The 52,955-nt window shown below is 66.9% G+C and carries 60 protein-coding genes, 1 tRNA gene and 3 riboswitches (2 of these 64 cut by a window edge); of the genes, 18 read left to right on the top strand and 43 right to left on the bottom strand.

Features of this window, described 5'->3' with window-relative positions; all coding sequences use genetic code 11:
• The 6 genes in view from ACSQ9A_RS03440 to ACSQ9A_RS03415 are tightly spaced (at most 4 nt apart) and all read left to right on the top strand, a layout consistent with a single transcriptional unit that may run on beyond the window.
• Nucleotides 1-770: the end of a bifunctional salicylyl-CoA 5-hydroxylase/oxidoreductase gene (locus tag ACSQ9A_RS03440; protein WP_436302678.1), read on the top strand. The gene continues 1,594 nt to the left of window position 1, outside the view; 770 of the gene's 2,364 nt are visible here — the last part of the coding sequence; the start codon falls outside the window, past its left edge; its stop codon occupies nt 768-770.
• A 1-nt stretch (nt 771) separates the two neighbouring features.
• Nucleotides 772-1,248, top strand: coding sequence for a MarR family winged helix-turn-helix transcriptional regulator (locus tag ACSQ9A_RS03435; RefSeq protein ID WP_093105319.1), 477 nt, complete (start codon nt 772-774; stop codon nt 1,246-1,248).
• Nucleotides 1,245-2,099, top strand: a complete 855-nt coding sequence (locus tag ACSQ9A_RS03430) for an enoyl-CoA hydratase family protein (protein ID WP_093105316.1) — start codon at nt 1,245-1,247, stop codon at nt 2,097-2,099. Before ACSQ9A_RS03435 ends, ACSQ9A_RS03430 begins: the two co-directional genes overlap by 4 nt.
• 4 nt (nt 2,100-2,103) lie before the next feature.
• Nucleotides 2,104-3,300 (top strand): acyl-CoA dehydrogenase family protein, encoded by a 1,197-nt coding sequence (locus ACSQ9A_RS03425; protein WP_093105313.1) that lies wholly within the window; start codon nt 2,104-2,106, stop codon nt 3,298-3,300.
• Nucleotides 3,297-4,913 carry an AMP-binding protein gene (locus ACSQ9A_RS03420; RefSeq protein ID WP_436302677.1) on the top strand — a complete coding sequence of 539 codons (1,617 nt, stop codon included), beginning with the start codon at nt 3,297-3,299 and terminating at the stop codon, nt 4,911-4,913. Before ACSQ9A_RS03425 ends, ACSQ9A_RS03420 begins: the two co-directional genes overlap by 4 nt.
• A complete protein-coding gene (locus tag ACSQ9A_RS03415; protein ID WP_093105307.1) occupies nt 4,910-5,305 on the top strand; it encodes a RidA family protein in 396 nt (131 codons plus the stop codon). The genes ACSQ9A_RS03420 and ACSQ9A_RS03415 overlap by 4 nt, the downstream gene beginning before the upstream one ends.
• A gap of 26 nt (nt 5,306-5,331) precedes the next feature.
• On the opposite strand, the gene ACSQ9A_RS03410 is transcribed toward ACSQ9A_RS03415, so the two are convergent.
• The 20 genes from ACSQ9A_RS03410 to rplN form a co-directional block, all read right to left on the bottom strand.
• Nucleotides 5,332-5,742: a hypothetical protein gene (locus ACSQ9A_RS03410; RefSeq protein WP_139191665.1), complete on the bottom strand. Its 411-nt coding sequence runs from the start codon at nt 5,740-5,742 to the stop codon at nt 5,332-5,334.
• A gap of 303 nt (nt 5,743-6,045) precedes the next feature.
• Nucleotides 6,046-6,122: transfer RNA gene (locus tag ACSQ9A_RS03405), tRNA-Met, on the bottom strand.
• An 18-nt stretch (nt 6,123-6,140) separates the two neighbouring features.
• On the bottom strand, nt 6,141-6,542 hold the full coding sequence (gene rplQ, locus ACSQ9A_RS03400; RefSeq protein WP_093105301.1) for a 50S ribosomal protein L17: 402 nt from the start codon (nt 6,540-6,542) through the stop codon (nt 6,141-6,143).
• Nucleotides 6,543-6,619: 77 nt separating this feature from the next.
• Entirely contained in the window at nt 6,620-7,609 is a 990-nt protein-coding gene (locus tag ACSQ9A_RS03395; RefSeq protein ID WP_028250818.1) for a DNA-directed RNA polymerase subunit alpha, read from the bottom strand.
• A gap of 129 nt (nt 7,610-7,738) precedes the next feature.
• A complete protein-coding gene (gene rpsD, locus ACSQ9A_RS03390) occupies nt 7,739-8,362 on the bottom strand; it encodes a 30S ribosomal protein S4 (protein WP_093105298.1) in 624 nt (207 codons plus the stop codon).
• A 134-nt stretch (nt 8,363-8,496) separates the two neighbouring features.
• Nucleotides 8,497-8,901 (bottom strand): 30S ribosomal protein S11, encoded by a 405-nt coding sequence (rpsK, locus tag ACSQ9A_RS03385; protein WP_068674563.1) that lies wholly within the window; start codon nt 8,899-8,901, stop codon nt 8,497-8,499.
• Nucleotides 8,902-8,913: 12 nt separating this feature from the next.
• On the bottom strand, nt 8,914-9,279 hold the full coding sequence (gene rpsM, locus ACSQ9A_RS03380) for a 30S ribosomal protein S13 (protein ID WP_019653977.1): 366 nt from the start codon (nt 9,277-9,279) through the stop codon (nt 8,914-8,916).
• Between the two features lie 24 nt (nt 9,280-9,303).
• On the bottom strand, nt 9,304-9,417 hold the full coding sequence (gene rpmJ, locus ACSQ9A_RS03375) for a 50S ribosomal protein L36 (protein WP_038201958.1): 114 nt from the start codon (nt 9,415-9,417) through the stop codon (nt 9,304-9,306).
• A gap of 34 nt (nt 9,418-9,451) precedes the next feature.
• Nucleotides 9,452-9,670, bottom strand: a complete 219-nt coding sequence (gene infA, locus ACSQ9A_RS03370) for a translation initiation factor IF-1 (protein ID WP_093105295.1) — start codon at nt 9,668-9,670, stop codon at nt 9,452-9,454.
• A 9-nt stretch (nt 9,671-9,679) separates the two neighbouring features.
• A complete protein-coding gene (secY, locus tag ACSQ9A_RS03365; RefSeq protein ID WP_436302676.1) occupies nt 9,680-10,990 on the bottom strand; it encodes a preprotein translocase subunit SecY in 1,311 nt (436 codons plus the stop codon).
• Nucleotides 10,991-11,010: 20 nt separating this feature from the next.
• Nucleotides 11,011-11,442, bottom strand: coding sequence for a 50S ribosomal protein L15 (gene rplO / locus ACSQ9A_RS03360; RefSeq protein WP_093105289.1), 432 nt, complete (start codon nt 11,440-11,442; stop codon nt 11,011-11,013).
• Nucleotides 11,443-11,466: 24 nt separating this feature from the next.
• Nucleotides 11,467-11,652, bottom strand: coding sequence for a 50S ribosomal protein L30 (gene rpmD, locus ACSQ9A_RS03355; RefSeq protein WP_009124818.1), 186 nt, complete (start codon nt 11,650-11,652; stop codon nt 11,467-11,469).
• Nucleotides 11,653-11,666: 14 nt separating this feature from the next.
• A complete protein-coding gene (gene rpsE / locus ACSQ9A_RS03350; RefSeq protein WP_093105288.1) occupies nt 11,667-12,185 on the bottom strand; it encodes a 30S ribosomal protein S5 in 519 nt (172 codons plus the stop codon).
• Between the two features lie 18 nt (nt 12,186-12,203).
• Nucleotides 12,204-12,569 (bottom strand): 50S ribosomal protein L18, encoded by a 366-nt coding sequence (gene rplR, locus ACSQ9A_RS03345; RefSeq protein ID WP_093105479.1) that lies wholly within the window; start codon nt 12,567-12,569, stop codon nt 12,204-12,206.
• A gap of 14 nt (nt 12,570-12,583) precedes the next feature.
• The gene (rplF, locus tag ACSQ9A_RS03340; protein WP_093105285.1) at nt 12,584-13,117 is read right to left on the bottom strand and encodes a 50S ribosomal protein L6; all 534 of its coding nucleotides are present in this window, start codon (nt 13,115-13,117) and stop codon (nt 12,584-12,586) included.
• 24 nt (nt 13,118-13,141) lie between these two features.
• Nucleotides 13,142-13,537, bottom strand: coding sequence for a 30S ribosomal protein S8 (gene rpsH / locus ACSQ9A_RS03335; RefSeq protein ID WP_093105283.1), 396 nt, complete (start codon nt 13,535-13,537; stop codon nt 13,142-13,144).
• A gap of 20 nt (nt 13,538-13,557) precedes the next feature.
• Complete coding sequence (rpsN, locus tag ACSQ9A_RS03330; protein ID WP_093105280.1) at nt 13,558-13,863, bottom strand: 30S ribosomal protein S14; 306 nt, start codon at nt 13,861-13,863, stop codon at nt 13,558-13,560.
• Between the two features lie 8 nt (nt 13,864-13,871).
• Nucleotides 13,872-14,411 (bottom strand): 50S ribosomal protein L5, encoded by a 540-nt coding sequence (gene rplE / locus ACSQ9A_RS03325; protein WP_093105278.1) that lies wholly within the window; start codon nt 14,409-14,411, stop codon nt 13,872-13,874.
• 11 nt (nt 14,412-14,422) lie between these two features.
• Nucleotides 14,423-14,740, bottom strand: coding sequence for a 50S ribosomal protein L24 (rplX, locus tag ACSQ9A_RS03320; RefSeq protein WP_093105275.1), 318 nt, complete (start codon nt 14,738-14,740; stop codon nt 14,423-14,425).
• 13 nt (nt 14,741-14,753) lie between these two features.
• Nucleotides 14,754-15,122, bottom strand: coding sequence for a 50S ribosomal protein L14 (gene rplN / locus ACSQ9A_RS03315; RefSeq protein ID WP_093105273.1), 369 nt, complete (start codon nt 15,120-15,122; stop codon nt 14,754-14,756).
• A gap of 351 nt (nt 15,123-15,473) precedes the next feature.
• Here rplN and proC point away from each other — a divergent pair, with 351 nt between their 5' ends.
• A complete protein-coding gene (gene proC, locus ACSQ9A_RS03310; protein ID WP_093105270.1) occupies nt 15,474-16,331 on the top strand; it encodes a pyrroline-5-carboxylate reductase in 858 nt (285 codons plus the stop codon).
• 12 nt (nt 16,332-16,343) lie between these two features.
• Here the strand turns inward: proC and ubiA are convergent, their stop codons facing one another.
• Nucleotides 16,344-17,225, bottom strand: a complete 882-nt coding sequence (ubiA, locus tag ACSQ9A_RS03305; RefSeq protein ID WP_436302675.1) for a 4-hydroxybenzoate octaprenyltransferase — start codon at nt 17,223-17,225, stop codon at nt 16,344-16,346.
• A gap of 228 nt (nt 17,226-17,453) precedes the next feature.
• Here ubiA and ACSQ9A_RS03300 point away from each other — a divergent pair, with 228 nt between their 5' ends.
• A complete protein-coding gene (locus tag ACSQ9A_RS03300; RefSeq protein WP_436302674.1) occupies nt 17,454-19,607 on the top strand; it encodes a TonB-dependent receptor in 2,154 nt (717 codons plus the stop codon).
• A 10-nt stretch (nt 19,608-19,617) separates the two neighbouring features.
• Here the strand turns inward: ACSQ9A_RS03300 and ACSQ9A_RS03295 are convergent, their stop codons facing one another.
• The 3 genes from ACSQ9A_RS03295 to recG all read right to left on the bottom strand — a co-directional run bounded on the left by ACSQ9A_RS03295 (nt 19,618) and on the right by recG (nt 23,470).
• A complete protein-coding gene (locus ACSQ9A_RS03295; protein WP_436294459.1) occupies nt 19,618-20,211 on the bottom strand; it encodes a Dps family protein in 594 nt (197 codons plus the stop codon).
• A 135-nt stretch (nt 20,212-20,346) separates the two neighbouring features.
• Nucleotides 20,347-21,312: a LysR substrate-binding domain-containing protein gene (locus tag ACSQ9A_RS03290; RefSeq protein ID WP_093105260.1), complete on the bottom strand. Its 966-nt coding sequence runs from the start codon at nt 21,310-21,312 to the stop codon at nt 20,347-20,349.
• A 43-nt stretch (nt 21,313-21,355) separates the two neighbouring features.
• Complete coding sequence (gene recG, locus ACSQ9A_RS03285; protein ID WP_436302673.1) at nt 21,356-23,470, bottom strand: ATP-dependent DNA helicase RecG; 2,115 nt, start codon at nt 23,468-23,470, stop codon at nt 21,356-21,358.
• A 75-nt stretch (nt 23,471-23,545) separates the two neighbouring features.
• Between recG and queA the strand changes: the two genes are divergently transcribed.
• Both queA and tgt read left to right on the top strand, forming a co-directional pair.
• A complete protein-coding gene (gene queA, locus ACSQ9A_RS03280; protein WP_436302672.1) occupies nt 23,546-24,589 on the top strand; it encodes a tRNA preQ1(34) S-adenosylmethionine ribosyltransferase-isomerase QueA in 1,044 nt (347 codons plus the stop codon).
• The gene (gene tgt / locus ACSQ9A_RS03275; protein WP_436302671.1) at nt 24,583-25,755 is read left to right on the top strand and encodes a tRNA guanosine(34) transglycosylase Tgt; all 1,173 of its coding nucleotides are present in this window, start codon (nt 24,583-24,585) and stop codon (nt 25,753-25,755) included. The genes queA and tgt overlap by 7 nt, the downstream gene beginning before the upstream one ends.
• 7 nt (nt 25,756-25,762) lie before the next feature.
• Here the strand turns inward: tgt and ACSQ9A_RS03270 are convergent, their stop codons facing one another.
• Both ACSQ9A_RS03270 and ACSQ9A_RS03265 read right to left on the bottom strand, forming a co-directional pair.
• Nucleotides 25,763-26,152: a hypothetical protein gene (locus ACSQ9A_RS03270; RefSeq protein ID WP_436302670.1), complete on the bottom strand. Its 390-nt coding sequence runs from the start codon at nt 26,150-26,152 to the stop codon at nt 25,763-25,765.
• 94 nt (nt 26,153-26,246) lie between these two features.
• Nucleotides 26,247-27,164: an aldose 1-epimerase gene (locus ACSQ9A_RS03265; protein WP_436302669.1), complete on the bottom strand. Its 918-nt coding sequence runs from the start codon at nt 27,162-27,164 to the stop codon at nt 26,247-26,249.
• Nucleotides 27,165-27,283: 119 nt separating this feature from the next.
• Between ACSQ9A_RS03265 and ACSQ9A_RS03260 the strand changes: the two genes are divergently transcribed.
• Complete coding sequence (locus tag ACSQ9A_RS03260; protein WP_436302668.1) at nt 27,284-28,054, top strand: SDR family NAD(P)-dependent oxidoreductase; 771 nt, start codon at nt 27,284-27,286, stop codon at nt 28,052-28,054.
• Here ACSQ9A_RS03260 and ACSQ9A_RS03255 read toward each other — a convergent pair.
• The 8 genes from ACSQ9A_RS03255 to ACSQ9A_RS03220 form a co-directional block, all read right to left on the bottom strand.
• The gene (locus tag ACSQ9A_RS03255; protein WP_093105245.1) at nt 28,027-29,112 is read right to left on the bottom strand and encodes a serine endopeptidase; all 1,086 of its coding nucleotides are present in this window, start codon (nt 29,110-29,112) and stop codon (nt 28,027-28,029) included. The genes ACSQ9A_RS03260 and ACSQ9A_RS03255 overlap by 28 nt on opposite strands.
• A gap of 21 nt (nt 29,113-29,133) precedes the next feature.
• Entirely contained in the window at nt 29,134-30,567 is a 1,434-nt protein-coding gene (locus tag ACSQ9A_RS03250; RefSeq protein WP_436302667.1) for an FAD-binding oxidoreductase, read from the bottom strand.
• Nucleotides 30,564-31,376, bottom strand: a complete 813-nt coding sequence (locus tag ACSQ9A_RS03245) for a DUF2145 domain-containing protein (protein WP_436294493.1) — start codon at nt 31,374-31,376, stop codon at nt 30,564-30,566. Before ACSQ9A_RS03245 ends, ACSQ9A_RS03250 begins: the two co-directional genes overlap by 4 nt.
• 68 nt (nt 31,377-31,444) lie before the next feature.
• Entirely contained in the window at nt 31,445-31,903 is a 459-nt protein-coding gene (locus ACSQ9A_RS03240) for a hypothetical protein (RefSeq protein ID WP_436302665.1), read from the bottom strand.
• A gap of 35 nt (nt 31,904-31,938) precedes the next feature.
• Nucleotides 31,939-32,424 (bottom strand): YiaA/YiaB family inner membrane protein, encoded by a 486-nt coding sequence (locus tag ACSQ9A_RS03235; RefSeq protein ID WP_436302664.1) that lies wholly within the window; start codon nt 32,422-32,424, stop codon nt 31,939-31,941.
• A 103-nt stretch (nt 32,425-32,527) separates the two neighbouring features.
• Nucleotides 32,528-33,181, bottom strand: a complete 654-nt coding sequence (locus ACSQ9A_RS03230; RefSeq protein ID WP_093105233.1) for a phosphatase PAP2 family protein — start codon at nt 33,179-33,181, stop codon at nt 32,528-32,530.
• Nucleotides 33,181-35,142, bottom strand: coding sequence for an MFS transporter (locus ACSQ9A_RS03225; RefSeq protein WP_436302663.1), 1,962 nt, complete (start codon nt 35,140-35,142; stop codon nt 33,181-33,183). Before ACSQ9A_RS03225 ends, ACSQ9A_RS03230 begins: the two co-directional genes overlap by 1 nt.
• A gap of 21 nt (nt 35,143-35,163) precedes the next feature.
• Nucleotides 35,164-36,006, bottom strand: coding sequence for a hypothetical protein (locus ACSQ9A_RS03220; protein WP_436302662.1), 843 nt, complete (start codon nt 36,004-36,006; stop codon nt 35,164-35,166).
• A gap of 120 nt (nt 36,007-36,126) precedes the next feature.
• Here ACSQ9A_RS03220 and ACSQ9A_RS03215 point away from each other — a divergent pair, with 120 nt between their 5' ends.
• From ACSQ9A_RS03215 to ACSQ9A_RS03205, 3 genes are all read left to right on the top strand, one after another.
• On the top strand, nt 36,127-36,861 hold the full coding sequence (locus tag ACSQ9A_RS03215) for a helix-turn-helix domain-containing protein (RefSeq protein WP_093105224.1): 735 nt from the start codon (nt 36,127-36,129) through the stop codon (nt 36,859-36,861).
• A 133-nt stretch (nt 36,862-36,994) separates the two neighbouring features.
• A riboswitch (glycine riboswitch) is annotated at nt 36,995-37,101 on the top strand.
• Between the two features lie 79 nt (nt 37,102-37,180).
• On the top strand, nt 37,181-38,428 hold the full coding sequence (locus ACSQ9A_RS03210) for an FAD-dependent oxidoreductase (protein ID WP_436302661.1): 1,248 nt from the start codon (nt 37,181-37,183) through the stop codon (nt 38,426-38,428).
• A gap of 27 nt (nt 38,429-38,455) precedes the next feature.
• Nucleotides 38,456-38,546: riboswitch (glycine riboswitch) on the top strand.
• Between the two features lie 15 nt (nt 38,547-38,561).
• Nucleotides 38,562-38,667, top strand: a riboswitch (glycine riboswitch).
• Nucleotides 38,668-38,752: 85 nt separating this feature from the next.
• Entirely contained in the window at nt 38,753-40,021 is a 1,269-nt protein-coding gene (locus ACSQ9A_RS03205; RefSeq protein WP_093105219.1) for a D-amino acid dehydrogenase, read from the top strand.
• A gap of 9 nt (nt 40,022-40,030) precedes the next feature.
• On the opposite strand, the gene ACSQ9A_RS03200 is transcribed toward ACSQ9A_RS03205, so the two are convergent.
• A complete protein-coding gene (locus tag ACSQ9A_RS03200; RefSeq protein ID WP_436302660.1) occupies nt 40,031-40,915 on the bottom strand; it encodes a LysR family transcriptional regulator in 885 nt (294 codons plus the stop codon).
• Nucleotides 40,916-41,025: 110 nt separating this feature from the next.
• Here ACSQ9A_RS03200 and ACSQ9A_RS03195 point away from each other — a divergent pair, with 110 nt between their 5' ends.
• Nucleotides 41,026-42,012 carry a tripartite tricarboxylate transporter substrate binding protein gene (locus ACSQ9A_RS03195; protein ID WP_436302659.1) on the top strand — a complete coding sequence of 329 codons (987 nt, stop codon included), beginning with the start codon at nt 41,026-41,028 and terminating at the stop codon, nt 42,010-42,012.
• A gap of 9 nt (nt 42,013-42,021) precedes the next feature.
• Complete coding sequence (locus ACSQ9A_RS03190) at nt 42,022-43,197, top strand: M20 aminoacylase family protein (protein ID WP_436302658.1); 1,176 nt, start codon at nt 42,022-42,024, stop codon at nt 43,195-43,197.
• 136 nt (nt 43,198-43,333) lie between these two features.
• Here ACSQ9A_RS03190 and ACSQ9A_RS03185 read toward each other — a convergent pair whose 3' ends face one another.
• The 7 genes from ACSQ9A_RS03185 to ACSQ9A_RS03155 all read right to left on the bottom strand — a co-directional run bounded on the left by ACSQ9A_RS03185 (nt 43,334) and on the right by ACSQ9A_RS03155 (nt 51,106).
• Entirely contained in the window at nt 43,334-44,602 is a 1,269-nt protein-coding gene (locus tag ACSQ9A_RS03185; protein WP_093105207.1) for an FIST signal transduction protein, read from the bottom strand.
• A 34-nt stretch (nt 44,603-44,636) separates the two neighbouring features.
• Entirely contained in the window at nt 44,637-45,416 is a 780-nt protein-coding gene (locus tag ACSQ9A_RS03180; protein ID WP_436302657.1) for a PhaM family polyhydroxyalkanoate granule multifunctional regulatory protein, read from the bottom strand.
• A gap of 83 nt (nt 45,417-45,499) precedes the next feature.
• On the bottom strand, nt 45,500-45,988 hold the full coding sequence (locus tag ACSQ9A_RS03175; RefSeq protein ID WP_436302656.1) for a copper chaperone PCu(A)C: 489 nt from the start codon (nt 45,986-45,988) through the stop codon (nt 45,500-45,502).
• Between the two features lie 30 nt (nt 45,989-46,018).
• Entirely contained in the window at nt 46,019-48,271 is a 2,253-nt protein-coding gene (locus ACSQ9A_RS03170) for a TonB-dependent receptor (protein ID WP_436306249.1), read from the bottom strand.
• Nucleotides 48,272-48,409: 138 nt separating this feature from the next.
• Nucleotides 48,410-48,766, bottom strand: coding sequence for a DUF2946 family protein (locus ACSQ9A_RS03165; protein ID WP_436302655.1), 357 nt, complete (start codon nt 48,764-48,766; stop codon nt 48,410-48,412).
• 29 nt (nt 48,767-48,795) lie between these two features.
• The gene (locus ACSQ9A_RS03160; RefSeq protein ID WP_436302654.1) at nt 48,796-49,800 is read right to left on the bottom strand and encodes a TraB/GumN family protein; all 1,005 of its coding nucleotides are present in this window, start codon (nt 49,798-49,800) and stop codon (nt 48,796-48,798) included.
• A gap of 55 nt (nt 49,801-49,855) precedes the next feature.
• A complete protein-coding gene (locus ACSQ9A_RS03155; RefSeq protein ID WP_436302653.1) occupies nt 49,856-51,106 on the bottom strand; it encodes a cystathionine gamma-synthase family protein in 1,251 nt (416 codons plus the stop codon).
• Nucleotides 51,107-51,158: 52 nt separating this feature from the next.
• Between ACSQ9A_RS03155 and ACSQ9A_RS03150 the strand changes: the two genes are divergently transcribed.
• Together ACSQ9A_RS03150 and ACSQ9A_RS03145 are read left to right on the top strand one after the other, a co-directional pair.
• On the top strand, nt 51,159-51,572 hold the full coding sequence (locus tag ACSQ9A_RS03150) for a VOC family protein (protein ID WP_436302652.1): 414 nt from the start codon (nt 51,159-51,161) through the stop codon (nt 51,570-51,572).
• 22 nt (nt 51,573-51,594) lie between these two features.
• Entirely contained in the window at nt 51,595-52,755 is a 1,161-nt protein-coding gene (locus ACSQ9A_RS03145; protein ID WP_093105188.1) for a toxin-antitoxin system YwqK family antitoxin, read from the top strand.
• Between the two features lie 171 nt (nt 52,756-52,926).
• On the opposite strand, the gene ACSQ9A_RS03140 is transcribed toward ACSQ9A_RS03145, so the two are convergent.
• Nucleotides 52,927-52,955, bottom strand: the end of a protein-coding gene (locus tag ACSQ9A_RS03140) for a Bug family tripartite tricarboxylate transporter substrate binding protein (RefSeq protein ID WP_436302651.1). Its footprint extends 946 nt past the window's final position; the window shows 29 of its 975 coding nt (coding positions 947-975); the start codon falls outside the window, past its right edge; it ends in the stop codon at nt 52,927-52,929.

Below are 52,955 nucleotides of genomic sequence, written 5' to 3'. Positions count from 1 at the left end.
TCGCCGCCAGCGAGCTGGCCTACGGCGAACAGAACCAATTGCCCGCCGCCATGACGCGAGCAGAGATGAACACTTTGCGCGACCAGTTCGTCGCCTCGACGCGTCGCGCGGCCGAAGCCGGCTTCGACTGGCTCGAGCTGCACTGCGCGCACGGCTACCTGCTGGCTTCCTTCATCAGCCCGCTGACCAACCTGCGCACCGACGAGTACGGCGGCAGCCTCGAGAACCGCTGCCGCTATCCGCTGGAAGTGTTCCGCGCGATGCGCGCGGCCTGGCCCACCGAACGGCCAATGAGCGTGCGCATCTCGGCCCATGACTGGGCGCCCGGCGGCAATACCGATGCCGACGCGGTGGTGGTGGCGCGGCTCTTCAAGGAAGCGGGCTGCGACTTCATCGACGTCTCTTCGGGCCAGACCACGCGCACGGCGAAACCGGTGTACGGACGCATGTACCAGACGCCTTTTGCGGACCGCATCCGCAACGAGGTCGGCATCTCGACCATTGCGGTCGGCGCCATCACCGAAGCCGACCAGGCCAACAGCATCATCGCCGCGGGCCGCGCCGACCTGTGCGCGATCGCACGGCCGCACCTGGCCGACCCGGCGTGGACCCTGCACGAAACGGCCAAGCTGCAAAGCCGCGACGTCGACTGGCCCAAGCAATACCTGAGCGGGCGCGACCAGATGTACCGTGAGATCGCCAAGCAGCAACAGCTGGCCGCCGCGGCGGCTGCGACGGCCGTGCCGCGCAACAGCGAGGAGGATCAATAGCATGGACCTCGAAGCAAGAGCCCACAGCGAGCACCCCGACGAGCTGCGCCTCTGGCTGCGGTTGCTGACATGCACCCAGCTTATCGAGAAGCAGGTGCGCAACGAGCTGCGCGAGCAGTTCGCCACCACCCTGCCCCGCTTCGACCTGATGTCGCAACTCGAACGCTCGCCGGACGGGCTGAAGATGAACGAGCTGTCGCGCCGCATGATGGTGACCGGCGGCAACGTCACCGGCATCACCGACCAGCTGGTGGCCGAGGGGCTGGTCGAGCGCGTCGACGTCGAGGGCGATCGCCGCGCCTGGCGCGTGCGCCTCACCACGCGTGGCCGCAAGCTCTTCAACGAGATGGCGCAACAGCACGAGGCATGGATCGTCGATGCCTTCGCGGGCCTGAACGCGAAGGAGGTCACGCAGCTCCACAAGCTGCTCGGCAAGGTCAAGCAGCATTCACATCAACAATTGGCGGAGGCCCTATGAAGCACTACATCGGCGCAAGCAGTCCCATGCGCGCGCAATTCGAGCCGAAGGCCGACTACGAGGCCGAGCATTTCAGCTGGTCCTTCGAGGACGGCATCGGCACGGTCACGCTGAACCGGCCGGAGCGCAAGAATCCGCTGACTTTCGACTCCTACGCCGAGCTGCGCGACCTGTTTCGCGCGCTGAATTTCGCGACCGACGTCAAGGCGATCGTCGTGACGGGCGCGGGCGGCAACTTCTGTTCAGGCGGTGACGTGCACGAGATCATCGGGCCGCTCACGCAGATGCACATGCCCGAACTGCTCGAGTTCACGCGCATGACGGGTGACCTGGTGAAGGCGATCCGCCATTGCCCGCAACCCATCGTCGGCGCGATCGACGGCGTCTGTGCCGGCGCCGGCGCGATGATCGCGCTGGCCTGCGACCTGCGATACGGCACGCCCGCAGCGCGCACCGCATTCCTCTTCACGCGCGTCGGACTGGCCGGCGCCGACATGGGTGCCTGCGCGCTGCTGCCGCGCGTGATCGGACAGGGCCGCGCCTCGGAGCTGCTCTTCACCGGCCGCGCGATGACGGCGCAGGAAGGCCACGCCTGGGGCTTCTTCAACGCGCTGCACGAGAGCAGCGCGCTGCTCGGCGCCGCCACTGCCGTGGCGCGCGAGCTCGCCGAAGGCCCGAGCTTCGCGCACGGCATGACCAAGACCATGCTGTCGCAGGAATGGGCGATGACCATCGACCAGGCGATCGAGGCCGAGGCGCAGGCGCAGGCGATCTGCATGCAGACCGAGGACTTCAGGCGCGCCTTCGAAGCCTTTGCGGCCAAGCGCAAGCCGGTGTTCGGCGGAGACTGACGCAATGGCTGCTTCGCCCGTACCTCCTTCCACGGCGCACCTGGCGCTGCCCTTCTTCGACGATGCGCATCGGGCGCTGGCGCGCGATCTGCTGCCCTGGGCAGCCGCCCAGTCGGTGGACGAGCGCGACGATCGCGCCGCTTGCCGCGACTGGGTGAAGCGGCTCGGCCAGGGCGGCTGGCTGCGCTATTGCGTGCCGGCTTCTTCGGGCGGCGCGCTGGAACGCCTCGATTCGCGCGCGCTGGTGCTGCTGCGCGAAACGCTGGCCTTCCATTCGCCGCTGGCCGATTTCGCCTTTGCGATGCAGGGCCTCGGCAGCGGCGCCATCACGCTGGCCGGCAGCGCCTCACAGCAGCGCGACTACCTCGGCGCCGTGGCGCGCGGCGACAAGATCGCGGCCTTTGCGCTCAGCGAACCCGAGGCGGGCTCGGACGTCGGCGCGATGGCGATGCAGGCTGTCGCCATCTCGGACGGCTGGCGGCTCACGGGCGAGAAGACCTGGATCAGCAATGGCGGCATCGCCGACTTCTACTGCGTGTTCGCGAAAACCGATCCGGCCGCCGGCTCGCGCGGCATCACGGCCTTCGTCGTCGATGCGAAGACGGCCGGACTCGACACCTCGGCACACATCGAAGTGATGGCGCCGCACCCGCTTGCCACGCTGCGCTTCGACGGCTGCGTCGTGCCGCGCGAGGCCCAGCTCGGCGAGCTGCATGGCGGCTTCAAGCTCGCGATGCGCACGCTCGACATCTTTCGCGCCTCGGTCGCCGGCGCTGCGCTCGGCATGGCGCGGCGCGCGCTGGCCGAAGCGGTCCACCATGCGAGCCGCCGGCGCATGTTCGGCCAGACGCTGGCCGACTTCCAGCTCACGCAGGCCAAGCTCGGCGAGATGGCGGCGCTGATCGACAGCGCGGCGCTGCTCACCTACCGCGCCGCCTGGATGCGAGACGACAGCGAAGCCCGTGGCGGGCCCGCCGTCGGCGACCTCACGGCCGCGGCGGCGATGGCCAAGATGTGCGCGACCGAGAACGCGAGCCGCGTGATCGACATGGCGCTGCAGATGCACGGCGGCCTCGGCGTGAAGGTGGGCACCAAGGTCGAGAGCCTCTACCGCGACATCCGTTCGCTGCGCATCTACGAGGGTGCGACCGAGGTGCAGCAACTGATCATCGGCAAGTCCGTCTTGCGGAGCCAGGCATGAGTGCGCAGACCGATCGCTTCGTTCACGACCGTCTGCCGCCGGCAGAGCAACTGCCCATGTTCCGGTACGACCGGCCCGAATTGCAGTTGCCCGACCAACTCAACCTGGTCGAGGTCCTGTTCGACAAGGCCAGCGCCAATGGCCTGGCGGACAAGCCGATGCTGCGCTCGCCGGCCCGCACGCTGAGCTACGCCGAGGCCGCGACCGAGGTCGACCGCATCGCGCAGGTGCTGGTGGAAGACCTGGGCCTGGTGCCCGGCAACCGCGTGCTGTTGCGCGGAGGCAATTCGATCGCGATGGCGCTGGCCTGGCTGGCCGTGGTCAAGGCCGGCCTGATCGCGGTCGCCACCATGCCGCTGCTGCGCGCGAAAGAGCTGGGCGACATCATCGAGAAATCGCGGCCGGTGGTCGCGCTGTGCGATGGCAAGTTGCTCGACGAGCTGCGGATCGCCCAGCAGGCGCATCCGGTGCTGCAGACCCTCGTGACCTTCAACCAGCCGGATGCAGCCGATTCGCTGAGCGCGCGCGCTGCCGCCAAGAGCGGCGTGTTCAAGGCCTGCCCTACAGCCGCCGACGACATTGCGCTGCTGGCCTTCACCTCCGGCACCACCGGCAAGCCGAAGGCGCCCGTGACCACCCACCGCGACGTGCTCGCGATGTGCGAGACCTGGCCGCGTCACGTGCTGCAGGCGCGCAGCGACGACATCGTGCTGGGCTCGCCGCCGCTGGCCTTCACCTTCGGCCTGGGCGGCTTGCTGGTCTTCCCGATGTGGGCCGGCGCATCCGTGTATTTCCACGATGGCCCCTACACGCCGGAGACGATGGTCAAGGCGATCCGCGAGTTCGGCGCCACCATCTGCTACACGGCCCCCACCTTCTACAGGCAGATGGCGCCTTTCGCCAAGGCTTCCGGCGTGCCGAGCCTGCGCATCAGCGTGAGCGCGGGCGAGGCCCTGCCCGACGCGACCCGCCAGCTGTGGAAGGACGCCACGGGCATCGAGATGCTGGACGGCATCGGCGGCACCGAGGTGTTCCACATCTACATTTCGGCCGCCGGCGACCAGGTTCGGCGCGGCGCGGTCGGCAAGGTCGTGCCGGGATTCACCGCCAAGGTGGTGGACGACGAGGGCAATGAAGTGCCGCGCGGCACCGTCGGCCGGCTGGCGCTCATCGGGCCGGTCGGATGCCGCTACCTCGACGATCCGCGGCAGGCCGACTATGTGAAGAAGGGCTGGAACTATCCCGGCGACGCCTTCGTGCAGGACGAGGACGGCTACTTCTTCTACCAGTCGCGCGCCGACGACATGATCATCACCGCCGGCTACAACGTCGGCGGGCCGGAGGTCGAAGACGCGCTGCTGAAGCATCCGGCGGTCGCCGAATGCGGCGTGGTCGGCAAGCCCGACGAGGAACGCGGAATGATCGTCAAGGCCTTCTGCGTGCTCAAGCCCGGCCAGACCGGCGATGCTGCCCTGGTCAAGGCGCTGCAGGACCACGTCAAGGCCACCATCGCGCCCTTCAAATACCCACGGGAGATCGAGTTCGTCGCTGCGCTGCCGCGCACCGAGACCGGCAAGCTCCAACGATTCAAACTGAGGCAAATCACACCATGATCAAACTTTTGCAACCGCCCGGCTGGGCACCCCCGAAGGGCTATGCGAACGGCGTTGCCGCGCGCGGCACGATGGTGTTCGTCGGCGGCCAGGTCGGCTGGAATGCGCAGCAGCAGTTCGTGTCGGACGATTTCATCGAGCAGACAGGACAGGCCCTGCGCAACATCGCCGACATCCTGCGCGAAGCCGGCGCCGGCCCCGAGCACATGGTGCGCATGACCTGGTACGTGACCGACCGCGACGAATACAACCGGCGCCTGGGCGAGCTCGGGCCGGTTTATCGCGAAACGATGGGCCGGAACTTCCCGGCGATGACTTGCGTGCAGGTCGCAGCGCTGGTGGAGTCGCGCGCCAAGGTGGAGATCGAGGTCACGGCGGTGCTGCCCGACTGAGCCCAGCGGCTACCGCGCCCGCAGCCTCAGAGTACTTCCTCGTGGGTCGCTGCCTCGGCGCCCGGATCCGAGAGGATGAGCGCCGCGCGATAGGCAGCGCGCCCCGCAATCTTGGTTTCCGCGGCCAGCTTTTTCCACAGCTGTTCCCGCTCGACCGGCGACAGGGCTGCGGGCTGATCGATCAATGAATGCGCAATCGCCAGCAGCGAAATAGCCGAAGTCAGGCAAAAACTGAGCGCCGACGTCGTGGGACGGCTGCGGTAATTCGCCTGTTCGCCGCGACGAATCTGGTCTTCCTCGCTCGGACTGAGAGAAAGAAGATCGGTCGTCGGGTGAAATGGAACGGCAGGCTCGTCATTGAAAATATAGTCGACCGCCTGCTCGACAGCGCCCATTGCGTTTTCAATCAGATTTCGCGAAATCGAAGGGTCGATCATGAAAGTCCCTTATTTGCGCAATTCACAGACTTCTCGTCCTTCAACTGTTCTCGAATCGGCCAGATGTTACACATGTCACGCGCACGCATCCGTGATCTTTGTCACACGGCGTGGGCGTTTTAGACTCGTTTCACGGTGGAAAGAGTAATTTGGTACTAACAGAAAACTGGGAGCGAAACGCCCTTGGGACAGATCCCAAAATCGATGGCGCGCAGTCTTTTCTTTAGCAGCCGGAAAGCAAAACGCCCACTCGAGGTGGGCGTTTTGCTTTTTCAGCAACAACCTTTTGGGTTGCCGGAAATTTGGTTGCGCGAGCAAGATTTGAACTTGCGACCTTTGGGTTATGAGCCCAACGAGCTACCAGGCTGCTCCATCGCGCGGCAAGATGGAATTATAGCTTATTCTTCGCCGGCCTGCTCGTCGGCAGGGGCTTCCGTCACTTCGGGACGATCGACCAGTTCGACCAGCGCCATCGGCGCGTTGTCGCCCACGCGGAAACCCATTTTCAGGATGCGCGTGTAGCCGCCCGGACGTGCCTGGTAGCGCGGGCCGAGTTCGCCGAACAGCTTGACCACGCTGTCGCGGTCGCGCAGGCGATCGAAAGCCAGGCGCTTGTTGGCGACCGTCGGCTTCTTGGCCAGGGTGATCATCGGCTCGATGACGCGGCGCAGTTCCTTGGCCTTGGGGACCGTGGTCTTGATGACCTCATGCTCGATGAGCGAGTTCATCATGTTCTGCAGCATCGCGAGGCGGTGCGAGCTGGTGCGGTTGAGTTTGCGGAGTCCGTGTCCGTGACGCATGGTGCTTTTCCTTTACTTTATAAAAACAGGCAGCCGTGTCAGGTACTGCCCGGTGCAACACACAGGTGTGGTGATTCTTAACGCTTGTCGAGGCCGGCCGGTGGCCAGCTTTCAAGCTTCATGCCCAAGGTCAGGCCGCGCGAGGCGAGCACTTCCTTGATTTCGTTGAGCGACTTGCGACCCAGGTTCGGGGTCTTGAGCAGCTCGTTCTCGGTGCGCTGGATCAGGTCACCGATGTAGTAGATGTTTTCGGCCTTCAGGCAGTTGGCCGAACGCACCGTGAGTTCGAGCTCGTCGACCGGGCGCAGCAGGATCGGATCGAACTGCTGGGCGCTGCGCGGCGCGGGTGCATCGAACGCAGCGAGTTCGCCGCCTTCGAGCTGCGCGAACACGGCCAGTTGCTCGACCAGGATCTTGGCCGAGGCGCGAACCGCGTCTTCGGCGGTGATCGCGCCGTTGGTCTCGATCTCGACCAGGAGCTTGTCGAGGTCGGTACGCTGCTCGACGCGGGCGCTTTCGACCGTGTAGCTCACGCGCTTGACCGGCGAGAACGAGGCGTCGAGCACGATACGGCCGATCGACTTGGTCGGCTCGTCCGCGTAGCGGCGCATCGTGCCGGGCACATAGCCGCGGCCCTTCTCGACCTTGATCTGCATGTCGAGCTTGCCGCCCTGCGACAGGTGGGCGATCACGTGGTCGGGGTTGATGATCTCGACGTCGTGCGGCGTCTGGATATCCGACGCGGTCACCGCGCCTTCGCCGTCCTTGCGCAGGCTCAGCGTGACTTCATCGCGGTTGTGGAGCTTGAACACCACGCCCTTGAGGTTCAGCAGGATGTTGACGACGTCTTCCTGCACGCCGTCGATCGACGAGTACTCATGCAGCACGCCGGCGATCGTCACTTCGGTGGCGGAGTAACCGACCATCGACGACAGCAGCACGCGGCGCAGCGCGTTGCCGAGCGTGTGGCCGTAGCCGCGCTCGAAGGGCTCGAGCGTGACCTTGGCCTTGTTGGCGGCAAGTTGCTCGACCTGGATGGTCTTGGGTTTCAGCAGGGTGGTTTGCATGCAGAACTTCCTCTCAATACCCCCGGCTCGTTACACCGGTAAGGCTGGTGAAGTGCCCGGCCGCGGTGCCCGCGGCAGGGAACAAAAAATCAAAGTCCGGGCCGCCGGATGGCGGCACGTTTTCGCCTGTTACCTCGAATACAGTTCGACGATCAGCGATTCGTTGATGTCGGCCGCGAATTCGTCGCGATCGGGCACCTTCTTGAAGGTGCCTTCGCCCTTGTCGGCATTCACTTCGACCCAGGCCGGAATGCCGACCTGCTGGGCGAGTTGCAGCGCTTCGGCGATGCGGGTCTGCTTCTTCGACTTGTCGCGCACGGCAATCACGTCGCCGGTCTTGACCAGGTACGACGGGATGTTGACCGACTGGCCGTTCACCGTGATCGCCTTGTGCGAGACCAGCTGGCGCGCTTCGGCGCGCGTGGAGCCGAAGCCCATGCGGTAGACCACGTTGTCCAGGCGCGATTCGAGGATGAACAGCAGGTTGGCGCCGGTGTTGCCACGGCGGCGATCGGCTTCCTCGAAGTAGCGGCGGAACTGCTTCTCGAGCACGCCGTACATGCGCTTGACCTTCTGCTTCTCGCGCAGCTGCAGACCGAAGTCGGAGGTGCGCTGACCAGAAGTGCGGCCATGCTGGCCGGGCTTGGAGTCGAACTTGGCCTTGTCCTGGATCGAACGGCGGGCGCTCTTCAGGAACAGGTCGGTGCCTTCGCGGCGGGAAAGTTTGGCCTTGGGGCCGAGGTAGCGTGCCACTTGATCTTCCTTTGTGTCATCTGCCGCAGAGGCTGTCTGCGGGAGCCATCAGCGGCGTGCCGATGGCGGTGGGCTTGTTGAAAAAACAAAACGCGCAGCCGGCTCGAAAGCTGACTGCGCCGGGCGTCCTCGCCTTAGATGCGACGGCGCTTTTGCGGGCGGCAGCCGTTGTGCGGAACCGGCGTCACATCGGCGATCGAGTTGATGCGGATGCCGAGCGCGGCGAGCGCGCGCACCGACGATTCGCGTCCCGGGCCCGGGCCCTTGATCTCGACGTCGAGGTTCTTGATGCCTTGTTCCACCGCAGCGCGACCGGCGACTTCCGAAGCGACCTGCGCAGCGAACGGCGTCGACTTGCGCGAGCCCTTGAAGCCCTGGCCACCCGACGACGCCCACGACAGAGCGTTGCCCTGGCGATCGGTGATCGTGATGATCGTGTTGTTGAACGAGGCGTGCACGTGCGCGACGCCGTCCGCCACGTTCTTGCGGACCTTCTTGCGAACGCGTTGCGCTGCGTTGTTGGCAGGAGCTTTAGCCATGCTGATCTATCCTTATTTCTTCAGGGACTGCGCGGCCTTGCGCGGACCCTTGCGGGTGCGGGCGTTGGTGCGCGTGCGCTGGCCGCGCATCGGCAGGCCGCGACGGTGACGGAAGCCGCGGTAGCAGCCGATGTCCATCAAGCGCTTGATGTTCATCGTCGTTTCGCGACGCAGGTCACCTTCGATGGTGAAGAGCGCGATCTGGTCGCGGATCTTCTCGAGATCGGCGTCGGTCAGATCCTTGATCTTCTTCGAATATTCGATGCCGCTCGCTTCGCAGATCTTGCGGGCGCGGGTGCGACCGATGCCGAAGATGGCGGTCAGGCCGATCTCAGCGTGCTTGTGCGGCGGAATGTTGATGCCAGCAATACGTGCCATGTGCGTCCTCTAATACTCTTTCAATCAACCCTGGCGCTGCTTGTGGCGCGGGTCGGTACAGATCACGCGCACCACACCCTTGCGGCGGATGATCTTGCAATTACGGCAAATGGTTTTGACCGAAGCCGAAACTCTCATTTCATTCTCCTAAAACTCTGTCCAACCCGGCGACTCATTTCGCCCGAAACACAATGCGCGCCCGGCTCAAGTCATAGGGCGTCAACTCGACGGTGACCTTGTCACCTGGAAGGATGCGGATGTAGTGCATCCGCATCTTTCCGGAAATATGCCCCAGCACGATGTGTCCATTTTCCAGCTTCACCCGGAAGGTCGCATTCGGCAGGTTCTCCTGAACCTCGCCTTGCATCTGGATGACATCGTCCTTCGACATCTCAATCGCCTAGGAAGTCTTGAAATTGGCTTTCTTTAGCAGCGATTCGTACTGCTGCGACATCATGTAGTTCTGCACTTGGGCCATGAAGTCCATCGTGACAACCACGATGATCAGCAGAGAGGTGCCGCCAAAATAGAACGGCACGTTGTATTTCAGGATCAGGAACTCGGGCAGCAGGCAGACGAAGGTGATGTACACCGCGCCGGCCAGCGTCAGACGAACCAGGATCTTGTCGATATAGCGCGCGGTCTGGTCACCTGGGCGAATGCCTGGAATGAACGCACCGCTCTTCTTCAGGTTGTCGGCCGTCTCGCGGCTGTTGAACACGAGCGCCGTGTAGAAGAAGCAGAAGAACACGATCGCGGTGGCATAGAGCAGCACGTAGATCGGCTGCCCCGGCGTCAGCGCGCTCGCGATGTCCTTGATCCAGCGCATGCTCTCGCCGGTGCTGAACCAGCCCACGACCGTGGTCGGCAGCAGGATGATCGACGACGCGAAGATCGGCGGGATCACGCCAGCCATGTTCAGCTTCAGCGGCAGGTGCGAGGACTGGCCGCCGTAGACCTTGTTGCCGACCTGGCGCCGCGCGTAGTTCACGAGGATCTTGCGCTGACCGCGTTCGACGAACACGACGAAGTAGGTCACCAGGATGACCACCGCGACGATGAACAGCGCGACGATCACGTTCATGGCGCCGGTGCGCACCAGTTCGAGCAATCCGCCGATCGCGCTCGGCAGGCCGGCCGCGATGCCCGCGAAGATCAGGATCGAAATCCCGTTGCCGAGGCCGCGCTCGGTGATCTGCTCGCCGAGCCACATCAGGAACATCGAGCCGGCCGTGAGGCTGACCATCGCCGTGATGCGGAAGCCGAAGCCGGGCGAAATCACGAGGCCTGCCGACGATTCCAGCGCGACCGCGATGCTGAAGGACTGGAACAGCGCCAGGCCCAGCGTGCCGTAGCGCGTGTACTGGGTGATCTTGCGCCGGCCGGTTTCGCCTTCCTTCTTCAATTGCTCGAAGGTCGGCACCACGTAGGTCATCAACTGCATGATGATCGACGCGGAGATGTACGGCATGATGCCCAGCGCGAACACGGTGAAGCGCGACAGCGCCCCGCCCGAGAACATGTTGAACAGGCTCAGGATGCCGCCCTGCTGGCCCTGGAACAGCTGCGCGAGTTGGTCCGGGTTGATGCCCGGCACCGGAATGTGAGCTCCGATGCGATAGACCACGAGCGCGAGCAGCAAAAAGACGAGCCGGCGACGCAGGTCGCCGAACTTGCCTGTTTTTGCGAGCGTTGCCGCGTTGGTTGCCACGAAGACTTCTTTCAGTCCGATCAGGCCACGCTGCCGCCGGCTGCTTCGATCGCAGCCTTGGCGCCGGCGCTCGCACCGATGCCGGTCAGCTTGACGGCCTTGGTGAGTTCACCCGACTTGATGACCTTGACGACCTTGGCGATCTGACCGACCAGGCCTGCTTGCTTGAGCGCCAGCACGTCGACTTCGGCCAGGCCGAGCTTCTCGAGCGAGGTCAGCGTTACTTCGGCGTTGTACTTGAGCAGCTGCGACTTGAAGCCGCGCTTGGGCAGGCGACGCTGCAGCGGCATCTGGCCGCCTTCGAAGCCGACCTTGTGGAAACCGCCCGCACGCGACTTCTGACCCTTGTGACCGCGACCCGCGGTCTTGCCCAGGCCGGAGCCGATGCCGCGGCCGACACGGCGCTTGGCGTGCTTGGAGCCGTCAGCCGGCTTGATGCCATTGAGTTCCATATACGTCTCTCTCAGCGACTCTGTTTAGAGCACTTTGACCAGATAACTGATCTTGTTGATCATGCCGCGCACCGCGGGCGTGTCCTGCAGCTCGCTCACGCTGTTGAGCTTGCGCAGGCCGAGGCCACGCACGGTGGCGCGATGCGATTCCTTGGTGCCGATCGGGCTCTTGACCAATTGCACCTTGAGGGTTTGTTGTTGCGTCGTCATGTCGATGCTCCCGTTCAGGCGAAGAGTTGTTCGACGGTCAGGCCGCGCTTGGCAGCGACTTCGGACGCCGTCGTCGAATTCTTCAGGCCGTCCAGCGTGGCACGGACCATGTTGTAGGGGTTCGAGGAACCATGGCTCTTGGCCACGATGTCGGTGATGCCCATGACTTCGAACACGGCGCGCATCGGGCCGCCGGCGATGATGCCGGTACCCTTCGGGGCCGGGATCATGACCACCGAGGCAGCGCCCCAATGGCCCGTCACGCGGTGATGCAGCGTGCCGTTCTTGATCGAGATCTTCGCGAGGTTGCGACGCGCTTCTTCCATCGCCTTCTGCACGGCGGCCGGCACTTCCTTCGACTTGCCCTTGCCCATGCCGACGCGGCCGTCGCCGTCACCCACCACGGTGAGTGCCGCGAAACCGAGGATACGACCGCCCTTCACCACCTTGGTGACGCGGTTGATCGCGATCATCTTCTCGCGCAGACCGTCTTCGGGGCCTTCGCTCTGCGTTCTTGCCTGAATCTTTGCCATTTTGAATCTCGTGTCCGGTTAGAACTGCAGGCCGGCTTCGCGAGCCGCATCGGCCAGCGCCTTGACGCGGCCGTGGTAGGCGAAACCTGCGCGGTCGAAAGCGACCTTCTCGATGCCGGCGGCCTTCGCCTTTTCAGCGATGCGCTTGCCGACCACGGTGGCCGCAGCGGCGTTGCCGCCCTTGCCGGAACCACCCAGCGAGGTACGCACTTCGGCTTCGGCCGTCGATGCAGTGGCAATCACCTTGGTGCCGTCGTCGGAGATGACGGTGGCGTAGATGTGCAGATTGGTGCGGTTCACCGTCAGGCGCGCCACGCCTTGCGTCGCAATGCGGATGCGGGTCTGGCGCGAACGGCGAAGACGCTGTGCTTTTTTGGTCAACATCATTTTGCTGCCCCTTACTTCTTCTTGGTCTCTTTGATCACGATCTTCTCGTCCGCATAGCGGATGCCCTTGCCCTTGTAAGGCTCGGGCGGACGAATCGCGCGGATCTCAGCGGCCACTTGGCCGACGCGTTGGCGGTCGGCACCCTTGATCACGATTTCGGTCGGCGTCGCCGTCGCCACCGTGATGCCTTGCGGCATGTCGATGTTGACCGGATGCGAGTAACCGACTTGCAGGTTCAGCTTGGCGCCCTGCGCCTGGGCCTTGTAGCCCACGCCGATCAGGCTCAGCTTCTTCTCGAAGCCCTTGGTCACACCGACCACCATGTTGTTCACCAGCTGGCGAACCGTGCCGCTCATCGCGTTGGCTTCACGCGATTCGTTGGCGGGTTCGAAGCTCAGCTTGCCGTCTTTGCTGACGACATTGACCAGCGCGTTCAACGCCAGGTTGAGCGTGCCGCCCGTGCCCTTGACGCTGATCTGGTCTTCCTTGATCGACACATCCACGCCTGCGGGGATGGCGACCGGCATTTTTCCTACTCGGGACATTTCAGTTTCTCCTCGATGTCTCGTTTAGGCGACGTAGCACAGCACTTCGCCACCGACACCGGTAGCGCGGGCCTTGCGGTCGGTCATCACGCCCTTGGGGGTCGTGACGATGGCAACGCCGAGGCCGTTCTGGACTTGCGGAATCGCGGCGCTGGCCTTGTAGACGCGCAGGCCGGGACGACTCACGCGCTCGATGCGCTCGATGACCGGGCGGCCAGCGTAGTACTTCAGTGCAATTTCGAGTTCGGTCTTGCCGGCTTCGGTCTTGACCTGGAAGCCGTCGATGTAGCCCTCGTCCTTCAGCACCTGTGCGATCGCGATCTTCACCTTGGAAGACGGGACCGACACGGTGGGCTTCGCCACCATCTGCGCGTTGCGGATACGCGTCAGCAGGTCGGCAATGGGATCACTCATGCTCATATTGTTTGCTCCTGCCTGGCTTACCAGCTGGCCTTGGTGACACCGGGGATGTCGCCAGCGAAAGCCAGTTCACGGATCTTGGCGCGGGCCAGACCGAATTGGCGGAAGGTGCCGCGCGGGCGGCCGGTGATTTCGCAGCGGTTGCGCTGGCGCGTCGGGTTGGCGTTGCGCGGGAGCTTCTGCAGGCCCAGGCGGGCGGCTGCGCGCTCTTCGTCGCTCTTCTTCGCGTCGTTGGCGATCGCCTTCAGTTCCGCGTGCTTGGCGGCGTACTTTGCGACCAGTTTGTCGCGCTTGAGTTCGCGCTCGATCAAAGCTACTTTAGCCACAAATCACCTCAGTTCTTGAACGGGAAACGGAAGCCCGCGAGAAGCGCCTTGGCCTCTTCGTCGGTCTTGGCCGTCGTCGTGATGCTGATATTGAGACCGCGCAGGGCATCGACCTTGTCGTATTCGATCTCGGGGAAAATGATCTGCTCTTTCACGCCGATGTTGTAGTTGCCACGGCCGTCGAACGCACGGCCGGAAATGCCGCGGAAGTCGCGCACGCGCGGCAGAGCCACGGTCACGAAACGGTCCAGGAACTCATACATCTGCACGCCGCGCAGCGTGACCATGCAGCCGATCGGCTGGTTCTCACGAATCTTGAAGCCGGCGATCGCCTTCTTCGACTTGGTCACGACCGGCTTCTGGCCGGCGATCTTGGTCAGGTCGGCGACGGCGTTGTCGAGGACCTTCTTGTCGGCGACCGCTTCGCCCACACCCATGTTGAGCGTGATCTTGGTCAGACGCGGAACCTGCATCGGCGACTTGTAGCCGAACTTTTCGGTCAGGTCTTTCGCGACTTTTTCGCGATAGTGTTGTTGGAGACGTGCCATGTAAGTACCCCTTAGGCGGTCTTGATTTCGTCGCCGCTGGACTTGAAGACGCGCACGCGCTTGCCGTCCGTGACCTTGATGCCCACGCGATCGGCCTTGCCGGTCGCGGCATTGAAGATCGCCACGTTGGATTGGTGAATCGGCATGGCCTTCTCGACGATGCCACCGGTCGTGCCCTTGAGCGGGTTCGGCTTGGTGTGCTTCTTGACCAGATTGATGCCGTCGACGATCAGGTGCGAGTCGTCCTTGCGCAGCGACACCGTGCCGCGCTTGCCCTTGTCGCGCCCGGCCAACACGATGACCTGGTCGCCTTTGCGAATCTTGTTCATGGCGTTGTTGTCCTTACAGAACTTCGGGGGCCAGCGACACGATCTTCATGAACTTCTCGGTGCGCAGTTCGCGCGTGACCGGTCCGAAGATGCGGGTGCCGATGGGCTCCAGCTTGGCGTTGAGCAGAACGGCGGCATTGCCGTCGAACTTGACGAGCGAACCGTCGCTGCGACGGATGCCCTTGGCGGTACGGACCACCACTGCGCTGTAGATCTCGCCCTTCTTGACGCGACCACGCGGAGCGGCTTCCTTGATGCTGACCTTGATGACGTCGCCCACGCTGGCATAACGCCGCTTGGAGCCGCCGAGCACCTTGATACACAGGACGGATTTCGCGCCCGTGTTGTCGGCCACATCGAGCCGGGATTCAGTTTGGATCATGTCTAGTAGTTCCCAACTTGTACCGCTCATCTCCCCAGGATTTCCCTGCGAAGGCTCTGCGGTCAGTCTTGGGCCCGTCGTCCGCGCATCAAAACCACTTTGATGCGCCTCCGTTGGGCAGAAGCTTCGCCTTTTGAAAAGCGAAGCCCGCGATTGTTGCACGGCCTATGAGTACTGTCAACCGGCCAATCCGTGACGCTGCACAACACTCAGCGATTATTTTTAGATGTGAGCGCGCGCTTTCAAAAACTGCCTGCTTCTGCATTGCCGGGCACTGGCGAGCGGCGACAATTTCGGTCCGGCCGCTGCCGCGAGAGCGCTGGGCCATCGTTGAGTGTCACGGAATAAGTCATGAACATCGCAGTCACCTTCCTGCCCCGCCGGGAACCGACCCCTTTGCCGCCGATCGGATTCATCGGCGGCGGCAACATGGCCAGCGCCATCATCGGCGGGCTCATCAAGCGGGACGTCCCTGCAGAGACCTTCGAAGTGGTCGAACCTTTTGCCGAAGCCCGCGCACGGCTCCTGCACGACTTTGGCATCACCGCCCAACCCGAGGCCGGTGCCGCTCTCGCGCGTTGCGCCGTCGTGGTCTGGGCCGTCAAGCCGCAGAGCTTTGCGGAGGCCGCGCGACCGGTCCGCGCTCTGGCGAGCGAGGCGCTGCATCTCAGCGTCGCGGCGGGCATCCCCTCCGACAGCATCGCGCGCTGGCTGGCCACGGAGCGCGTGGTGCGTGCCATGCCCAATACGCCGGCCCTGGTCGGCCAGGGCATGACCGGCCTGTTCGCGCGCCCGGCGGTCGATGCCGCCGGCCGCAAGCTGGCCGAGCAGGTGCTGGATGCCACCGGCGACCTGCTGTGGGTCGATGCCGAAGGCGCGCTCGATGCCGTGACCGCGGTCTCGGGCTCGGGCCCCGCTTATGTCTTCTATTTCATCGAGGCCATGACGGAGGCCGGCGTCGAGCTGGGCCTCTCGCCCGAGCAGGCGCATCGCCTCGCCGTGGGCACCTTCAGCGGCGCATCGGCCCTGGCCGGCAATGCGAGCGAGCCGCCCGCGGTGCTGCGCGAGCGCGTGACCTCCAAGGGCGGCACCACCTATGCAGCGATCAGCTCGCTCGAGAGCGCGGACGTCAAGGCGAAGTTCAAGGCCGCGATCCGCGCCGCACACCAGCGCGCCGGCGAACTCGCCAAGGAATTCGGCCGCGATTGAGGCAGCGCGGCTTCAGCGCAGCGCGTAGCCGGCCACGACACCGGCAAACACGGTGAAGCCCAGCCAGTGGTTGAGCCGGAAGGCCTTGAAGCAGCCGTCACGCGTGCGGTCGCGAATCAGCCGCCAATGCCACAGCGCCTGCGCCGCCGCGATGCCGATGGCGGCGAAGAAGGCGGGGCCCAGGGCCTCGCTCGCGCCGGCCGCGGCCCACACCGCCAGAAAGATCGCGTAGCTCGCCATCACGGCCGCAACATCGAAGCGGCCGAAGGTGATGGCCGAGGTCTTCATGCCGATCCTCAGGTCGTCGTCGCGATCAACCATCGCGTACTCGGTGTCGTAGGCCAGCACCCAGAACAGGTTGCCCGCCAGCAGCCACCACGCGAAAGCCGGCACGCTGGACTGCACGGCCGCGAAGGCCATCGGGATGCCGAAGCTGAATGCGATGCCCAGCACCGCCTGCGGAATCGACACGAAGCGCTTGGCATACGGATAGATCAGGGTCACAGCCAAGGCCGCGAACGACCACAGCACGGTGACGCGGTTGGTCGTGAGCACCAGCGCAAAGGCGGCCAGCGCGAGCACCGCCCCCACGGCGAGCGCCTCCTTGACCGAGATGGCGCCGCTGGTGACGGGCCGCTGGGCGGTGCGCTTGACATGGCGGTCGAAATCGCGATCGGCCACGTCGTTGACGCAGCAGCCGGCGCTGCGCATGAGGATGGTGCCCAGCACGAACACGGTGAGCAGGTGCCAGCCCGGCCAGCCTCCGGCGGCAAACCACAGGGCGCCGAGCGACGGCCACAGCAGCAGCAGCCAACCGGCGGGACGATTCCAGCGGATCAGGTCCAGGTAGAGCGAGAGGCGGCCGCGCGGCGCGGCAGCAGTGGATGCGGACATGGGCCGATTTTGCGTCACGCCAAATAGACGCCCTCGTTTGCCACACTAGAATCCGGCGGTTCGCGCGACGCGATCACCCTTTGCATCGAGCCCGGCCCAGCGCCAGGACTTCCGCGCAAAAGGCACCCAACCCAGACATTTCCAGGCAGGGCACATCCGGTTTAGTCATCGCTTCGATGGCGAGCCGCGTGGCGCTTCGCGATCCGGTTCTTGCCCTGAAGGAAATCCATGTCTCTACGCCCACGCGCGCTGCGCCCACGCCTGCGCCATCTGCCCCTGACCGCTGCCGCGCTCGCCTTGCTGCATTGCACGGCGCAGGCCCAGAACAACACGCTGAAGGAAATCACGGTCAGCACGGAGCAAGACGCCGGGTACGCCCCGGCCGCCAGCAGCACCGCCACCAAGGGCAGCGCACCGCTGCGCGACATACCGCAAGCCGTCAACGTGCTGCCGGCGCAATTGCTGCGCGATCAAGGCGTCACCTCGATGCAGGATGCGTTGCGCAATGCGCCGGGCGTCTCCTTCAGCAGCGGCGACGGCCAGCGCGACCAGGTGGTCATCCGCGGCTTCACCGCCATCGCCGACTGGTTCGTGGATGGTGTGCGCGACGACGCGCTGTACTTCCGCGACCTGTCGGATACCGAGCGCATCGAGGTGCTCAAGGGACCGGCCGCAGTGCTCTACGGCCGCGGGTCGTCGGGCGGCCTGATCAACCGCGTCACGAAGAAGCCGGTATTCGGAGAGTCCTTCGGCGAGGTGTCGCTCGGCCTGGGAAGCCACGACTTCAAGCGCGCGACCGCGGACCTCAACACGCCCATCGGCGAGAACATGGCGTTCCGACTCAACGTCGCCCGCGAGAAGTCGGGCAGCTACCGCGACCAGCAGTTCATCGACCGCTACAGCATCGCGCCCTCGCTCGCGATGAAGTTCAGCCCGCAGACCGACCTGCTGCTGCAATACACCAACGCCCACGACCAGCGGCTGACGGATTTCGGCATCCCGGCGCTCAACGGCCGGCCGGTCGACGTGCCGATCGGCACCTACTACGGCTCCGCCCTGGCCAAGCGCGACGACACGAGCACCTCCAAGGTCCAGTCTTTCACCGCCACGCTGAACCATCGTTTCAGCGATGAACTGAACCTGCGCAACACGACGCGCTACTCCAGCTACCACCTGGATCGCTACAACACGCTGCCCAGCGGCACCACCGACCCCGTGCGCCTGACCGTGGGCCGCACCCGCGGCTTCGTCGATCGGGACGAGAGCGGCTGGTTCAACCAGACCGACTTGACGTGGCGCAACGACATCGGCGGCTTCAAGCAGGAATGGCTCGTCGGCACGGAGTTCGGCGTGCAGGACAAGCGCGCCTATTCCGTGTCCTCGGCCGTCGGTTTTCAGCGCGTCAGCATCTTCAATCCTGTCGCTGTTCCGCCACCCATCCCGCTCGCCAACTATCTGGCGACGAGCGCGATTCCCAGTAACTCCACCTTCAAAACCTCTGCGCTGTACGCGCAGAACCAGATCACGCTGGCGCCGCAATGGAAGGCGCTGGTCGGCGGGCGCTACGACGTGTTCGACCAGGAGACCTCGTTCGAGCGCAGTCTCCCGCCCCTGACGCGCACCGACAAGAAGTTCAGCCCGCGCGCCGGCCTGGTGTGGCAGCCCGGCGAGGCGCAGTCCTACTACCTGTCGCACAGCCGCTCCTTCCAGCCCTCGGCGGAAACCTTCGCGCTCTCGGCCAGCAACGCGGACAACGCACCCGAGATCACGGTCAACAAGGAGATCGGCGCCAAGCTGGACTTCCTGGACGGTGCGCTCAGCTTCACGGCCGCGGCCTTCAACCTGGAGCGCTCGGGCATCAAGAACAGCGATCCGGCCAATCCGGCGCGGCAGATCAACGTGGGCACGCAGCGCACCAACGGACTGGAACTCACGCTCGCCGGCAAGCTGCCGGGGCGCTGGGACGTGAGCGCGGGCTATGCCTACCTGGACGGGCGGATGGTCAAGTCGGTGGCCACCGTCAGTTCACTGCAACTGCCGGTCGGTGCACCCATCCCGGTCCAGGGCAAGGTCGCACCGCTCACGCCGCGGCACTCGGCCTTCGTCTGGCTCATGAAGGACCTGGGCCAGGGCTTCAGCGCGGGCGGCGGCCTGAACTACGTGGCCGCGCGCTACGCCTCCCTGACCAACCTGGTGGCCCTGCCAGGCTACATGACGGCCGACCTGGCGGGCAGCTACAAGACGGATCGCTACGAGTTGGCGCTGAACCTGAAGAACATCTTCGACAAGAAGCACTACATCTCGGCCCACGGCAGCGTCGACAACCTGATCATTCCGGGTCCGCCGCGCGAACTGCAGCTGACCCTGCGCGCCAAGTTCTGATCGGGGCGGATCAGTCCTCGAGCAGCGAACGCAGCATCCAGGCCGTCTGGTCGTGCACCGTGCAACGCGCGGTGAGCATGTCGGCGGTCGGGTCGTCGCCGGCCTCCTCGGCCACCGGGATGAACTCGCGCGCGATGCGCGAAACTGTCTCGTGGCCCTTGACCAGGATGCGCACCATCTCCATCGCCTTCGGCGGATCTTTCGGCACGTCGGGCACGGTCGCGATCTTGCTGAACTCGGCATACGAGCCCGGCGCGTAATGACCCAGGGCGCGGATGCGCTCGGCAATGACGTCGGTCGAACCCCAGAGCTCCGTGTACTGCGCCATGAACATCGCATGCAGCGAGTTGAAGTGCGGGCCGGTCACGTTCCAGTGGAAATTGTGCGTGGTGAGGTAGAGCGTGTAGGTGTCGGCCAGCACGCGGCTCAGGCCTTCGGCGATGGCGGCGCGGTCCTGACGCTCGATGCCGATGTTGATGATCGGCGCATTGCGGCTGCCCGACTCCAGGGCCACCACGGCGCCGCCCTTCTTGGGCACTTTGCCGGCGGAGGCCGAGGGTGCAGCGGAGATCGGGGACTTGGATTTCTTCACGACTTTGGCCATGGCGCGAGTTCTTTCTTCAAGGTTGGATGGCGGTCAGAAACTTTAGAAGCCAAGGGCGGGCTTCGCAACAGCCGAACTCTATCGCAGCGATTGCCCTCGGCCGGGGTCGAACGCGTAGGCCGATGACAGCAAGTCCTACGAGAGTCGTTTGACGCCCGGCAGCTCGCAGGCGTAGATCGCGTTGCGCAGCGCCGCGATGGCCTCGTAGCGCGTGAAGCTGCGGCGCCAGGCCAGCACCACGCGGCGCGTCGGCTCGCCGCCCTGCTCGTCGCGCACGGGGAGGTAACGCACGATCTGCTCGGGCTCCTTGCCGCGGCCCTTGGCCTTGGACTTGAGCGCACCGTTCGGCACCGACAGGCGTGGCACCAGCGTCACGCCCATGCCGGCCGCCACCATGTGCTTGATGGTTTCGAGCGACGAGCCCTCGAAGCTCTTGCGGATGCCCTCGGCATTGCTTGAGAAGCGCGCGAACTCGGGGCAGACCTCGAGCACGTGGTCGCGAAAACAGTGGCCGGTGCCGAGCAGCAGCATGGTCTCTTTTTTGAGCTCGTCGGAGCTCACGGATTCGCGCTCCGCCAGCGGATGATGGACGGGCACGGCCGCCATGAAGGGCTCGTCGTAGAGCGCTGCCATCGCCAGGCCGGTGTCGGGAAAGGGCTCGGCCATGATCGCGCAGTCGATCTCGCCGGCGCGCAGCATCTCGAGCAGCTTGACGGTGAAGTTCTCCTGCAGCACCAGCGGCATCTGGGGGGTGCGCGCGATGTTCTGGCGCACCAGGTCGGGCAGCAGGTACGGGCCGATGGTGTAGATCACGCCCAGGTTGAGCGGCCCCGACAGCGGGTCCTTGCCGCGCTTGGCAATCTCCTTGATGCTCGCGGCCTGGTCGAGCACGCTCTGGGCCTGCTGCACGATCTGCTCGCCCAGCGGCGTGACCGTGACCTCGCCCGCGCTGCGCTCGAAAAGCTTGACCTCGAGTTCGTCTTCCAGCTTCTTGATCGCGACCGACAAGGTGGGCTGCGACACGTAGCAGGCCTCGGCCGCCTTGCCGAAATGCCGCTCACGCGCGACTGCAACGATGTATTTGAGTTCGGTGAGAGTCATAGCCTGCGTCAATTATGCGCAGACGCTGCGACCTCTGCCGAATTCAGGCTTTGAGGTACTCCGCCTTGCTGCCGAGCCAGCGGTCGACATGCTTGATTGCGAGTTCCGGATGGCGGTCGAGCATGCGCGGCGCCAGCGCCCGCGCCCAATCGAGCAGCAACACATCGGTGCTCAGGTCGGCAAAGCGCAGGAGCGGCGCGCCCGACTGCCGCGCGCCGAGGAATTCGCCGGGCCCGCGGATCTCGAGGTCGCGCCGTGCGATCTCGAAGCCGTCGCTGGTTTCGGCCATCGCCTTGAGCCGCGCGCGCGCCGCCTCGCCGACCCGGCCGCCTTCGTTCGGCGCATAGAGCAGCACGCAGGCCGAAGCGGCCGCGCCACGTCCGACACGCCCGCGCAGCTGATGCAGCTGCGAAAGCCCGAAGCGCTCGGCATGCTCGATCACCATCAGCGAGGCATTGGGCACGTCGACGCCGACCTCGATCACCGTGGTGCTGACCAGCACCTGCAGGCGATTGGCCGTGAAGCTCTCCATCACCGCCTGCTTCTCGGCTGTCGGCATGCGCGAGTGCAGCAGCCCCACGCTGACCTGCGCGCCGAGTGCGGCGGCCAGCTCGTCACGCGTTTCGGTCGCGTTGCGCAAATCGACCGCCTCGCTTTCTTCGATCAGCGGGCAGACCCAGTAGACCTGCCGCCCTTGCGCAAGCTGGGCGCGGATGCGATCGATGACCTCGTCGCGCCGGTGATCGGCCACCAGCCTGGTCACGATCGGCGTGCGGCCCGGCGGCAGCTCGTCGAGCGTGGAGACGTCGAGGTCGGCGTAGTAGCTCATCGCGAGCGTGCGCGGGATTGGGGTGGCACTCATCATCAGCAGGTGTGGTTCGAGGTCGCCGACGGCCTTGCCGCGCAGGGCCAGGCGCTGCGCAACGCCGAAGCGGTGCTGCTCGTCGATGATCGCCAGCGCGAGCTTGTCGAAGCGCACCTTCTCCGAGATCACCGCGTGCGTGCCGATCACGAGCGCGGCCTCGCCGTTCTCGACCGCGGCCGACATCGCGTCGCGCTCCTTCTTCTTCTGGCTGCCGGTGAGCCAGGCGACACGCAGGCCGCGCTCGGCCAGCAAGGGGTCGAGCCAGCCGACCAGCTTGCCGAAGTGCTGCGCCGCGAGGATCTCGGTGGGCGCCATCAGTGCGCACTGGTAGCCGGCATCGATGCAGCGCGCGGCGGCCAGCGCCGCCACCACGGTCTTGCCGGAGCCCACGTCGCCCTGCAGCAGGCGGTGCATCGGGACGTCGCGAGCGAGGTCGTGCGTGATCTCCTCGCCGACCCGATGCTGTGCGCCGGTCAATGCAAAGGGCAGCGTGGCCAGCAGTTCCTTGTACAGCGAGTCACCGGAAGCCGCCGCCGAAAGCACCGGCGCGCGCTGCGCCGCGCGGGCCCGGCGCGCCTGCAGTTGCGAGAGCTGCTGCGCCAGCAGTTCGTCGGCCTTGAGCCGCTGCCAGGCGGGGTGGCTGTGGTCTTCCAGCGTGGCCATCGCCACGTCGGGCGCCGGGTAGTGGAGAAAGCTCAACGCCCGGCGCAGTTCCCATGCGCCCGACGGCGCGAGCGCCGGCGGAATGGTCTCGTCGAGCACCGCCCGCGCCAAGCCGGAGCGCACTTCGCGCCGCAGCATCGGCTGGGCCAGCCCCGCGATCGTCGAGTACACCGGCGTCAACGCCTGCGGCAGCTCGGTGCCCGCGGCCTTGACCGTCGGATGCATCATCTGCCGCCCGACGAAACCGCCGCGCACCTCACCGCGCACCCGCACCCGCGCGCCGACCGCGAGCTGCTTCTGCTGCGAGGGATAGAAGTTGAAGAAGCGCAGCTGGCAGGTGTCGCTGCCGTCGTCCACCGTCACGATCAGCTGACGGCGCGGCCTGAACACGACTTCGCAATCCCTCACCACGGCCTCGATCTGGGCCGTGTCGCCGTCGCGCGTGTCGGCCAGCCGCACGATGCGCGTCTCGTCCTCGTAGCGCATCGGCAGGTACAGCGCGAAATCGATGTCACGCAGGAGCCCGAGCTTGCGCAGCGCGCGCTGCACCGGGCTCAGGCCCGCGCCGGGCGCTGGCGCCGGTGCTGCTGCGGGCTTTTCCGGTGGAGACGACTTGGCGGCGGCGGGCATGGGACAATTCTGCCCGGCTCTTCGCCGCCTCTTCCTCCGCCTCCTTGGCACGGGCCCGTCCGGCCCTCAAGCACCATGCGCGCCTTCACGCTTTCCGATTTCGATTTCGACCTGCCGCCCGAACTGGTGGCCCAGCATCCCGCCGCCGAGCGCAGCGCCTCGAGACTGCTCGACGGCACGGTCGATCCACCCATCGGCCGCATCTTCAAGGACCTGCCCTCGCAGTTGCGCGCCGGCGATCTGCTGGTCTTCAACGACACGCGCGTCGTCAAGGCGCGCCTCTTCGGCGAAAAACCCACCGGCGGCAAGCTCGAGCTGCTGGTGGAGCGCGTGCTGCAAGGCAACGAAGTCGTCGCGCACATGAAGGTCAGCAAGAAGCCGCCGGCCGGCACCGCGCTGGCGATGGCCGGCGAGTTCCGGGCGACGCTGCTCGGCCGCTGGCCCGACGAGAACGGCGCGCTGTTCCGCTTCCGCTTCGACAGCGCCGCCGGTGAAGACCCCTATGCGCTGATGGCCCGCTGCGGCCACGTGCCCTTGCCGCCGTACATCGAACACGCCGACTCGCAGGACGACGAGCGCCGCTACCAGACCGTGTTCGCACGCGTGCCGGGTGCGGTCGCCGCGCCGACCGCGGCGCTGCACTTCGACGAGGCGCTGCTGGCCGAGCTCGAGGCGCGCGGCGTGCAGCGCGCCAACGTCACGCTGCACGTCGGCGCCGGCACCTTTCAGCCGGTGAAGACCGAGAACATCGCCGATCACACGATGCATGCAGAGCGCTACGAGGTGCCCGAGACGACGCAACGCGCCATCGCCGAAACCAGGGCGCGCGGCGGCCGCATCGTCGCGGTCGGAACCACCACCGTGCGCACGCTCGAATCGTGGGCCAAGAGCGGCGAAGCGGCGGGCGACACGCGCATCTTCATCACGCCGGGCTTCGCCTTCGAACACGTCGACCTGCTGGTCACCAACTTCCACCTGCCCAAGAGCACGCTCATGATGCTGGTGAGCGCCTTCGCGGGCTACGAGCGCGTGATGGCGCTCTATGCCCACGCGATCCGCGAGCGCTACCGCTTCTTCAGCTACGGCGACGCGATGCTTCTTTCGAGACAACCATGCTGAACTTCGAACTCCTCGCCACCGACCCCGCGAGCCATGCGCGCCGCGGCACGCTCTCGCTGAACCACGGCGTGGTGCAAACTCCGATCTTCATGCCCGTGGGCACCTACGGCACCGTCAAGGGCGTGATGCCGCGCAGCCTCGAGGAGATGGGCGCCCAAATCATCCTCGGCAACACCTTCCATCTCTGGATGCGTCCCGGCCTGGACGTGATGGCGAGCTTCGGCGGCCTCCACCAGTTCGAGAAATGGGACAAGCCCATCCTCACCGACTCGGGCGGCTTCCAGGTCTGGTCGCTGGGTGCGATGCGCAAGATCAGCGAGGAGGGCGTGAAGTTCGCGTCGCCGGTCAACGGCGACAAGCTCTTCCTCACGCCGGAGGTCTCGATGCAGATCCAGACCATTCTCAACAGCGACATCGTCATGCAGTTCGACGAGTGCACGCCCTACGACACCCAGGGCCACCTCACGACCGAGGCCGAGGCGCGCAGTTCTATGGAGCTCAGCCTGCGCTGGGCGCGCCGCTGCCAGGCGGAGTTCGCGCGGCTCGAGAACCCCAACGCGCTCTTCGGCATCGTGCAGGGCGGCATGTACGAGAACCTGCGCGAAGAGTCGCTGGCCCAGCTCGTCGAGATGGACTTTCCCGGCTACGCGATCGGCGGCGTGAGCGTCGGCGAACCCAAGGACGAGATGCTGCGCATCATGGCGCACACGCCGCACCGGCTGCCGGCGCACAAGCCGCGCTACCTGATGGGCGTGGGCACGCCGGAGGACCTGGTCGAGGGCGTGGCACAGGGCGTCGACATGTTCGACTGCGTGATGCCGACGCGCAATGCGCGCAACGGCACGCTGTTCACGCGCTTCGGCGACCTCAAGATGCGCAATGCGCGCCACAAGAGCGACCCGCAGCCGATCGATGCGAGCTGCAGCTGCCATGCCTGCGCCGGCGCATCAGGCGTGTCGTGGAACGAAGGCGGCCGCGACGGCTTCAGCCGCGCCTACCTGCACCATCTCGACCGCTGCGGCGAGATGCTGGGCCCGATGCTCACGACCATCCACAACCTGCACTACTACCTAAATCTGATGCGCGAGATCCGCGCGGCGCTCGATGCCGGCACCTACACGCAGTTCCGCGCGCAGTTCAAGGCCGACCGGGCCCGCGGCGTCTAGGATGCGCCTACTTGGCGCCAGGCACCTTGATGGGCAGCGGCGTCGTGTAGGGCTCGATGCGCAGCAGCTCGTTCTTGAACAGCGCGACCTGCCGCAGCGGCGCCTGCACCAGCGCGCCGCCCGCATCCTTTTGCGACGCGTACTGCCACACCGTCAAGGGACTCTTGTCCGCCAGGAGCGCCGCGAAGCGCTGCACTTCCGGCGTGCTGCCGGCGCCGAGCTGAGCCGCCTCGATGCCGACCACGATGTCGTCGCGCGGCGAAACCACCTTGAAGAGACGGAAGGTCGCCGGCTCCTGCGCATGGGTCACGAGGCTCGCCGCCGACAGCAAGGCAGCAGCGACCGACGCGACGTAAAGACCTGCGGCGGCATGGCGGCGAATGAGGTTCCTGAACATGATCGTGCTCTGAATCAAAGGCATCGAGCGTAGCCAGAACCCGCTCGCGCGAGAACACGCCGGAAGCCATACGCCGCACGCGGGAGTGCCCGCGTCAGCGCTGCGGCAGCAGCGACCAGCGCCCTGAAAGCGAGGCCCCGGGCGCGAGGACCGTGCCGCCCACTTCGCCGAGCCCATGGCGGTCCCACAGGTTGAAAGCATCGGTGCACTGGCTCACCGGCTCGGCGCAGAAATGATCCGCGCCGCTCGGGCAGTACAGGACGAAGAAGTCGAGCGGCGCCTCGGCCGCCATCGCCAGCGCGCACGAAGCCGTCGGCCATTCGATGCGGGCCTCACGCAGCCATCCTGTGAAGTTGTTGTCCAGATCGAGCTCGGCCAGCTCCACGCCTTCGCGCAGCCGGGCCACCTCTTGCGTCGGCTCGAGCGCGACCGGCATCACCTCCGCATCGCCACGCCACATGGCGCCGGTGTTCGCCGACAGGCGTGTGCCCGCGTGATGGATGAAGTAGGGGTGATGGCCGATGCCGGCCGGCATCGGGGCGCTGTCGCGGTTGATCAGCGTGATGGTGCAACGCAGCCCCGTCGCATCGAGTTCGAACAGCTGCGAGGCTTCGAAGCGCCAGGGCCACTGGGCATCGGCCTCGACGCTCAGCACGAGCTCCGCGCGGGTTGGCGAGGCCTCTGCCACCTGCCATGGCCGTTGCCAACCGATGCCGTGAAGCGGATGCCGGCCCGAGGGCCCCGCAGGATGGCCCGGCGCAATGGCGATGTCGCGCCCGCCGACATGCGCGCGGCCGTCGCGAAGGCGATTGCACCAGGGCAGGAGCGGAAAACTCGCCATGGCCAGGAGATGACGTGCGGCCAGCGCATCGGCCGTGGCCGGCCGCAACCAGTCGAAGCGCCGGCCGTCGCGCTCATCGTAGAGGGCTGCGATCGCGCCGCCGACCTCCGGCGCCAGCACCAGATGCAATGCGCCCGCCGCAAGATGCACCAGTTCGTCGTTGTCGTTCATGGGAGTGCGTGCCTTCGATCGTTGATGCGAACGCGGCATTCTCGGCCACCCGGGTGACACGCACCATCGTTGGCGTGGAGAATCGCAACTGGCACTTCGTTCCTGCACGGATCCTCCTCATGACGGCATCGCCCCCCTCCGCCTGCTATCCATCGCTCGCCGGCCGCAGCGTGTTCATCTCCGGCGGCGCCACCGGCATCGGCGAAAGCCTGGTGCGCGCCTTCCATGCGCAGGGCGCGCATGTGGGCTTCTGCGACATCGATGCGGCTGCGGGCTGCGCGCTTGCCGCCCGGTTGCGGGGCGAAAACGAGGTGCTGTTCCACGAGTGCGACGTGACCGACGTCGCAGCGCTTGGCGCAGCCATCGCCGCGGTGCGCGCGCGCTTCGGGCCGATCCGCGTGCTGCTCAACAATGCGGCCAACGACCGCCGCCACGAGATGGCCGACGTCACGAGCGAAGACTTCGATCGGCTGGTGGCGATCAACTTCAAGCACCAGTTCTTCGCCGCGCAGGCCGTGGCCGAGGACATGCGCGCGCAGGGCGGCGGGTCGATCATCAACTTCGGCTCGATCAGCTGGATGATCAAGGGCGCCGGCTACCCGGTCTACCAGGCCTGCAAGGCGGCCGCGCGCGGCCTCACGCGTTCGCTGGCGCGCGACCTCGGCAAGGCCAACATCCGCGTCAACTCGATCGTGCCGGGCTGGGTGATGACCGAGCGCCAGTTGAAGCTCTGGGTCAAGCCCGAATCCGAGGCCCAGATCGATGCCGCTCAGTGCCTGCCGGGCCGCGTGATGGCCGAGGACATCGCCAGCATGGCGCTCTTTCTCGCGGCCGACGATTCGAAGATGTGCACCGCGCAGGACTACGTGGTGGACGCAGGCTGGACCTGAGGCGGAATACCCGGCGCCGCCGCGGCAGCCGCACCGGTCCCGCAGGCGTGGCAGAAGCGCGAGAACGCGCTCTTGCGCGCTTCGCAGACGCCGCAGTGATCGAACAGGCCGATGCCGCAATGCGGGCAGAAATCGATCTCGGTGTTCTTCAGGTCCACCGGCCGTTCGCAGCCCGGGCACACACTCTTGGCGAGCCGCGCCAGCGCGGTGTCGTAGCTCAGCTCGTTGCGGCGCACCGTGTCGGGCTGCGCCTCGGCCAGCTTCTGGCGCGCGAGATAGCGGTTGAGCGCGATGATGGCGTAGCGCCCCACGAGCACGGTCACCACGATGCCGACCACGTAGCGCACATAGCCGCCATAGCTCGGCAGATAGGGCACGAGCTCGACGAAGAAGGCGAAGAGCGCGAAGTAGATGAAGCCCCACACGAAAGGCCAGTAGGTGCTCTTGCGCTTCTTCACGAAGAGCCAGCCGGCGATCAAGAGCAGCGGCAAGGTGAGCGCGAGCCGGTAGCCGAACACGCGCAGTTCGACGCGACGGTTTTCCGCCTCGAGCTTCTTGCGCGCTTCGTCTTCCAGCGGCGCGAGTTTCTGCTGCGCGCTCTGGCGCGCCTGCCGCGCATCGAGTGCGATCTGGCGCTGCGCGCCCACGGCCCTCTGGGCGTCGTCTTCCCTGGCCTTCAGCGTATCGAGCGCCTTGGTGCGCGCGATCAACTCGGTGTCCTGGTCGGGCTGCGCAGTGGCGCGCCGCGTCGCGAGCCAGTTGCCGAAGGTCTCGCGCGCCGCCCGGCTGGTCTGCTGGGCGGTCAGGAGCGCTAGCTCCGCCTGCTCGCGCTCGCGTGTCGACTCCTGCTCGGTGCGCTGCGCGTTGCGGATCGTGGCGCGAAGCGGCTCGGCCGCCGCCTTGTCGATGAAATCGTCGAGGGTCAGCGTGCGCTCGACCTGCGGCAGATCGCCGACGATCGTGCTGCCCAGCCCGACCAGAAAGCTCGCGAACACCAGCGCCACCACCCAGAGGCCGCGGCGAAACCACTTTTCGGACAAACGCAAGGACTTGCTCATCTCAATAGCTCCTGTTTCGATTCAAAGGTATCGCTGCCACAGCGCATTGCTCAGCCGTCCTTGAGGGTCTACCGCGCGCTTCACGGCCCGGAACGCATCAGCCTGAGGATAGGCGGCAGCAAATTGCGCCCGGGTCGCATGCAGCTGATAGGGCAGGTAATAGGTTCCGCCGCACTTCAGCGCAGCGTCGATCATGTCGCGGGTCCAGCGGCCGGCATCTTCCAAGGCTTGGGAGTCGGTGCGCTGCTTGTAGTACACGACGAATGAAAACACTTCCTCGCGTGCCCAAGCCAACATCGACACCTCGTCGGTCGTCGAATGCCGGATCGACACATTGAGCACTTTCGCCTGGTGCTTTCGGATGATCCGTGCCATCTCGGTTGCAAAGACGAGAAAGTGCTGCGTCGGAATGAAGTACTCCTGAAGCACGTAGGTGGATGCTCGCCGGCTGGCTGGCTCCAGCGAACGAAGGTCCAGGCTCGCCTCGTAGTTCAGCCAGACCACCTCCGGTCTATCGAGCAACGCAGGGCGGATGTATTTGCGCTGCAGCGCATCGCCGTTCGGCAGCTCGGTCACTGCCCAGACCATGCCCTGTTCCAGCCGATAGCTCCGATCGCGCGGAACCAGTCGTGCGGCCACCGTCAGTGGCTTGTCCGAGCGACGCCAGCTCACGGCCGATGCCTCGTCGAAAAAGGGCGGGACCAAGTCAGCGTTGTGCAGGAGGAATCCGTTTGCGGCCCGCACTTCCCGCTCGAACCAGGCCGGATAGTCCCGCAGCGCCAGTGCCTCGACCGTGCGTTCGATCCGCACGTTGTCGTCCAGTGCAAGCTCGACCTCCGTGATCACGCCGACGGCGCCGTAGCCGCCGATGGCCGCGCGAAAAAGCTCCGGGTGCTTCTGACGATCGACCTCGACGATCTCGCCATCGGCCAGCACCAGCTGCAGCGCTCGCACAGAGTGCCCGATCGGCCCATGGCCCACATACCGGCCATGAGCGTTCACCGACACGGAGCCGCCGACGGTGAAGTTGGCATAGCTCTGCATGGTCTGCACCGAGAGTTGATGTGCGTCGATGTGATCCTGCAGGTCGCGCCAGCGCATGCCGGCCTCCACACGCACCGTCTTCGTGTCGGGGCGCAGCCAGACCAGCCGATTCATTTCACGCATGTCGATGTGCAGGCCACCTGCGACTGCAACCTGGCCGCCCATGGAATAGCGTCCGCCGCCTACAGCGATCAGGCCGGGCCACTCGAGAAGCGCGTTGCGAACTGCTTCGCGCGAGCGCGGAGTCACCACACGTTCGACTTTCACCGTGTAGAGCCGCGTCACGTTCTCGACGGGGTGCAGCGTTCCGCTATGGACCTCCGTGGGCGAGACCAGCAGCAGGCCGGCCCCCATCAGTGCGGCGGCGAGCAGGGTGCGGCGCGATACTAGGATGCCGCTTGCCGGGCTCATAGGCGCAGCACCACCGGCGCGGCGCCGAGCCCCGCCCGCGGCAGCCAGGCGAACACCGAATCGACCGTCACCGTTTCGATCCGATCGGAGAAGCGCTTCTCGTTGGGATGGTCGTCGAAGGCCACGTTGGCCGAACCCACGCGTCCGCCGAGTCGCGTGAGCGGCCCGAGCTTCAGCACGCCGGGCTCGTAGCCCTTGAACTGCAGCCAGGCCTGCGCCTGCTCGCGGGTGCGGATGGTGCCGGGCTCCATCGCCGCAGCCAGCGTCTCGATCGCCCATTGGTTCGACTGCTGGTACTTGTGACCCCAGGCGTAGCTCACGATGCTGTAGGGCGCGGCGTGCAGCCGCGTGATGCGAGCGGGCGATTCGTTGAGCGCCGCCAGCACCTGCGCCTGCACGGCCGGCGCCGGGATCACCCAGGCGGCCTCATGGCGCCAGAGGTCATCGAGGAAGAATTCGCCCAGCCCTTGGCGATAGATGGCTGCCACCGCCGTGCCGCACTGGTTGAGCTTGTGGACCACGCGCCACGTTCCCGCCTCTGTCTTGTAGGCCAGGCCCAGATGCGAGTAGCGCAGGCCGTACTTGCTCAGGTCTTGCCCCGCACGCGCCAGCAGCACGACCCGCGCACCGCTTGCATCGAGCCCTTGTGCCGTGCGCTCGGCGAGCTGCATACCCTTCATGACCGCCGCCGCGCCGGGCTTCTGCTGTTCACAGGAACGACCGGCGTGCGCGTTGAGCGGAAACAGGAAGAGCCCCGCCAGCACCACGGCCGCCGCCGCCGCAAACACCTGAAGAATGGCCCGGAGCATTCGGCGCGGGCGGGAAACCTGGGCCCGGTACTCGATCTCGTAGGGGCCGAAGTTGGTGGGCGCGCGCCTCATGACAGCCTCTCGTTGTAGAGCAGCGCGCGGCCGACCGCATTGGGCACGAAGGCCAGCACCTCGCCGGCCGCCGACAGCACGATGCCCGAGCCGATCACGCTGACCGTGACCATCGTGCCGACAACGACCGAGGCACCGTGGGCCGCGCGGCCCAGTACCTTGACGCTGGCGCGGGCGCCATCGGAGGCACGTTCGAGCAGGTAGACGGTACCGTCGACCGATGCCTCTACCGCCACCACCGTAAGCACCGAGCCACCCACCGACAGCGCCGCGGGCAAGGCCACCGCGGCACTCGCCGCGCTGCCGGCCACCGAGGCGACGCCGACGACCGAGGCCAGCGGCAGCATCGAGAGCGCTGCCGAGGCTTCGCTCTGTGCATGAGCGTGAAGCGGGACGGCAACACCCGCCATCGCGGCGCAAGCCGCCATCAGAACCGTGACGAAGGACTTCTTCATGATGTGCTTTCGAAAGATGAGGTGTATGGAGTGCTTCATTCGCCCTGGCCGGTTTCGGCGCGGGCTTCGCGGCGGCCTTGGAGGCGCGCCTCGGCGAGATAGGCTTCATGGCGGTCGCGCAGGGTCTTGGCGAGCGTGAAGGCCGAGCTGATCAGGAACAGCCAGCTCACGCCGAGAAAGGCCTTGTAGGTCTCGCTGATCTCCATCCGCAGCAGGCCCCAGCCGGTCAGGCCCATCGCGGTGAAGAAGCCGCCCCAGACGACCAGCTTCCACATCGGCGTGTCGCCGGCACCGGGCGTGGTGCCGCGCTGGTTGTCACGCACGAACTTCGCCAGCACGAAGGCGGCCGAGAGGCAGAACACGTAGCCCATCACCATGAACGCGCGGTCCAGCGCCTGCCCCGGCAGCCAGCCGAGCCCGGTCGCGCAGAGGAACACGGCCATCCCGAAGGAGATCCAGACCTGGACTTGCCAGGCACGGGTGTCGCGTTGGATGGAAACGGTGGAAGAGAAGGGTTGCATGAATGCCTCGCGGCGTAGTGAAGGTGCGCGAATGATGGTTCGCACTTCCTCGGCGAGGCGCAAATTACTGCACCAGTGGCACCTTGCGACGCCTCCGGTATCTCTAGTCGATACCTTGGCGCACCCGACGGCGCAGCAGGTCGTCGCGCGTGAAGGGCCGCTCCGTACCGGCCAGCCGCACCGCGATCACCCCGAGCGCGTCGTGCGTGGGCGCTGTAGTGCCGGGGCGCAGGAAGAGCATCGGCGAGACCATGCTGATCAGCAGCAGGATCCAATGAAGCCGCGGCGGCGGCCGGTGCTGTTGCTGCCACAGGAAGAACGCGCTGACGGCCGCGCCCAGCGCGAATCCGGCGGCCACCTCCGACTTGGAATGGGCATAGATCGCCAGCCTCGACAGCCCGATGAGCGCAGCGAAGACCCAGCCGAGCGTGGCGGCGGAGACGCGCACGCGCGGTTCCCAATGCGCTGCGGTCAGCCAGAAGGCGACCGGCCAGACGCTGGCCGAGAGCATGGTGTGCCCGCTGATGCCGGTGAAGTTGAGCATGGCGCTGCCGATGCCCCAGCCCATGAAGGCGATCTTCGAAGCGGCCACCATGGCGCCGGCGGAGCCGAACAGCGCGAGCCAGCGCCATGCGATCGGCCGTGTGACCGTCCGCACGCCCAGCCACACGGCAATCCAGGCCGCGACGGGCAGCAGGAAGCCGCTGTCACCAAACCAGGTGATTGAATACCAGAAGCCGTCAGGCAGGAACAGCATCAGCTCGGCTGGCTTTCCAGCAGCCCGCTCACGCGCCGCTGCAAAGCCTCGGGCTGCACCTCGGCGTGCCGCATCGCACTGCCGACATGGAGCCCCACCCGGCTGAAAAAGCCGCGCCGGAACGGACGCACCATGGCTACGTTCTCGCCGTCGCGCACCTCGACGCGGCTGAAGTAGGAGCCCCAGAGATTGGTCAGCGCCATCGGGATCACCGGCGGATCGATGCCCTCGGCACGCGCGGCCTCGAGGATCTTCATCACGCCGCCCTTGAAGGGCTGCAGGCTGCCGTCGCGCGTGATCGCGCCCTCGGGGAAGATGGCGAGCAGATCGCCCTCGCGCAGCACCTGTACCGCGCGCGCGAAGGCTTCTTCATAGGCTGCCGGGTCTTCCTTCTGCGGCGCGATCGGAATGGCCTTGGCCAACCGGAACAGCCAGCCGAGCACCGGCACGCGGAAGATGCGGTGGTCCATGATGAAGCGGATCGGCCGCGGGCTCGCGGCCATCAGCAGCACCGCATCGATGAAGCTCACGTGGTTGCAGACCAGCACGGCAGCGCCCTCGGCCGGAATGTGCTCCTCGCCCTTGACGTCGAAGCGGTAGACGATGCGCGACAGCACCCAGGCCACGAAGCGCAGCAGGTACTCCGGCACCAGCATGAAGATGTAGAAGGCCACCACCGCATTGGCGATGCCGGTAAACAAGAAGATCTGCGGGATCGTGAAGCCGGCCTTGAGCAGCGCGCCGGCGATGACCGCGCTGCCGATCATGAACAGGGCATTGAGGATGTTGTTGGCCGCGATGATCCGAGCCCGGTGCGTGGGCTGGCTGCGCAGCTGGATCAGCGCGTACATCGGCACGCTGTAGAGCCCCGCGAAGAGCGACAGCAGGCCGAGGTCGGCCATCACGCGCCAATGAACGGACTGGGCCATGAAGGCAGCGAGCCCCATCTCCGCCGCGGGCGGCAGCGCGCGCGAGGCGAAGTAGAGATCGATGGCGAACCCGCTCATGCCGATCGCGCCCAGCGGCACCAGGCCGATCTCCACCTGGCGGCGGCTCAGGGTTTCGCACAGCAGCGAGCCGATGCCGATGCCGACCGAGAACACCACCAGCAGCAGGGAGGCGACCTGCTCGTTGCCGTGCAGCACCTCCTTCGCGAAGCTCGGGAACTGGCTCAGGAACACGGCGCCGAAGAACCACATCCACGAGATGCCCAGGAGCGAACGGAACACGACCAGGTTGCCGTGCGCCAGCTTGAGATTGCGCCAGGTTTCGCTGAACGGATTCCAGTTGATCACGAGGCCCGGATCGGTGGCCGGCGCGGGTGGAATCGCCTGCGCCACCGCGCGCCCCGCGAGCGCCAACAGCACGCAAGCCACCGCCACCGTGGTGTGGCCGACCTGCGGCAATGCCACGAGAAGGCCCCCGGCCACCTGTCCCAGCAGGATGGCGACGAAGGTCCCCATCTCGACCATGCCGTTGCCGCCGGTGAGCTCCCGCGCATCAAGCACCTGCGGCAGGTAGGCGAACTTGACCGGACCGAACAGCGTGGAATGCAGCCCCATCAGGAACACGCAGCCCAGCAGGACCGCGGCGTCCGCACGCATGAAGCCCCACGCCGCCACCGCCATGATCGCGATCTCGAGATTCTTGACGAAGCGGATCATCTTCGTCTTGTCGTACTTGTCGGTGAGCTGCCCCGCGGTCGCCGAGAACAGCAGGAAGGGCAGGATGAAGAGTGCGCCGATGGCCAATCCCGCCATGGCCGGCGGCATCCAGCCCAGCTGCAGCTGGTAGGTCACCATCACGGTGAATGCGAACTTGAAGAGGTTGTCGTTCGCCGCGCCAGCGAACTGGGTCCAGAAGAACGGGCCGAACCTCCGCTGCCCGAGCAAGGCGAATTGATTGGCGTGCGCATGCGCTTCGGGCGCGATGGCAATGGAGGCGTCGACCGGTGCTGTCATGCGAATTCCCTGGCGGGTTCCTCAGGCCGTCACCGCGGCCGCGCCCGGATTGTGCCGCAGCGTCTGCCGTCCCATGGACTGCAGCGCATGCAGCACCGGCAGCGCCGCCAGCGCCGCGACCAGGTGCTTGAGGCTGTGGCCCGACATCAGATGATGCGTCGCTTCGTAAATGGCATGGTCCGACAGCTCGAGCAGCTTGGCCAGCGCGTAGAAGAAGATCACCCAGCCGAGCCTGAGGCCGATGGCGCCGTCCAGGGGCTTGGCAAGTGCCAGCGCGAGCACCAGCGCCATGCCGCCGAACTGGACCAGCGCCCACGGCAGCACGTTGCCGCTCACCTGGTGGACGGCCACCGCCAGCAGACCGCCGGTCAGCGTGAACCAGGCGGCCGGCCAGCCGGCGCGGGCGCTGACTCGCTCGCAGACGGCACAGCCGATCAGGCCGGCGAAGGCCACCGCCATGCCGGCGCGGTCCGCCGCCAGCCGCAGGCCGTCGGGCTGCAGGTGGTAGAAGGCCGAGCCGGCGGCGATGAGGATCAGGCCCGCGAAGAACATCCAGGCGCAGTCGAGCGTGTTGACCGGCGGCTGGGCCATGGCCTGGGGCAGCGGCGCGGCGTCCTGCGCCTCCTCGTGCGCCCGTTCCAGCCAGCGCAGCCAGCGCAGCCCCCAGACGCCGATCACCGCGAAAGGCAGGTTGCTCAGCACGTCCATCGCATAGGGCACGCCGTGCCAACCGCGGTCGTCGGCGAAAGGCGCGCCGCCCAGGCCGGGCGCCGGCAGGGCCGGGCCGGCGATCGCAAGCAGCAGGAGCAGGACGAAGAGGGACAAGAGGCCAAGTTCGCGGCGGGTCAGACAAGGCAGAGGCATGGCGGGCTCCGGGTGATGTGTGTGCGGCGGAATGTAGGTTGTCAACCGCTCCGGGAGCATCGAGAATCGATACGGAGTACTTTTTCACGACCTCAGGTATCAAATCCCAATACTCCCGCCATGAGCACCACCGTCGACCTTGTGCAGGCTCTCAAGAACGAGCTCAAAACCGCCCGCATGACCTATGCGGATCTCGCCAAGTCGCTCGACATGGCCGAATCCAGCGTCAAGCGCATGCTCGCCAAGGGCGACATGCCGCTCACGCGGGTCGATGCGATCTGCCGTGCACTCAAGATCGACTTCGCCGAACTCGCCCGCCGCGTGGCCGATGCGCAGCCGCTGCTCAAGGAATTGACGCTCGAGCAGGAAAAGGCCGTGGTCAAGGACAAGAAGCTGCTGCTCCTGGCCATCTGCGTCCTGAGCCAGTGGACGCTGGAGCAGATCGTGACCGCCTACCGGATCAGCGAGGCGGAATGCATCGGCTACCTCGCGCAACTCGACCGCATCGGCATCATCGAGCTCCGGCCGCTGAACCGCTACCGCCTGAAACTCGCCAAAACCTTCCGCTGGCGCCCGCACGGGCCGGTGATGGACTTCTTCCGCGAGAACGTGGTGCTCGACTACTACCGAGGCGGCTTCGACGGGCCGGCCGAAGGCCTGCTGCTGGTTCACGGCTCGATCAGCCGCTCGCTGGCGCCGGCCTTTCTGGACCGGCTGCAGCGCGTGGCCCAGGATTTCGCCCAGCAACACCAGACCGACCAGAAGCTCTCGCCCAAGGAGCGCGAGGGCTACACGCTGCTGCTGGGCATGCGCAATTGGGAGTTCGAGCTGTTCACCCGCCTGCGCCGCGCGTGACGGCCAGGAAACCGGTTTCTAAGCTAAGATTCTTACCGCAGAAAAGCGGATGCATCGACATCCCACCGTTGGCGCAAACTCCCATGAACGCTCAGGTGAACCTTGCATCGGTTCGAATCACTGCTCATTTAGTCAATTGCCGTCTGGAGAGTCATCACGCCAGGTGATGCGCCGAAGGAGCAAGTCCGTTGCAAGTCGCAGCGGATGAATCTCTCAGGTACCAAGGACAGGGGGAGCGGCATCTGAACCCCGGGTTACGGCAGCTCCGCACAGTGAGCGCCCAAACCCGCCGTTCATGCCATCCCAAAAGGATCTGGACATGCGCGTGGTTGTACTCGGCGCCGGCTTGCTCGGCGTGACATCGGCCTATTACCTTCAACAACTGGGCCACGAAGTGACGGTGGTCGACAGGCATGCCACGCCGGCCGCCAAGGCGCGCGGGCGCGTCGACACGGTCGTCACGGCCGCGGCCGACCAGCTTCTTCGGCAATCCGCCGCTCGCCGTGCCGCCCGCGCGAAATGGGTGGGGCTGTACGTGCGCCTGCGGCGACGCTTCGCGAAGCTGCTCGATCGCGCCATCGGCGAGGCGCCGAAATCCAAGCCGATCGAACACCTCGTCCGCCTGGGCGCCTACAGCCGCGACATCGTGCGTTCGTTGCGCGACGAAGCCGGCGTGCCCCCGGGCCAGCGCAACCCGGGCCTGCTGAGCATCTACACCGATGCCGACGCCTTCAACGCCCGGCTGGCGCGCGCCTCTCATTGGAAAGAGCTGGGATGCGAGGAGCGCCTGGTCTCGGCCGAAGAGGCGCTGCGCATCGAGCCGGCCCTGCAGGCCCTGCGCGGCGAGCTCGCCGGCGCAGCCTATTCGCTCGACGATCCGGCGGCGCGCGACCCGGCCCAGTTCGCGGCCAGCATGGTGTTCCTGTGCCGCGCGGCCGGCGTGCGCTTCCTGACCCAGCACACGGTGATCTCCCTGGAGGAGCGCGCAGGCCGCATCGACCATGTCGAGCTGCTCGATGCCGACGGCCAGCCCGTCGTCCTGCGCGGCCAGGCCTATGTGCTGGCGCTCGGCATCTCCAGCGCGATGCACGCCGAAAAGCTGAAGATCGCCATGCCTTTTCGCTTCCTGCGCGAATACATCGTCACGATCCCTCTCAAGGACGCGACCCGCGCACCGCGCGTCGCGCTGCGCGACCGGCAGGGCAAGCTGGGCATCCGGCGCATCGAAACGCCGGGCAGCGACTGCCTGCGGGTCTCCGCCACGGTACGCGCCAGCTTCGACGAAGAGAGCGAGCCCGATTCGGACCGCGTCGACGCCATCCTGCGCCGCATCGAAACGCTGCTGCCCGGCGCGGCCGACACGGCGCATGCCTCCCTCGAGACGGTCGTGCATGCCGTCAGCCGGGACGGGCTGCCGATGATCGGCAAGACCCGCCTGTTCAACCTGTTCCTCAATGTCGCGCCGGGCGCGCGCGGCTGGATCAACGCCTGCGGCGCCGGCAAGTCGATTGCCCGGATCGTGAGCGGCCTCAGGCCCGAGCTCGAGTTCGCCTTCAGAAATCCGTAGCCGCGCGCGTCCTCGCCGCCTTACAATTGCTGCACTGCAGGAGAGCGGGCCGCGGGAAGCGGCTCCACCGAAGGCGCAAACTCCCATAAACGCTCAGGTCGGCTCACGCGATGAGCCTGTACTGCATCAACTGTCAAAGCCGTCTGGAGAGCCATCACGCCATGTGATGCACCGAAGGAGCAAACCTGCTGCGGGCGCAGCGGGTGAATCTCTCAGGTACCGAGGACAGGGGGAGCGGCAACTTGGACGCATGGTCCGGTTGCTTTCTTTTTCGAGCTTCCGTTTCCGTTGCGTTCAAGCGCTGCAACCTCAAAGGTTCTCGAAATGCGCGTGATCGTTCTCGGCGCCGGCCTGCTCGGCGTGACCTCGGCTTACTACCTCCAGCAACTCGGCCACGAAGTGACCGTGATCGACCGGCAGGCCACACCGGCTGCCGAAACCAGCTTCGCCAACGGCGGCCAGATCTCGGTCAGCCATGCCGAACCCTGGGCCAACCCGAGCGCGCCGCTCAAGGTGCTGCAATGGCTCGGCAAGGAAGATGCACCGCTCCTCTTTCGCATCCGCGCCGACATGCGCCAGTGGCTCTGGGGCCTGCAGTTCCTGCGCGAATGCACGCCGGCGCGCACGCGCCACAACATCGAGCAGATCGTGCGCCTGGGCACCTACAGCCGCGACACGCTGCAGCAGCTGCGCCGCGACACCGGTCTCAGCTACGACCAGCGCACCCAGGGCATCCTGCACTTCTATACGACCCAGAAGGAATTCGACGGCGCACTGAAGCCGGCCGAGCAGATGCGCGCACTGGGCTGCGAGCGCCAGGTGATCTCGGCCGACGAGGCGGTGAAGATCGAGCCCGCGCTAGCCCACATCCGGCCCCAGTTGGCCGGCGCCACCTACACGGCCGAAGACGAATCTGGCGATGCCAACCGCTTCGCGCGCGAACTGGTCGCACTGGCCTCTGCGGCCGGCGTGAACTTCCTCATGAGCCACACCGTGACCGCGCTGCGCGAAGCAGGCGGCAGCATCGACCACGTGGAAGCGACAGACAACGAAGGCCGCTTCCAGCGCATCCGCGGCGACGCCTTCGTGCTGGCGATGGGCTCGCTGAGCCCGCTCTACGCGACGCCGCTGGGCATCCGGCTGCCGATCTACCCGGCCAAGGGCTACTCGGTCACGCTGCCGGTGAAGGATGCCTCGAAGGCGCACCAGGTCTCTTTGACCGACGACGAGTACAAGCTGGTGTTCTCGCGCTACACCTCGGCCACCGGCGACCGCCTGCGCATCGCCGGCACGGCCGAACTCAACGGCTACGACCGTGACCTGAACCGCGTGCGCTGCGAGGCCATCGTGCGGCGCGTCGAAGAGCTGTTCCCTGGCGCCGGCGACAGCACGCAAGCCCAGTTCTGGACCGGACTGCGGCCGGCGACGCCCAGCAACGTGCCGCTGATCGGCAAAACGAAGCTGCCGAACCTGTTCCTCAACACCGGCCACGGCACGCTGGGCTGGACCCACGCCTGCGGCTCGGGCAAATCGATCGCGCGCATCGTGAGCGGCCTCAAGCCCGAGGTCGACTTCGCTTTCGCCACCTCCTAGGTCCCAGTCTCAGTCGCGCAGCAACTCCTGCATCAGCTCGCGCAGGATCGGCAGCGCCGGCGCCTCGGTGCGCCGGCGCAAGGTCACGAGGCCGAAACGCGCGACGCCATTAAGCTCGGGTTTCATCTTCAGCTCGACCAGGTCTGGCGCCGCCGCGCGAATGGCCAGCAGCACGGCGTCGCTCCGGCGCACCACCTCCACCAGGCTCGGGACTTCCTCGCACTGCAGCGTCACGCAGAGTGCCGGGTGCGCCTCGGGTCCATAGGCCTCGACCAAGGTGCGCGCCACCTCGTCGCTCAGCGGCGTGGAGGCTACGGGATAGCGCTGAACCGCCTCGAAGCTCACCCCGCTGCGAAGCCGCGCGAGCGGATGGCCGCGGCGGCACATGAAGACGCCACGCATTTCGTGCAGTGCGCTCAGCTCCAGGTCGGCCGCGGGCTTCAGCGAACGCGCATCGACCACCAGCGCATCGAGCGTGCGCGCGCGCAACGCCTGCGCCAGCAAATCGGTGCCGCCGCGCGACACGACCACGCGCATCTTCGGATGGCGGGTCGCCATGCGCATCAGAAAAGGCGTCATCAGCATCGCGCCGGGACCCGAGCCCATGCCGATGCGGATCACGCCGCCCTGCCCCTCGCGCATTAGCCGGCCGCTGTCGCGCAACTCGTCGGCCTCGAACACCAGCTGGCGCGCGCGGTTCAGCACTTCGCGCCCGAAAGCGGTGAGTTCGTTGCGGCGTCCGACCCGGTCGAACAGCGGCATACCCAGTTCGTCCTCGAGCGCGCGGATGCTGCGGCTCAACGCCGGCTGGGTCAGGTGCTGGGCCTGTGCGGCCTTGCTGAAGGAGCCGCTCTTTGCGAGCGAGATCAGATGCCTTAGTTGAACCAGCGTCATCGTGGGTGCCCGGCAAAGTAGTGCATCGAAGTCATGCTAATGCAGACAACAATGCATTGGACGTTCGGATTGATGACTCCTACGATTCGCTCGCATCCACCGGAGCCCCGATGAAACCGTTGTCCCGACCTTCGCGCACCCTACTTCTTGCCGGCCTCATGCTCGCCGCAAGCACGGCCTTCGCGCAGACCTATCCAACGAAGCCCGTCAGCCTGATGGTTCCCTACCCGGCCGGGGGGCCCTCCGACGCGGCCGCGCGCATCTTCACCGTGCCGCTGGGCAAGGAACTGGGCCAGCAGGTCGTGGTGGAGAACCTCGGTGGCGTCAGCGGCGCGATGGCTGCGCAGAAGGTGCTGGCGGCGCCCGCCGACGGCTACTACATCTTCCAGGGCTCGCCGAACGAGGTGATCCTCTCGCCGCTGGCCAATGCGGCCGTCAAGCTCAAGGCCGAGGACTTCCGCCTCGTGCATCCGGTGACCGACGCCGTGATGGTCTTCGTCGCGCGCAAGGACCTGCCGGCCAACACCGTCGACGAGCTGATCGCGCTGGCGCGCAAGTCCGGCGACGCGCCGCTGAGCTACGGCAGCGTGGGCGTCGGATCGCTCTATCACCTGATCCTCGAGAGCGTGCAGCAGCAGGCCGGCATCAAGCTCATGCATGCGCCGTACAAGGGCAACGCACCGCTCCTGCAGGACATCGGCGGCGGCCAGGTGGACTTCGCGGTGCTGGTCTACAGCGCGGCCATGGGCGCGCTGGCCGAGCAGGGCCGGCTCAAGGTGATCGGCCAGCTTGGCGCGCAGCGCTCCGAGCTGCTCAAGAACGTGCCGGCCGTGAGCGAAGGCAAGGAGCTGAAGAACTTCTCCTACAAGATCTGGAGCGGCTTCATGGTGCCGAAGAACACGCCGGAAGAAGTGGTGCAGCGCCTGCACAAGGCGATCGGCGCGACCCTGAAGGACCCGGCCGTGCGCGCCCAGCTCGCGGCCCAGACGCAGGTGGCTTCGGCGCCGATGTCGCTGGCCGAATCGGCGAAGTTCTTCGAGGCCGAAACGGCGCGCTACCGCAACATCGCCAAGTCGATCAACCTGCAGCCGCAGTAAGCTGGCCTCATGAGCACACTCCTCGAACAATTGCACGCGCAGGCCGGCGAATTCATCGGCCTCAGGCGCGACATCCACCACCATCCCGAACTTGCCTTCGACGAGCACCGCACCTCGGCGCTGGTCGCCGCGAAGCTGGAGAGCTGGGGCTACGCGGTCGAGCGCGGCCTCGGCGGCACCGGCGTGGTGGGCCGGCTGGTGCGCGGCAAGGGCAAGCGCCGGCTCGGCCTTCGCGCCGACATGGATGCGCTGCCGATCGACGAAGCCACCGGCCTCGCCTACGCGAGCAGCCACGCCGGCGTGATGCATGCCTGCGGCCACGACGGTCACACGGCCATGCTGCTGGCCGCCGCACACCATCTCGCCGAACGCGGCCGCTTCGACGGCACGCTGAACCTGATCTTCCAGCCGGCCGAGGAAGGCGGCGGCGGCGCGCTGCGGATGATGGAGGACGGCCTGTTCGACAAGTACCCGTGCGACGCGATCTTCGCGATGCACAACATGCCGGGCCTGCCGCAAGGCCGGCTGGCGCTGCGCGAAGGCCCGGCGATGGCCTCGTCGGACTACGCCACCGTCACGCTCGCCGGCATCGGCGGCCATGGCGCGATGCCGCACCGCACCGCCGACCCTATCGTCGCCGCGGCCAGCATCGTGATGGCGCTGCAGACCGTGGTGTCGCGCAACATCGACCCGCTGCAGATGGCCGTGGTCACGGTGGGCGCCATCCATGCCGGAAAGGCCAACAACGTGATCCCGCAGAGCGCCGTGCTGGAGATCAGCGTGCGCGCGCTCGACCGCGAGGTGCGCGGCAGGCTCGAAGAGCGCATCAAGGCGCTCGTCGCGGCACAGGCAGAGAGCTTCGGCGTCAAGGCGCAGATCGACTGGCGGCCCGGCTATGCGGTGCTGGTCAACACGCCCGAGGAAACCGCCTTCGCGCGCGAAGTGGCGCTCGAACTGCTCGGCCCGGAGCGCGTCACGCTGCAGGCGCCGGCGCTGCCCGGCAGCGAGGACTTCGCCTTCATGCTCGAGCGCGTGCCCGGCAGTTATCTGCTGATCGGCAATGGCGAGGGCGACAGCCACGGCGCCTGCATGGTGCACAACCCCGGCTACGACTTCAACGACGACAACGTCACCATCGGCTCCGCGTACTGGGTGCTTCTGACCGAACGCTTCCTGCGGGATTGAACTCACCCCCAGGCTCCCCCACTTCGTGTGGTCCGCCACCCCCTCTCCGGGGGCAACACCGGCGGCCCGGCAAAGCCGGTTCCGCGGTGTTCCCCGCCGGACTCTCGCGCTTTCGCGCACGCAGGGCAGTGAGTTTTCAGTCGTCCGCGGTGAACACGGTCAGCACGCCGGTGTAGCCGTAGAGGTGATGGCGTGCGATCTCGCCGGCGGCGAAGAAGCCGACCAGCGGCACGTCGCCGAGCGCATGGCGCACGATCTGCAGCTCGGCCCCGGGCGCACCGAAATGCGGGCCGCCGCGGCCCGAGCAGCTCACGTACACGGCGCCGGCGATGCGGCGCGCCGGATGGGGCGCGGCCTCGGCTTCGCCGGCCGCGACGGCGCGTGCGGTCGCGAGCGTCTGCTCCTGGGGTTCGAGTTCTTCGCGGACCTCGGCGCACACGCGCATCAGGTCGGCGCGCGCGGCCTGCGCATTGCGGCGGCAGAAGGTCATGCGCATGCCGGCTTCGGCCGTGTCGGCGATCGCGACGCCGCGACGCGTGGGGTCGAGGCCGATGATGTGGCGCACCAGCACGTCGGCGCCGAGGTCGCCGGTGCGACGGATGCTGTCGCTGCCGGCATCGACCAGGCCGACCAGCGTGGCGCGCACGGCATCGATCGCCTCCTGCGGCGCCTCCAGCGAAACGCCGAGCTCGGCCAGCAGCACGTCGAGCGCCGGCTCGCCGTCGAGCCGCAGCAGCAGGTTGCCGTCGGCTTCGGTGATCACGCGCTCGCGCGACACAGGCTGGCAGCCCTGGGTAACCCTGGACACCACACGCACGCCCTCGCCGAACACCACGCCCGAAAGCCCGCCCGAGAACACGCCGCCCGCGGCGCCGTGGCCGCGGATATTGCCGTTGCCGCCGATGGCGAACTGCAGCGATCCGGCGCGGCCCGAGGAGAGGCCGCCGAACAGGTAGCCGGTGTCGGTGCGGCCCGCCATCTCGGCGATCAGCTCGGCGAGTTCGGGCGTGGCCGGGTCGGCATGCACGAGCGCCGTGTGCGCCGCGAAGCCGCTCATCTCGGTGCTGGCGAGCGGCGCCACGCCCGAGAACACGCGGTATTGGTCGCTCGGGAGCTGGCACAGCATCACGCTGAGTGCCGGCTCGTCGAAGTACTCGGCGTTGTTGGCCGAGACGCCGATGCCCACGGTGCCCGACCAGTCGGTGATCTCGGGCAACTCGGCGCCGAGGTGGTCGAGGATCTCCTGCGCATCCTCGGCGTAGTGGTCGGTGATGTAGAGCAAGCCCAGCGTGGGCGAACGTGCGTAGTCGGGCAACGCCATCTGCGCCCGCAATTGGGCCAGCACGAGCCCGGCCGCCATGCGCCATTGCGGATGGGTGGCGTGACCGGAGGGAAACAGCTTCATGGACTCGGCTCTCTGGCGTGGTTTGGTGTGGGGATCAGCGTCCGCGCGCTCGCTTGCGCGCCGGCGCCGTGGATTTCTTGGCCGCGCCGGGCGCAGCCGGCGCCTTCTTCGTGGCGGCCGCGGCCGTCTTGCGTGCCGGCTTCTTGCCCGATGCGGTGCCCATCGCATTGCCGACCGCATCGGCCAGCGGCTTGGCCGTGTCCGGCATTTTCAGCTGGGACGCGTCCTGCAGGGCCGAGCTGGCGATCTGCTGGAACTGCTGCGTGAGCGCGCCCCACCATTGCAGCGGGTCGACCACGCCGGCGGATGCGTCCGACGATGCGACGGCAGTCGCCGATGTCTTGCCGCGCCCGTTGTCCCGGGCTGCCGCGACCGGCGTCTCGATGTCTTCGGGTTCGTCTTCCGGCTCGTCCTCCGGTTCCGGCACAGGCGGCGGAGCCGGCGGTGCAGCGCGCGGCGCCGGCTCCGGCGCGGCGACAGGTGCCGTCGCTTGCCGCGTGAACGCGTTGGCCAGATCCTCCATGCGCACATTCATGCCGCGCAGCGTCGAGAGCGTCATCTTCTGCACCTCGAGCGCCTGGATGGTGGCCTTGAGCGCGTGACCGTTCTGCTCCAGCCAGTACTGCACGGTCTTGAGTTCCTGGATGCGCTTGTCGACCTCTTCGACGCTCAAGGTCGGCGCCACCCAGCTCGACAGGCTCGGCATGCCGGGCACCGTGCTCGCGCTCCCCGCAGCACCGCTCGCAAGGCTCTGGAGGAAGTCGAAGCCCGGGACGAACTGGCTGAAGGCGAAAGGCTTGCTCGCGTCGCTCATGGGGAGGTCTCCTGGAGAGTGATTCTTGTCCGGGCAGCTTACTCCAAGGGGATGCGCTTTTGGCGCCGCGGCAGGCGCTAAAGCTAGTGCTTGTGGTTGTGCGCCGGCGCCGCCGCGCCATCGGCCGGCGCGCCCACCGGCAGCTTGAGTTCCAGCGTGCTCGTTTTGCCCCTCGCGTCCTCGAAGCGCAGCGTGACCGGCACGCTGGCACCCTCGGCCAGCGGCTGCTTGAGGTCCATCAGCATCAGGTGGTAGCCACCTGGCTTGAGCTCGACGGTCTTGCCGGCCGGCAGATCGAGGCCGGGCACGGCGCGCATGCGCATCGTGTCGCCCTCCATCTTCATTTCGTGTACTTCCGCTACACCGGCCAAGGGCGTCGAGACGCCGACCAGCCGCGCGCCGGCCGGCGCGGTGAGCTTCATGAAAGCGCCGGTCCCGCTCTGGCCGGGCACCGACTGGCGCACCCAGGCGTCGCGCACCTGGACGGCGGCGGGTGTTTGCGAAAAAGCACCGGCGGCGCCCGTCAAGGCGGCGCAGAGCGCGAGGGTTCTGATGGCGATCGAGAGGTTCATGGGGACGGTCCTTGGGAGTGTGAGTCAAAGTCAAAGGTCGAACTTGAGTTCGGCCACGAAGGTGCGTTGCGGGTAGGGGTGGAAAGCCCAGTACTTGTTGTTGTTGAGGTTGTCGATGCCGAAGGCTGCGCTCCACTGCCTGTCGATCCGATAGCGCACGCGCACGTCGGCGACGAAGTACTTGCTGAAGCCCATGTAGGCGGAACCGTTCGGATCGCTGTTGTCGAGCGAACCGTACTGCCTGCCGCTGTAGCGCGCGCCGATGGAGTATGACCAGCGGGCGTCGGGCCCGTAGGTGGCGAGCAGCGTGGCGCGGGTGCGCGGCACGCGCGGCTGCGCTTTGCCCACGCTGGCGGGAAAGCCGCGGTTGGCGGTGATCTCGGAATCGGCCAGCGTCAGGCTGGCGGAGAGGTCCAGCCCCTGGATGCCGACGTCGACGCCCTGGAAGGCGAGCTCCAGTCCGCGGGTGCGGATCGCATCGACGTTCTGCACCGTGGTGACGCCCGGGCGCAGCTGCTGGCTGTAGAGCGCGTCCTTCGTCCGTTCGAAAAACAGCGTGGTGCGCAGCAGGCCGTCGATACCCCAGCGCTTGAGATCGCGTTCCGCGCTCAGCTCGGTCGTGACCGAACGCTCGGGCCGCAGCGTCGGGTCGCTGTTGAGGATGGTGTTGCCCTCGATCGAGCCCTGATAGAGCTCGCTCACCGTGGGCATGCGCACCGCGCGGCCGGTCGATGCCTTGAAGAGCCACTCGGGCGAGGCCTGCCAGGCGATCGCGGCCTTGGGCGAGTTGTAGCTGTCGGTACGGGTCGGAAAGGCTCGCACGGCCGTCGCGTTGGCGAGCGTGCCGCCGTCGGCTTGCCAGCGCTCGTGGCGCAGGCCGAGCGTGGTCTTCCAGTTCCGGGCGAAGCGCCACGTGTCCTGCGCGTAGAGCGACTGCAGCTCGGTGTTGCCGGTGAAGGCCGAGAAGCGGCTCGTGGCCCCGCCCTCGATCCAGTCGGGCGTATTGCTCACCAGCGTGCGCAGCTTGTAGCGCTCCTGCTGGAATCCGAAGTCGAGCACATGGGCGCCGATGCCCTCGGCGGACCCGCTCGGACGCCAGGTGCCGGCGGCCTTGAGGGTGTCCCAGCCGGTGCCGTCCATGTCGGTGATGCGCCCCGCGCCGCCGTAGAAGGCAGCGGGCAGCGCCGCAGTCGGCGTGCGCGCGATGTCGCTCGCGTAGTCGAACAGGCTGGCCGCGACCTCCCAGTCGAACTGCCCCTGCGTGTTGCTCTTGATCGAGAGGCCATGCATGGTGTGCCGCAGATCGGTCTGGGTCGGGGCGAAGGCGGCGCTGGGCGTGTCGAGGTTGTAGACGCGGCCGGCGATGTTGACACGGCCCGAATAGACCGGCTGGCCGAAGCGGTCGCGCAACCAACTGTCGACCGTGCCGCTCGTGCTGTTGTTCCAGGTGCCCAGCGTGTAGGTGGCGCGCAGCGTGGGCGAGAAATCGTAAGCCAGCTTGATCTTGGCCTGCTCCTGGGTCGTGTCGTAGATCGTCGTGCCGCCGAGCAGCCACCAGGGCTGGTTCGAAGGGTTGAGCCCCGGTACCGCGCCGGTGACCGGCGTGCCGGCACTGCCCACCGTGCCCGCGCTCAGCAGACGGTTGGCGAACACCAGCGCCTGGCCCTTGCTTTGCGTGCGGCTCAGGCCGAGCCACCACGACCAGTCGCCGCTGCGGCTGCCGAGCGAGAGATCGACCTGGTTGCCGGCGGGCGAGGAATGGCTGCCGTAGAGATCGAAGTTCGAGCGAAAACCCGTGAGCTTGGCATGCGCCTCGAACTGCGTCGGCATGCGCGTCACGTAATCGACCACAGCGCCGGCCGCGTTGCCCGAGTAGGCGGCCGAGAACGGGCCGTAGAGCACATCGACGCGCTCGATCTCCTCCGGCGAGACCATGCCCCAGCGCGGCGCGAAGGTGGCGCCGTTGCCCAGCAGGTTCGACAAGGGGCTGCCGTCGGCAAACACCAGCGAGCGGGCGCTGTTGCCGGTGCCCGAGGCACGCGTCGCGAGCACCGCGTGGTTGAAGTCGCCGATGTAGCGCTTGCGCACCACCAGGCTCGGCAGGTACTTGAGCGCGTCCTCGCTGTCGGTGGCGTTCACCGTCTCGCCGATCTGCTCGCGCGTCACGCCTTCGATGGTGGTGGGAATCTGCGTCGGCAGCGAACTCGGCCGGCCACCGGTCACGGTGACGGTGCCGAGGGAACGAATCAGGCCTTCAGGCGGCGATGCCGCGTCTTGCGCCATTGCCGGCGCGGCCCAGGGAACGGCCACGGCGAACGCCAGGGCCAGGGGTTTCTCTCTCACGGATTCTCTCCAGAACTTCAGGCCAGGTCGGCCGGCAGCCGGCACCCCGCGGGTGCTGCGCTGCGACGAATGAAAAGTTCAGGAGAAGGAAGGCGGCCCGCGCGCGGGCAGCGGCGCGGCGGTGGCCGCGGCGATGCGTGCGGCCGGAATGGGCTGGACCGCATGGGCCAGCGGGAGAGGACTCGGCAGCGCAGCCGCTGCTGCGGGTGGCGGCGCGCCGGTCAACACGCACAGCGGGCAGTCCATGTGGCTCATGCCCAGCTCCTGCGCGCCGTCGTCGGTCTGCACGACCATCTTGACGGCGCCGGCACTGGAACAGACCAGCTCCACCGCCTGCGGATTCACGATCGGCGAGGCGACCGCCACGCCCAGCGACAGCGCGAACCACAGCAGCACGAAGCGGCCGAGGTGGCGGGCGTGGCGCAGGCAGGACATGAGGCGGCGATTATCGGCCAGTCCTGCACTCAAGGGCCGGGCACTACCGCCGTCACGCGAAAGCCGCGCGCCGCCAGCAGCGCCGGCAGGCCCGTCGGTCCGACCATGTGCAATGCGCCGACCGCGCCGAACACGCGCTGGCCCCGCGCATGCAGGCGCGCGATGCCATCGGCCAAGCCGGGGTTGCGATCGTCGAGCAGGCGCTTGAGCGCGCGCCGATCGGCGGGCGTGCGCATGCAATCGCACCATTGCGTGTAGCTGTCGAGCCGGGCCCAGTCGTTGCGCGCCCAGGCCTGCGCCAGCTCGCCCGCCAGCGCGCCGGTCCGGCCCGATTCGAGTTCGTCGAGGGCCTGGTCGATCTGCTCGCCCTCCTCCGCCTCGGAATCGCCGCCGAGCATCTTCAACTGGTCCGTTGCGGTCTCGAGCGCGACGATGGGCTTGCCGCGGGCGCGCGCCAGGCCGGCGAGAAAGGCCTCGCTGCCGTAGTCGCCATACAGCCCCTCGGAGCGCGCCGCGAGCATCGACAGCGTCGTGACCTGCAGGATCGGCCGCAGCCGGGCCAGCGCGCCCTGGGGCAGGCAGGCGGCGGCAGCTTGCCGGTCCAGGCGGCGCTGCCGTTCCGGCGTGAGCACGCGCGCGCTGGCCGCCTGGTCAGCTGGCGCGCTGAACACGGCCAGCGTCGCCGGATCGAGCAAATCGAGTTCGAGCACCAGCGTGTCGCTCTGCATCAGCGCGCGCAGCACGCGCGGCCCCGGCACCATCCACTCGGCCTTGCCCAGGTGCATGGTGCCGTAGAGCCAGGAGCTGCGGCCGTCCTTCTCGATGCGCCACAAGAGGCCGCGGTCGATCGCCTGCTGCATCGCGCGCCGCATGGCCTCGGCCGACAGGTCGGGCATGGCGGCCGGCGGCGGGCAGAAGGGCTTGGCGCTGCCTTCGTCGGCCGCAAAGGCGGGCGCGGCGCCGGCGCACAGGAACGCGAAGCCGAGGGCACACAGCGCACGATGCCAGCGCAGGCGGGAAAGCCAGCCGGTCATCAGGCAACCTCCGCGCTGCGCGCTGCGGTATTCGCCTTGGGAGCGGCCCGGCGGCTCATGCCAGCGCCGCCGCGAAATCGGCGACCAGATCGCTCTCGCGCTCGAGCCCGACCGAGACGCGGATCAGCCCCTCCGCAATGCCCATCTCGGCCCGCCTCGCGAGACCGGCCTCCCAGAAGATGGTCGGCGCCACCGGAATGATCAGCGTGCGCGTATCGCCCATGCCGGTCGCCTTGATCGGGATCTGGAGCCGGTTGATGACGGGTATGCAGGCCTGCGGATCCTGCAGCTCGAAGGACAGCAGCCAGGCGCCCGAAGCGAAATGTGCGCGCGCCAATGCATGCTGCGGATGCGATTCGAGCATCGGGTAGTGCACGCGCGCCACCGCCGGATGGCTCTCCAGGAAGCGGGCCAGCGACAGGGCCGTCGCGCTGCTCTGCGCGACGCGCAGGGCCAGGGTTTCGGCGCCGACGGCGATGCGATGGGCATGGTCCGAGCTCAACGAGCCGCCCAGGTCGCGCAGCCCCTTCTTGCGCAATTGCACCAAGCCCCACTGCTTCGCATCGCCCTGGCGATAGCCGGCAAAGATGTTGGGGAAGCCGCTCCAGTCGAAGAGGCCGGTGTCGGTCGCCGCACCGCCAAGCGCATTGCCGTGGCCGGCGATGGTCTTGGTCAGCGAGTTGAGCGACAGGCTCGCGCCCACCGTCTTGGGCCGGAACAGGGCCGGCGAGGTGATGGTGTTGTCCACCACGTAGACGAGGCCGCGTTCGGCGCAGAGCCGGCCGATGCCCGCCAGGTCGGGCACCTGCGTGCCGGGGTTGGCGATGGTCTCGACGAACACCATGCGGGTCGCGGGCGTGAGCGCATCGGCCACCGCTGCCGCCGACGACGCGTCGACCAGGCCCACTTGAATGCCCAGCCCCTGGAGCGTGCCCAGCACGCTGTGGGTGTTGCCGAACAGATGACGGCTCGCGACCAGGTGGTCGCCTGCGCGCAGCAGCGTCAGGAACACGGCCGAGACCGCGGCCATGCCGGTCGCGAAACAGACGGTGCCCACGCCCTCCTCGAGCGCCGTGAGCTTGGCCTCCAGCGCCGCGGTGGTCGGCGTGCCCTGGCGCGCGTAGTTGAAGCGGTTCTTCAGCGTGCCCTGGAACACGCCGATCAGGTCTTCGACGCGCTCGTAGCCGTACTGCACCGACGGGTGCACCGCCATGTGCACGCCGCCCTGCTCGACGCCGAAATGGCGGTCGGCGTGCAGCAGCCGAGTGGTGGGATCAGGGGCGGGAGGGGCGGTGGGCGAGGTCATCGGAGTTGTATCCATGGGTGTCAAAGCGAAGCAGCGCGGCTATGCTTGTTACATGCGCAGCATATTTCACCTTGCCTTCCATGTCCGCGATCTCGATGAGGCGCGACGCTTCTACGGCGGCCTGCTCGGCTGTGCCGAAGGCCGCAGCACCGACACCTGGGTCGACTTCGACTTCTTCGGCCACCAGATCTCGCTGCACCTCGGCGAGCCCTTCGCCACCTCGCGCACCGGCCACGTCGGTGACGTGCTGGTGCCGATGCCGCACTTCGGCATCGTGCTCGAGCTGCCCGCGTGGCGCACGCTGGCCGAGCGCCTGCAGGCGGCCGGCACCGACTTCGTGCTGAAACCGCAGGTCCGCTTCGAAGGCCAGCCGGGCGAGCAATGGACGATGTTCTTCTGCGACCCTTTCGGCAACCCGATCGAGGCAAAGGGATTCCGATCGCTGGACACCGTCTACGACGCATGACCTGAACTTCATCCGCTTCGCCATGGTCACTTCTCTGCGCATTGCCGGACTCGTTGCCGTATTCGCCGCCCTCTTCCATCCCGCCGCGCATGCGGTGCAGGACTGCGAGCTCAACGGCCAGAGCGTGAATCCGGCCAACGGCAACACCACCGCAGGCAAGACCGGCCTCATGCGCTGCAAGGACCGCGACAGCGGCGAGCTGATGCGCGAGCAGCAGATCCAGAACGGCGTCTTCATGGGCCTGGTGCGCTACTACGACAAGGGCAAGCTCGTGAAGGAGCACAGCGTCAACGCCAACGGCAACATGCAGGGCCGCGCACGCGAGTTCTCGCCCACAGGCCGCGTGCTGCGCGAGGCGATCTACGAGAACGGCCATGAAACCGGCCTGACGCGCAGCTTCCATCCCGGCGGCCAGGTGCGCCGCATCGCCTTCTATGCCGAGCCGGGCGAACGTGCCTCGGCCGAGTTCACCGAGCGCGGCCAGTTGTCGGCACTGCGCTGCGGCGACAAGCCGATGCTGGCGCCGGCGGTCGACGATGCACGGCTGTGCGGCTTCGTGAACGGGCCCTCGCAGGTGGAGCTGTTCGACAGCAAGGGCACGCTGCGTTCGCGGCTGGCCTATGCGGCCGGCAAGCGGGTGCGCAGCGAGGAGCTCTACGACAACGGCAAGCCTTCGGTGCAGGACGAGATCAGCGGCAACCAGCGCACCGAACGGCGCTGGTCTTCGGATGGCATCAAGCGCCGCGAAGTGGTCTTCCTGCTGGTCGAACGCGGCGCGATCAGGCAGCGCGAGCAGGAGTTCTCGGAAAAGGGCACGCTGGTGCGCGACCAGCGCTGGAACGCGGCCGGCGAGCCGCAAAGCGACGAGAGCTACTACCTCAACGGACAGCCGCGCAGCAAGGCCCGCTACGGCACGGCCGGCGATGCGCGCCAGCTGGAGATCACCGAATTCCACGACAACGGCCAGCGCGCCGCGCTCGGGCGCTACCTGCTCATCGATCGGTTTCGCCGCATCGCCGTCGGCACGCACCAGCGCTTCAGCGACAAGGGCACGTTGATGGCCGAATCGATCTACGACGACAAGGGCCGCGTCACGCGCGAACGCACCTGGGATGCCGACGGCAAGCCGGAGCGCGACGACGAGGTGTTCGAGGACGGGTCGCGCAAGGCCTTCGCGAAGTAGCGCTCACCCCCCAGGCTCCCCCACTTCGTGTGGTCCGCCAACCCCCTCGCCGGGGGCAACACCAGCGGCCCGGCAAAGCCGGTTCCGCGGTGTTCCCCGAACGGGCCTGGCTTCGCCGGCCGCGAGGGGGTCATCGCTGCAGACCTGGCCACCGAGCTGCTGGTGAAGTCTTCAATCCAGCTTGATCCCCGCCGACTTGA

The organism is Variovorax sp. LjRoot290 (assembly GCF_964253985.1).
GTDB lineage: Bacteria > Pseudomonadota > Gammaproteobacteria > Burkholderiales > Burkholderiaceae_C > Variovorax.
Note: the sequence above shows the minus strand (reverse complement) of the source record. Positions and strands in the feature narration are given on the sequence as shown.

Excerpts from the sequence above, each read along its gene's own strand:
- ACSQ9A_RS03435 (WP_093105319.1), top strand. The coding sequence starts at position 772 with ATGGACCTCGAAGCAAGAGCCCACAGCGAGCACCCCGACGAGCTGCGC.
- ACSQ9A_RS03430 (WP_093105316.1), top strand. The coding sequence starts at position 1,245 with ATGAAGCACTACATCGGCGCAAGCAGTCCCATGCGCGCGCAATTCGAG.
- ACSQ9A_RS03425 (WP_093105313.1), top strand. The coding sequence starts at position 2,104 with ATGGCTGCTTCGCCCGTACCTCCTTCCACGGCGCACCTGGCGCTGCCC.
- ACSQ9A_RS03420 (WP_436302677.1), top strand. The coding sequence starts at position 3,297 with ATGAGTGCGCAGACCGATCGCTTCGTTCACGACCGTCTGCCGCCGGCA.
- ACSQ9A_RS03415 (WP_093105307.1), top strand. The coding sequence starts at position 4,910 with ATGATCAAACTTTTGCAACCGCCCGGCTGGGCACCCCCGAAGGGCTAT.
- ACSQ9A_RS03410 (WP_139191665.1), bottom strand. The coding sequence starts at position 5,742 with ATGATCGACCCTTCGATTTCGCGAAATCTGATTGAAAACGCAATGGGC.
- rplQ (WP_093105301.1), bottom strand. The coding sequence starts at position 6,542 with ATGCGTCACGGACACGGACTCCGCAAACTCAACCGCACCAGCTCGCAC.
- ACSQ9A_RS03395 (WP_028250818.1), bottom strand. The coding sequence starts at position 7,609 with ATGCAAACCACCCTGCTGAAACCCAAGACCATCCAGGTCGAGCAACTT.
- rpsK (WP_068674563.1), bottom strand. The coding sequence starts at position 8,901 with ATGGCTAAAGCTCCTGCCAACAACGCAGCGCAACGCGTTCGCAAGAAG.
- rpsM (WP_019653977.1), bottom strand. The coding sequence starts at position 9,279 with ATGGCACGTATTGCTGGCATCAACATTCCGCCGCACAAGCACGCTGAG.
- rpmJ (WP_038201958.1), bottom strand. The coding sequence starts at position 9,417 with ATGAGAGTTTCGGCTTCGGTCAAAACCATTTGCCGTAATTGCAAGATC.
- infA (WP_093105295.1), bottom strand. The coding sequence starts at position 9,670 with ATGTCGAAGGACGATGTCATCCAGATGCAAGGCGAGGTTCAGGAGAAC.
- rplO (WP_093105289.1), bottom strand. The coding sequence starts at position 11,442 with ATGGAACTCAATGGCATCAAGCCGGCTGACGGCTCCAAGCACGCCAAG.
- rpmD (WP_009124818.1), bottom strand. The coding sequence starts at position 11,652 with ATGACGACGCAACAACAAACCCTCAAGGTGCAATTGGTCAAGAGCCCG.
- rpsE (WP_093105288.1), bottom strand. The coding sequence starts at position 12,185 with ATGGCAAAGATTCAGGCAAGAACGCAGAGCGAAGGCCCCGAAGACGGT.
- rplR (WP_093105479.1), bottom strand. The coding sequence starts at position 12,569 with ATGTTGACCAAAAAAGCACAGCGTCTTCGCCGTTCGCGCCAGACCCGC.
- rplF (WP_093105285.1), bottom strand. The coding sequence starts at position 13,117 with ATGTCCCGAGTAGGAAAAATGCCGGTCGCCATCCCCGCAGGCGTGGAT.
- rpsH (WP_093105283.1), bottom strand. The coding sequence starts at position 13,537 with ATGAGCATGAGTGATCCCATTGCCGACCTGCTGACGCGTATCCGCAAC.
- rplE (WP_093105278.1), bottom strand. The coding sequence starts at position 14,411 with ATGGCACGTCTCCAACAACACTATCGCGAAAAAGTCGCGAAAGACCTG.
- rplX (WP_093105275.1), bottom strand. The coding sequence starts at position 14,740 with ATGAACAAGATTCGCAAAGGCGACCAGGTCATCGTGTTGGCCGGGCGC.
- rplN (WP_093105273.1), bottom strand. The coding sequence starts at position 15,122 with ATGATCCAAACTGAATCCCGGCTCGATGTGGCCGACAACACGGGCGCG.
- proC (WP_093105270.1), top strand. The coding sequence starts at position 15,474 with ATGAACATCGCAGTCACCTTCCTGCCCCGCCGGGAACCGACCCCTTTG.
- ubiA (WP_436302675.1), bottom strand. The coding sequence starts at position 17,225 with ATGTCCGCATCCACTGCTGCCGCGCCGCGCGGCCGCCTCTCGCTCTAC.
- ACSQ9A_RS03300 (WP_436302674.1), top strand. The coding sequence starts at position 17,454 with ATGTCTCTACGCCCACGCGCGCTGCGCCCACGCCTGCGCCATCTGCCC.
- ACSQ9A_RS03295 (WP_436294459.1), bottom strand. The coding sequence starts at position 20,211 with ATGGCCAAAGTCGTGAAGAAATCCAAGTCCCCGATCTCCGCTGCACCC.
- ACSQ9A_RS03290 (WP_093105260.1), bottom strand. The coding sequence starts at position 21,312 with ATGACTCTCACCGAACTCAAATACATCGTTGCAGTCGCGCGTGAGCGG.
- recG (WP_436302673.1), bottom strand. The coding sequence starts at position 23,470 with ATGCCCGCCGCCGCCAAGTCGTCTCCACCGGAAAAGCCCGCAGCAGCA.
- queA (WP_436302672.1), top strand. The coding sequence starts at position 23,546 with ATGCGCGCCTTCACGCTTTCCGATTTCGATTTCGACCTGCCGCCCGAA.
- tgt (WP_436302671.1), top strand. The coding sequence starts at position 24,583 with ATGCTGAACTTCGAACTCCTCGCCACCGACCCCGCGAGCCATGCGCGC.
- ACSQ9A_RS03270 (WP_436302670.1), bottom strand. The coding sequence starts at position 26,152 with ATGTTCAGGAACCTCATTCGCCGCCATGCCGCCGCAGGTCTTTACGTC.
- ACSQ9A_RS03265 (WP_436302669.1), bottom strand. The coding sequence starts at position 27,164 with ATGAACGACAACGACGAACTGGTGCATCTTGCGGCGGGCGCATTGCAT.
- ACSQ9A_RS03260 (WP_436302668.1), top strand. The coding sequence starts at position 27,284 with ATGACGGCATCGCCCCCCTCCGCCTGCTATCCATCGCTCGCCGGCCGC.
- ACSQ9A_RS03255 (WP_093105245.1), bottom strand. The coding sequence starts at position 29,112 with ATGAGCAAGTCCTTGCGTTTGTCCGAAAAGTGGTTTCGCCGCGGCCTC.
- ACSQ9A_RS03250 (WP_436302667.1), bottom strand. The coding sequence starts at position 30,567 with ATGAGCCCGGCAAGCGGCATCCTAGTATCGCGCCGCACCCTGCTCGCC.
- ACSQ9A_RS03245 (WP_436294493.1), bottom strand. The coding sequence starts at position 31,376 with ATGCTCCGGGCCATTCTTCAGGTGTTTGCGGCGGCGGCGGCCGTGGTG.
- ACSQ9A_RS03240 (WP_436302665.1), bottom strand. The coding sequence starts at position 31,903 with ATGAAGAAGTCCTTCGTCACGGTTCTGATGGCGGCTTGCGCCGCGATG.
- ACSQ9A_RS03235 (WP_436302664.1), bottom strand. The coding sequence starts at position 32,424 with ATGCAACCCTTCTCTTCCACCGTTTCCATCCAACGCGACACCCGTGCC.
- ACSQ9A_RS03230 (WP_093105233.1), bottom strand. The coding sequence starts at position 33,181 with ATGCTGTTCCTGCCTGACGGCTTCTGGTATTCAATCACCTGGTTTGGT.
- ACSQ9A_RS03225 (WP_436302663.1), bottom strand. The coding sequence starts at position 35,142 with ATGACAGCACCGGTCGACGCCTCCATTGCCATCGCGCCCGAAGCGCAT.
- ACSQ9A_RS03220 (WP_436302662.1), bottom strand. The coding sequence starts at position 36,006 with ATGCCTCTGCCTTGTCTGACCCGCCGCGAACTTGGCCTCTTGTCCCTC.
- ACSQ9A_RS03215 (WP_093105224.1), top strand. The coding sequence starts at position 36,127 with ATGAGCACCACCGTCGACCTTGTGCAGGCTCTCAAGAACGAGCTCAAA.
- ACSQ9A_RS03210 (WP_436302661.1), top strand. The coding sequence starts at position 37,181 with ATGCGCGTGGTTGTACTCGGCGCCGGCTTGCTCGGCGTGACATCGGCC.
- ACSQ9A_RS03205 (WP_093105219.1), top strand. The coding sequence starts at position 38,753 with ATGCGCGTGATCGTTCTCGGCGCCGGCCTGCTCGGCGTGACCTCGGCT.
- ACSQ9A_RS03200 (WP_436302660.1), bottom strand. The coding sequence starts at position 40,915 with ATGACGCTGGTTCAACTAAGGCATCTGATCTCGCTCGCAAAGAGCGGC.
- ACSQ9A_RS03195 (WP_436302659.1), top strand. The coding sequence starts at position 41,026 with ATGAAACCGTTGTCCCGACCTTCGCGCACCCTACTTCTTGCCGGCCTC.
- ACSQ9A_RS03190 (WP_436302658.1), top strand. The coding sequence starts at position 42,022 with ATGAGCACACTCCTCGAACAATTGCACGCGCAGGCCGGCGAATTCATC.
- ACSQ9A_RS03185 (WP_093105207.1), bottom strand. The coding sequence starts at position 44,602 with ATGAAGCTGTTTCCCTCCGGTCACGCCACCCATCCGCAATGGCGCATG.
- ACSQ9A_RS03180 (WP_436302657.1), bottom strand. The coding sequence starts at position 45,416 with ATGAGCGACGCGAGCAAGCCTTTCGCCTTCAGCCAGTTCGTCCCGGGC.
- ACSQ9A_RS03175 (WP_436302656.1), bottom strand. The coding sequence starts at position 45,988 with ATGAACCTCTCGATCGCCATCAGAACCCTCGCGCTCTGCGCCGCCTTG.
- ACSQ9A_RS03170 (WP_436306249.1), bottom strand. The coding sequence starts at position 48,271 with ATGGCGCAAGACGCGGCATCGCCGCCTGAAGGCCTGATTCGTTCCCTC.
- ACSQ9A_RS03165 (WP_436302655.1), bottom strand. The coding sequence starts at position 48,766 with ATGTCCTGCCTGCGCCACGCCCGCCACCTCGGCCGCTTCGTGCTGCTG.
- ACSQ9A_RS03160 (WP_436302654.1), bottom strand. The coding sequence starts at position 49,800 with ATGACCGGCTGGCTTTCCCGCCTGCGCTGGCATCGTGCGCTGTGTGCC.
- ACSQ9A_RS03155 (WP_436302653.1), bottom strand. The coding sequence starts at position 51,106 with ATGACCTCGCCCACCGCCCCTCCCGCCCCTGATCCCACCACTCGGCTG.
- ACSQ9A_RS03150 (WP_436302652.1), top strand. The coding sequence starts at position 51,159 with ATGCGCAGCATATTTCACCTTGCCTTCCATGTCCGCGATCTCGATGAG.
- ACSQ9A_RS03145 (WP_093105188.1), top strand. The coding sequence starts at position 51,595 with ATGGTCACTTCTCTGCGCATTGCCGGACTCGTTGCCGTATTCGCCGCC.